Origin of the sequence: Thermoanaerobacter thermocopriae JCM 7501, assembly GCF_001310975.1 — a bacterium.
GTDB lineage: Bacteria > Bacillota > Thermoanaerobacteria > Thermoanaerobacterales > Thermoanaerobacteraceae > Thermoanaerobacter > Thermoanaerobacter thermocopriae.
The window spans coordinates 1-57,671 of sequence record NZ_BAZY01000001.1 but is presented as its reverse complement, the minus strand read 5'-3'; the positions used below and the strand labels follow the sequence as shown (position 1 = coordinate 57,671).

32 protein-coding genes, 16 pseudogenes and 1 riboswitch (1 of these 49 running past the window's edge) are annotated in these 57,671 nt (G+C 34.0%); of the genes and pseudogenes, 6 read left to right on the top strand and 42 right to left on the bottom strand.

Going from position 1 to position 57,671, the window contains the following annotated elements; genetic code table 11:
• The 11 genes and pseudogenes from JCM7501_RS15555 to JCM7501_RS00180 all read right to left on the bottom strand — a co-directional run.
• Positions 1 to 1,258 (bottom strand): annotated as a pseudogene (locus JCM7501_RS15555) (sigma 54-interacting transcriptional regulator); it reaches 375 nt to the left of the window's first position.
• Positions 1,259 to 1,277: 19 nt separating this feature from the next.
• A pseudogene (locus JCM7501_RS00225) lies at positions 1,278 to 1,642 on the bottom strand (DUF1667 domain-containing protein).
• A gap of 1 nt (position 1,643) precedes the next feature.
• A pseudogene (locus tag JCM7501_RS00220) lies at positions 1,644 to 2,902 on the bottom strand (NAD(P)/FAD-dependent oxidoreductase).
• Entirely contained in the window at positions 2,895 to 4,397 is a 1,503-nt protein-coding gene (locus JCM7501_RS00215) for an NAD(P)/FAD-dependent oxidoreductase (RefSeq protein ID WP_028991360.1), read from the bottom strand. The pseudogene JCM7501_RS00220 and the gene JCM7501_RS00215 overlap by 8 nt, the downstream one beginning before the upstream one ends.
• Positions 4,398 to 4,564: 167 nt before the next feature.
• Entirely contained in the window at positions 4,565 to 6,058 is a 1,494-nt protein-coding gene (gene glpK / locus JCM7501_RS00210; RefSeq protein WP_028991359.1) for a glycerol kinase GlpK, read from the bottom strand.
• 71 nt (positions 6,059 to 6,129) lie between these two features.
• Positions 6,130 to 6,858 carry an MIP/aquaporin family protein gene (locus JCM7501_RS00205; RefSeq protein WP_028991358.1) on the bottom strand — a complete coding sequence of 243 codons (729 nt, stop codon included), beginning with the start codon at positions 6,856 to 6,858 and terminating at the stop codon, positions 6,130 to 6,132.
• 82 nt (positions 6,859 to 6,940) lie between these two features.
• Positions 6,941 to 7,510 carry a glycerol-3-phosphate responsive antiterminator gene (locus JCM7501_RS00200; RefSeq protein WP_012995765.1) on the bottom strand — a complete coding sequence of 190 codons (570 nt, stop codon included), beginning with the start codon at positions 7,508 to 7,510 and terminating at the stop codon, positions 6,941 to 6,943.
• A 296-nt stretch (positions 7,511 to 7,806) separates the two neighbouring features.
• Positions 7,807 to 8,688 carry a delta-lactam-biosynthetic de-N-acetylase gene (gene pdaA / locus JCM7501_RS00195; protein WP_028991357.1) on the bottom strand — a complete coding sequence of 294 codons (882 nt, stop codon included), beginning with the start codon at positions 8,686 to 8,688 and terminating at the stop codon, positions 7,807 to 7,809.
• A 71-nt stretch (positions 8,689 to 8,759) separates the two neighbouring features.
• Positions 8,760 to 9,320, bottom strand: coding sequence for a CRISPR-associated protein Cas4 (cas4, locus tag JCM7501_RS00190; protein WP_012995767.1), 561 nt, complete (start codon positions 9,318 to 9,320; stop codon positions 8,760 to 8,762).
• The gene (locus tag JCM7501_RS00185) at positions 9,317 to 9,595 is read right to left on the bottom strand and encodes a hypothetical protein (RefSeq protein WP_012995768.1); all 279 of its coding nucleotides are present in this window, start codon (positions 9,593 to 9,595) and stop codon (positions 9,317 to 9,319) included. The genes cas4 and JCM7501_RS00185 overlap by 4 nt, the downstream gene beginning before the upstream one ends.
• 109 nt (positions 9,596 to 9,704) lie before the next feature.
• A pseudogene (locus JCM7501_RS00180) lies at positions 9,705 to 12,034 on the bottom strand (sugar phosphate nucleotidyltransferase).
• Positions 12,035 to 12,161: 127 nt separating this feature from the next.
• Here JCM7501_RS00180 and JCM7501_RS00175 point away from each other — a divergent pair.
• The 3 genes from JCM7501_RS00175 (at position 12,162) to JCM7501_RS00165 (ending at position 15,726) form a co-directional block, all read left to right on the top strand.
• The gene (locus JCM7501_RS00175) at positions 12,162 to 13,088 is read left to right on the top strand and encodes a Na/Pi cotransporter family protein (RefSeq protein ID WP_028991355.1); all 927 of its coding nucleotides are present in this window, start codon (positions 12,162 to 12,164) and stop codon (positions 13,086 to 13,088) included.
• A gap of 162 nt (positions 13,089 to 13,250) precedes the next feature.
• Positions 13,251 to 14,186, top strand: coding sequence for a dipeptidase (locus JCM7501_RS00170; RefSeq protein WP_028991354.1), 936 nt, complete (start codon positions 13,251 to 13,253; stop codon positions 14,184 to 14,186).
• Between the two features lie 298 nt (positions 14,187 to 14,484).
• Complete coding sequence (locus JCM7501_RS00165; protein ID WP_013150711.1) at positions 14,485 to 15,726, top strand: serine hydroxymethyltransferase; 1,242 nt, start codon at positions 14,485 to 14,487, stop codon at positions 15,724 to 15,726.
• A gap of 31 nt (positions 15,727 to 15,757) precedes the next feature.
• Here the strand turns inward: JCM7501_RS00165 and hisIE are convergent, their stop codons facing one another.
• The 11 genes and pseudogenes from hisIE to hisZ all read right to left on the bottom strand — a co-directional run bounded on the left by hisIE (position 15,758) and on the right by hisZ (position 25,475).
• Positions 15,758 to 16,417, bottom strand: coding sequence for a bifunctional phosphoribosyl-AMP cyclohydrolase/phosphoribosyl-ATP diphosphatase HisIE (hisIE, locus tag JCM7501_RS00160; RefSeq protein WP_028991353.1), 660 nt, complete (start codon positions 16,415 to 16,417; stop codon positions 15,758 to 15,760).
• A gap of 22 nt (positions 16,418 to 16,439) precedes the next feature.
• Positions 16,440 to 17,200 (bottom strand): annotated as a pseudogene (hisF, locus tag JCM7501_RS00155) (imidazole glycerol phosphate synthase subunit HisF).
• Complete coding sequence (gene hisA, locus JCM7501_RS00150; RefSeq protein ID WP_028991351.1) at positions 17,201 to 17,908, bottom strand: 1-(5-phosphoribosyl)-5-[(5-phosphoribosylamino)methylideneamino]imidazole-4-carboxamide isomerase; 708 nt, start codon at positions 17,906 to 17,908, stop codon at positions 17,201 to 17,203.
• Positions 17,899 to 18,510 carry an imidazole glycerol phosphate synthase subunit HisH gene (hisH, locus tag JCM7501_RS00145; RefSeq protein ID WP_028991350.1) on the bottom strand — a complete coding sequence of 204 codons (612 nt, stop codon included), beginning with the start codon at positions 18,508 to 18,510 and terminating at the stop codon, positions 17,899 to 17,901. Before hisH ends, hisA begins: the two co-directional genes overlap by 10 nt.
• A 61-nt stretch (positions 18,511 to 18,571) precedes the next feature.
• Entirely contained in the window at positions 18,572 to 19,156 is a 585-nt protein-coding gene (gene hisB, locus JCM7501_RS00140) for an imidazoleglycerol-phosphate dehydratase HisB (protein ID WP_028991349.1), read from the bottom strand.
• Positions 19,153 to 20,206 (bottom strand): annotated as a pseudogene (gene hisC / locus JCM7501_RS00135) (histidinol-phosphate transaminase). Before hisC ends, hisB begins: the two are co-directional and overlap by 4 nt.
• Position 20,207: 1 nt before the next feature.
• Positions 20,208 to 21,489, bottom strand: a pseudogene (gene hisD, locus JCM7501_RS00130) (histidinol dehydrogenase).
• 146 nt (positions 21,490 to 21,635) lie between these two features.
• A pseudogene (locus JCM7501_RS00125) lies at positions 21,636 to 23,071 on the bottom strand (IS200/IS605 family accessory protein TnpB-related protein).
• Positions 23,052 to 23,641 (bottom strand): annotated as a pseudogene (locus JCM7501_RS12425) (IS607 family transposase). The pseudogenes JCM7501_RS00125 and JCM7501_RS12425 overlap by 20 nt, the downstream one beginning before the upstream one ends.
• 25 nt (positions 23,642 to 23,666) lie before the next feature.
• Entirely contained in the window at positions 23,667 to 24,332 is a 666-nt protein-coding gene (gene hisG / locus JCM7501_RS00120; RefSeq protein WP_028991348.1) for an ATP phosphoribosyltransferase, read from the bottom strand.
• A gap of 1 nt (position 24,333) precedes the next feature.
• Positions 24,334 to 25,475 (bottom strand): annotated as a pseudogene (hisZ, locus tag JCM7501_RS00115) (ATP phosphoribosyltransferase regulatory subunit).
• 339 nt (positions 25,476 to 25,814) lie between these two features.
• Between hisZ and JCM7501_RS00110 the strand changes: the two are divergent.
• From JCM7501_RS00110 to JCM7501_RS00100, 3 genes are all read left to right on the top strand, one after another.
• Positions 25,815 to 26,387 carry a Uma2 family endonuclease gene (locus JCM7501_RS00110; RefSeq protein ID WP_028991346.1) on the top strand — a complete coding sequence of 191 codons (573 nt, stop codon included), beginning with the start codon at positions 25,815 to 25,817 and terminating at the stop codon, positions 26,385 to 26,387.
• A 48-nt stretch (positions 26,388 to 26,435) separates the two neighbouring features.
• The gene (locus tag JCM7501_RS00105; RefSeq protein ID WP_028991345.1) at positions 26,436 to 26,783 is read left to right on the top strand and encodes a nucleotidyltransferase domain-containing protein; all 348 of its coding nucleotides are present in this window, start codon (positions 26,436 to 26,438) and stop codon (positions 26,781 to 26,783) included.
• A gap of 99 nt (positions 26,784 to 26,882) precedes the next feature.
• Entirely contained in the window at positions 26,883 to 27,209 is a 327-nt protein-coding gene (locus JCM7501_RS00100; RefSeq protein WP_245599024.1) for an NAD(P)/FAD-dependent oxidoreductase, read from the top strand.
• Positions 27,210 to 27,269: 60 nt separating this feature from the next.
• Here JCM7501_RS00100 and JCM7501_RS00095 read toward each other — a convergent pair whose 3' ends face one another.
• From JCM7501_RS00095 to JCM7501_RS00005, 20 genes and pseudogenes are all read right to left on the bottom strand, one after another.
• A complete protein-coding gene (locus JCM7501_RS00095) occupies positions 27,270 to 28,427 on the bottom strand; it encodes a Gfo/Idh/MocA family protein (RefSeq protein ID WP_028991343.1) in 1,158 nt (385 codons plus the stop codon).
• A gap of 25 nt (positions 28,428 to 28,452) precedes the next feature.
• On the bottom strand, positions 28,453 to 29,391 hold the full coding sequence (locus tag JCM7501_RS00090; RefSeq protein WP_028991342.1) for an ROK family protein: 939 nt from the start codon (positions 29,389 to 29,391) through the stop codon (positions 28,453 to 28,455).
• A 79-nt stretch (positions 29,392 to 29,470) separates the two neighbouring features.
• Entirely contained in the window at positions 29,471 to 30,385 is a 915-nt protein-coding gene (locus tag JCM7501_RS00085) for a sugar phosphate isomerase/epimerase family protein (protein WP_028991341.1), read from the bottom strand.
• A 43-nt stretch (positions 30,386 to 30,428) separates the two neighbouring features.
• On the bottom strand, positions 30,429 to 31,409 hold the full coding sequence (locus tag JCM7501_RS00080) for an ABC transporter permease (protein WP_028991340.1): 981 nt from the start codon (positions 31,407 to 31,409) through the stop codon (positions 30,429 to 30,431).
• Positions 31,393 to 32,892 carry a sugar ABC transporter ATP-binding protein gene (locus tag JCM7501_RS00075; protein ID WP_028991339.1) on the bottom strand — a complete coding sequence of 500 codons (1,500 nt, stop codon included), beginning with the start codon at positions 32,890 to 32,892 and terminating at the stop codon, positions 31,393 to 31,395. The genes JCM7501_RS00080 and JCM7501_RS00075 overlap by 17 nt, the downstream gene beginning before the upstream one ends.
• 87 nt (positions 32,893 to 32,979) lie before the next feature.
• Positions 32,980 to 34,152, bottom strand: coding sequence for a levoglucosan dehydrogenase (locus JCM7501_RS00070; RefSeq protein ID WP_028991338.1), 1,173 nt, complete (start codon positions 34,150 to 34,152; stop codon positions 32,980 to 32,982).
• Between the two features lie 128 nt (positions 34,153 to 34,280).
• On the bottom strand, positions 34,281 to 35,456 hold the full coding sequence (locus tag JCM7501_RS00065; RefSeq protein ID WP_028991337.1) for a substrate-binding domain-containing protein: 1,176 nt from the start codon (positions 35,454 to 35,456) through the stop codon (positions 34,281 to 34,283).
• Positions 35,457 to 35,607: 151 nt separating this feature from the next.
• Entirely contained in the window at positions 35,608 to 36,159 is a 552-nt protein-coding gene (locus JCM7501_RS00060) for a sugar phosphate isomerase/epimerase family protein (protein ID WP_256200940.1), read from the bottom strand.
• Positions 36,156 to 36,299 (bottom strand): hypothetical protein, encoded by a 144-nt coding sequence (locus JCM7501_RS16355; RefSeq protein ID WP_256200939.1) that lies wholly within the window; start codon positions 36,297 to 36,299, stop codon positions 36,156 to 36,158. Before JCM7501_RS16355 ends, JCM7501_RS00060 begins: the two co-directional genes overlap by 4 nt.
• Before the next feature lie 57 nt (positions 36,300 to 36,356).
• On the bottom strand, positions 36,357 to 37,376 hold the full coding sequence (locus tag JCM7501_RS00055) for a LacI family DNA-binding transcriptional regulator (RefSeq protein WP_028991335.1): 1,020 nt from the start codon (positions 37,374 to 37,376) through the stop codon (positions 36,357 to 36,359).
• A gap of 727 nt (positions 37,377 to 38,103) precedes the next feature.
• Positions 38,104 to 39,006, bottom strand: coding sequence for a DUF4340 domain-containing protein (locus JCM7501_RS00050; protein WP_028991334.1), 903 nt, complete (start codon positions 39,004 to 39,006; stop codon positions 38,104 to 38,106).
• A pseudogene (locus tag JCM7501_RS00045) lies at positions 39,003 to 40,390 on the bottom strand (GldG family protein). The gene JCM7501_RS00050 and the pseudogene JCM7501_RS00045 overlap by 4 nt, the downstream one beginning before the upstream one ends.
• A gap of 12 nt (positions 40,391 to 40,402) precedes the next feature.
• Positions 40,403 to 41,110 (bottom strand): ABC transporter permease, encoded by a 708-nt coding sequence (locus JCM7501_RS00040; RefSeq protein ID WP_012995784.1) that lies wholly within the window; start codon positions 41,108 to 41,110, stop codon positions 40,403 to 40,405.
• A pseudogene (locus JCM7501_RS00035) lies at positions 41,076 to 42,052 on the bottom strand (ABC transporter ATP-binding protein). The gene JCM7501_RS00040 and the pseudogene JCM7501_RS00035 overlap by 35 nt, the downstream one beginning before the upstream one ends.
• A 150-nt stretch (positions 42,053 to 42,202) precedes the next feature.
• Positions 42,203 to 50,862: pseudogene (locus JCM7501_RS15670) on the bottom strand (GH36-type glycosyl hydrolase domain-containing protein).
• Positions 50,863 to 50,970: 108 nt separating this feature from the next.
• Positions 50,971 to 52,350, bottom strand: coding sequence for an RsmB/NOP family class I SAM-dependent RNA methyltransferase (locus tag JCM7501_RS00025; protein ID WP_028991330.1), 1,380 nt, complete (start codon positions 52,348 to 52,350; stop codon positions 50,971 to 50,973).
• 52 nt (positions 52,351 to 52,402) lie between these two features.
• On the bottom strand, positions 52,403 to 53,530 hold the full coding sequence (locus tag JCM7501_RS00020) for a Gfo/Idh/MocA family protein (RefSeq protein ID WP_028991329.1): 1,128 nt from the start codon (positions 53,528 to 53,530) through the stop codon (positions 52,403 to 52,405).
• A 137-nt stretch (positions 53,531 to 53,667) separates the two neighbouring features.
• Positions 53,668 to 54,767: pseudogene (metX, locus tag JCM7501_RS15665) on the bottom strand (homoserine O-acetyltransferase MetX).
• 19 nt (positions 54,768 to 54,786) lie between these two features.
• Positions 54,787 to 56,069, bottom strand: a pseudogene (locus JCM7501_RS00010) (homocysteine synthase).
• Between the two features lie 28 nt (positions 56,070 to 56,097).
• Positions 56,098 to 57,389 (bottom strand): annotated as a pseudogene (locus JCM7501_RS00005) (homoserine dehydrogenase).
• A 67-nt stretch (positions 57,390 to 57,456) separates the two neighbouring features.
• Positions 57,457 to 57,568, bottom strand: a riboswitch (SAM riboswitch).
• Between the last annotated feature and the right edge of the window lie 103 nt (positions 57,569 to 57,671).

Here is a 57,671-nt window from a genome sequence, read left to right as displayed (position 1 = left end):
AAGCTTTTCTATAAAATGTTCCACAAGAAGAGGAATATCTTCTCTTCTTTCTCTTAATGGAGGCAAAATCACAGGTATAACGTTTAATCTATAGTATAAATCTTCTCTAAAAGTCCCCTCTTTTATTGCCTTCTCTAAATCTTTATTTGTCGCAGCAATTATCCTCACATCCACCTTTAGAGTTTTTATTCCTCCTACTCTTTCAATTTCTTTTTCCTGAATCACTCTTAAAAGTTTTATCTGAATCTCAGGGGGAATATCTCCTATTTCATCAAGAAAAATCGTTCCCCCATCGGCTAATTCGAATTTTCCTATTTTTTGCGTTACAGCTCCGGTAAAAGCTCCCCTTTCATGTCCAAAAAGCTCACTCTCCAATAGGGTCACAGGAATAGCCGCACAATTTACCCTTATAAACGGTTTATCCTTCCTTTTACTGGCATAATGTATCGCATTAGCCACCAGCTCTTTCCCCGTTCCGCTTTCTCCTCTTATGAGGACCGTTGAATCAGTTTCTGCAGCTTTAGAAGCGATTGTGAGAGCATCTTTTAATTTCCCGCTATTACCTATTATTATGTCAAAGGCTTTATCAAGCTTTCTATTTCTTTTTAACTCATTTTCCAAATATTCTATCTGAGGAAAGTCATAAAATATTATAACGGCACCTTCTATTTTTTTATCCGTACAAATAGGTGTTATATTTGTTAACACCACATTTGTGCCTATTTTTAGTTTTTTGTTCATCTCTTCTTTGCCAGTTTTTAACACATCAGCAATTTTTATATCCTGTACCACTTCTTGTATTTTTCTACCTATAGCTTGGTCCATATTAATCCCTGTAATACTTTCAGCTGCTTTGTTAAAAATCATTATTGCCCCATTTTCATCAGTAACTATAAGTCCTGAACCAATAGAATTAAATATTTTCTCATAGGCTATTGAGGTATTTTTTAAAAGTTCATAAGTATCTTTTCTTCCTTTTCTTTCCCTAATTCATTGTAAAAAAGCCTTTAAACTCTTTTATAGCATTCTCCACATTGGCACCTTCTACCACTACTTCTATTTCTTCACCGCGAGAAGCAAAAAAAGTCACCATTGACAGCATACTGTTAGCAGGAATTAATCTACTATCATTTATCTTCCTTAAAAATATGCTTACATTGTTTTGTCTGCTTATGTGACTAACCTTTTGAACAATATGGGCAGCAATCTGAGAATGGATACTCACAGGAGTTCTTAATATTTCCCTTCTTCCCTCCATTTTATCACCACACAAAAACTTATTTTACATAAAGGTTTCTTGTAGCAATTATGTCAACCCCCGTACCCAAAATGTTCTTCACCACTACATCTCCTATTTTTACAGGAGCTTTAACCTCTACCTTGGCCAATTCAAGCATTATTTCTGGTATCTTTTCTTTTGGAACAGGCTCTTTTGTCCTAACAGATAAGAGTGGAAGATGTCCCCCTATCGCTCTCACACTTGTCGTAATAGTCCTTTTAGGCATAATAACTTCATTTTTAGCATATTCTAATCCTCTAGAACAAGAATATCCTTTTACGCTTTTTATCTCCCTCCTTCCATTTCAACTTGTATTCTACAGCCCAAGGGGCAAACTATACATGTAATTTCTTTTAATCCCATTTTATCCCTCCTCAACTGAAAAGACAATGCCTTCTTTAGGATTTGCATTTTTTAGTATGTCTTTGCTTAAATTTACATCAATCATTTCACCAGGGGTTAATCGCTGCCTTTTTTGTCTTAGTAAATATTTGTCTCCTGACTTTACTGCTAATGTAGCATTAGTATAAACGCTAACAGGTCTCATTCTGAATTTTATCCTCTTTTCTATGTTATCTACATTTATCTTTTGTGGAACAACATAACGTATACCATTACCAGCCTTTACGTTGATACTACTTTTCCAAATTCACCTTCTCGAATAAATCGTATTGCTGAATTAGCTGCCAATCTCGCTTCTGCAGTAACATTGTCAACTAAGTCGTGAACTTGAAGGACATTGCCACAAGCAAAAATTCCAGGAACACTTGTTTCTAACATTTCATTTACAATAGGTCCTCCTGTTATAGGGTCTAGCTCTATACCGGCCTTTTGAGAGAGCTCATTTTCAGGAATCAAGCCAACAGAAAGTATTAACGTATCACAGCTTATATACTGTGCAGTCTCCATAATTGGCTCTCTATTTTCATCAACTTTGGCAATTGTAACTCCTTCCACCCTGTCTTTACCATGAATTTCAATGACAGTATGACTTAAAAGAAGAGGAATATTAAAATCTTCTAAACACTGAACAATGTTTCTTGTAAGTCCACTAGAGTAAGGCATGAGTTCTACAACTGCTTTGACTTTTGCTCCTTCTAATGTAAACCTTCTTGCCATAATAAGCCCCACATCGCCGGAACCCAATATCACTATTTCTTTTCCCGGAAGATATCCTTCCATATTTACATACCTCTGAGCAGTACCTGCTGTAAGAATACCTGCTGGGCGAGTACCAGGTATCATAATAGCACCTCTCGGTCTTTCCCTGCATCCCATAGCAAGAATTATGGCTCCAGCTTTTATTTGAAACACACCATCTCTAGAGTTGACTGCTTTTACTATTCTCTCAGGAGTTATTTCCAAAACCATAGTTTCTAGCATCACATTTATGCCATATTCTTCCACTTTATCAATGAATCTTTGTGCATACTCTGGTCCTGTCAATTCTTCTTTAAATTCTTGAAGTCCAAAGCCATTGTGTATGCACTGTTGTAAAATACCCCCGAGGTATTTATCTCTTTCAATTATGACTATATTTTTTACACCCTTTTCATAGGCTTCTACAGCAGCACCTAACCCTGCAGGGCCACCACCTATTATGACTATGTCGTAATTAAGCATTTTCATACACCTCTTTCTTTAAAACCTCTGCCGTTTTTTCTAACAAAAATTTTTTTGTCTCTGCGGCTAAAATATTCGAATTTCTTCCATGCTTTGTAACCTCAAGAGGAGAAATATTAAGTTCTCTTGCTAATATTTCAACAACTCTCGGACCGCAAAAACTTCCCTGGCATCTTCCCATTCCAGCTCTTACACGCCTTTTAACACCATCTAAAGATTTTGCACCTACAGGTCTTCTTATCGCATCTATTATCTCTCCTTCTGTTACTGTCTCACATCTGCATATTATTCTTCCATAAGCAGGATTTTCTTTTATAAGCTTGTTTCTTTCTTCGTCTGAAAGTTCAGTAAATCTTATAACTGGTTTCCTTTTTGGATTAAAATCTACTTTCTCAATCAACTTAAGCCCGGTATCTCTAAGTATATCCCTTATCATTTCGGCAATAGCAGGTGCTGCAGTAAAACCAGGAGATTCTATTCCAGCAGCATTTATAAATCCCTTCACATCAGATTCTCCAATTATAAAGTCTTTGTCTTCCGTATCAGGAGTCGCTCTAAGTCCTGTAAACTGAGTGATAGTCTTTCTGACATCAAATTTATCCACACTTCTTTTTGCAACTGTAATTGCTTTATTGAGCCCTTCTCTTGTAGTTGCTTTAAATTCTTTATCTTGTATGTCTTCTGAAGTAGGTCCAATAAGTAGATTCCCATCAACTGTAGGAGAAACTAATATTCCTTTACCCATTTTAGTTGGAACCTGGAATATTACTGTCCTTGCAAGATATCCTTGGTCTTTATCTAATATCAAATATTCTCCTTTTCTAGGATGCACAGAAAATGGCTTCGCACCTACCATGTTATTTATGACATCTGAATAAAGTCCTGCAGCATTGACAACATATTTACTGTAAAATTCTTCTTTGTGAGTTTTTACTATAAAGAAATCCCCATTTTTTTTGATATCAATTACTTCTGAATTAAAAACAAATTCTGCTCCATTTTGTGCAGCATTTTCTGCCACTGCAATAGTATATCCATAAGGACATATTATTCCTGCTGTTTTGGCATACAAAGCAGCAATGACTGTATCGTTTATATAAGGTTCTATCTCTTTGACCATATCTTTAGTAATTATAGACAATTCCTTAACTCCATTTTTTATTCCTCTATTAAACAATTCATAGAGCTCTTTTACCTCTTCTTCAGAAAAAGCCACAACTAAAGAACCTGTTCTCTTTATTGGAACATCCAAATCTTTGCACAACTCATCGTACATTTCATTTCCTCTGACATTTAGCTTAGCTTTTAAAGTACCAGGTACAGGGTCATAACCCGCATGTAGTATTGCGCTATTAGCTTTAGAAGCCCCTTCTGAAGCCACATCTTCACCTTTTTCTACAACTAATATTTTTAATTTGTATTTTGAAAGTTCTCTCGCAATTGAACAGCCAACCACTCCAGCACCTATTATCAAAACATCGTACATTTCTTTCATAGTCATAAAACCTCCTTAAAAGATAAAAAACCATATATAACCGATCCTATCGGCTATATATGGTTCTCCAAATCTCCACCATACTTATTATTTATTTTTTCTCCCTTTAATAAGATATATTCTACAAATGTTTTAAAATTCCTGCTACTTTTTATCAATTTTTTATTTTATTCTTCAGCCCATTTCATAGCCCTTTCTACAGCCTTTTTCCAACCTTTATACAATTTTTCTCTCTTTTCATTATCCATAGCAGGTTCAAAATGCTTATCAACATTCCAATTCTTTTCTATTTCTTCTCTGCTGTTCCAGAATCCTACTGCCAATCCTGCAAGATAAGAAGCACCTAAAGCAGTAGTTTCAATTACTTGAGGCCTGTCAACCGGAACACCTAAAATGTCAGATTGGAATTGCATCAAGAAGTTATTAGCACTTGCTCCACCGTCAACTTTTAAAGCTTGTAATTTGATTCCTGAATCCTCTTGCATAGCCTCTAATACATCTCTTGTCTGATAAGCAATGGATTCCAGTGTTGCCCTTATTATATGTTCCCTTTTTGCTCCCCTTGTAAGTCCTACAATCGTACCCCTTGCATACATATCCCAATAAGGTGCTCCAAGTCCTACAAAAGCAGGAACAACATATACACCGTTTGTGTCTTCAACTTTCATCGCATATTCTTCACTTTGCGGTGAATTGTCAATTATTCTAAGTTCGTCTCTCAACCACTGTATCGCAGCACCTGCTATAAATATACTACCCTCTAAGGCATATTCTACTTTTCCATCAATTCCCCAAGCAATTGTAGAGAGAAGTCCAGTATTTGAAGGCACGGCCTTTTCCCCTGTATTCATAAGCATAAAGCAGCCTGTTCCATAGGTGTTTTTTGCCATCCCAGGTTTAAAACAAGCTTGACCAAACAAAGCTGCCTGCTGGTCTCCCGCATTTCCGGCAATAGGTATCTCTACTCCAAATATACTTTTATCAGTATAGCCATATACATAACTGGAAGGCTTAACTTCCGGAAGCATTTGCTCTGGTATGTTAAGTTCAGCCAATATCTCTTTATCCCATTTAAGCTCATGTATGTTAAAGATCATCGTCCTTGAAGCATTGGAATAGTCGGTTACGTGTACCTTACCTCTTGTCAAATTCCAAATAAGCCATGTATCAATATTTCCAAAAAGCAATTCTCCTTTTTCTGCTTTTTCTCTTGCTCCTTCAACATTATCCAAAATCCATTTTATTTTAGTACCAGAAAAATATGCATCTACTACAAGTCCGGTTTTTTCTCTAATTTTCTTGTCAAAACCTTTATTTTTTAGTTCATCGCATATAGGAGCAGTCCTCCTGCATTGCCATACTATTGCATTGTAAATAGGTTTTCCTGTATTTTTATCCCACACAACAGTTGTCTCTCTCTGATTTGTAATGCCAATAGCTGCAATATCCTCCGGATTAATACCCGCTTTTTCTATAACACCTTTTGCAACACCTATTTGTGTACCCCATATCTCCATTGGATCATGTTCTACCCAACCTGCCTTAGGATAAATTTGCTTAAATTCTTGATTTTGTGAAGCCACAATTTTCCCACTATGGTCAAAAATTATCGCACGGGAACTTGTTGTCCCCTGGTCAAAAGCCATAATGTACTTTGCCATCTCTTTTCCCCCTCATAATTTTTGTTATATTTGTCGGCGAGAGAAAAACTCTCGCGATTTAAGCTCTTTCACTAATGTATATTCACAATAAGTTGGTAAACTATGGCTCCAAGTATTCCTCCGACTATCGGCCCAAATATTGGAACTATTAAGCCGTATCCCCAATCAGAATCCCCTTTACCTGGAATAGGAAGAACAGCATGAGCTAGTCTCGGGCCGAAGTCTCTTGCCGGATTAATTGCATAACCTGTAGGTCCACCTAAGCTTAAACCTATTGCCCATACGAGAAGTCCTACCAAAAGTGCTCCCATTCCTCCCACAGAGTTATTGCTATTAGTAATGCCAAGTATTCCTATTAAAAGCATGGCAGTACCAAATACCTCTGTCATAAAATTCTTGCTTAAATTTCTTATAGCTGGAATTGTTGAGAAAACTCCCAATTTGCTATCAGGATCTTCAGTTGCTGCAAAATGATCCATGTACATCAAATAAACAATTATGGCCCCCACAAAAGCTCCCAAAACTTGTGCTATAATGTAGCCTGGCACTAAACTCCATGGAAAGTTCCCTATCGTTGCTAAACCAAGAGTCACAGCTGGATTTAAATGAGCACCACTTATCCATCCAACTGTATATGCTCCCACCATTACTGCAAATCCCCACCCTGCAGTGATTACAATCCAGCCGCTATTTTGCCCTTTAGATTTATTTAAGACAACGTTTGCAACCACGCCATCACCTAACCAAATAAGTATCATAGTGCCAAAAAATTCAGCAACATATTTTGCAAGGTCACTCATAAAATATCCCTCCATAATTCCAAATTTCAAATCGTTTAACTTTTAAAATAATTATGTAATATGTTTAAAACTATCCCTCCTTTCATTCTATAAACCACAGACTTTTTTCACTTGTTGATACAGCAATAGCGCCAGATTTAAGTGCATTTATAACTTCCTCTTTTGTCCTGACTAAACCTCCCGCAATGAGAGGTTTTCGCACTTCTAATGAAATTTCTTTTATTACTGAGGGCATTATACCAGGAAGTATCTCGATTGAATCTGGTTCTATTTGTTTTGCTGTAGTAAGCCCTGTTTTTAATGCCTGGGAATCCAAAAGGAAAAGCCTCTGGATGCTAAAGAAACCGAATTGTTTAGTATGGGTTAAGATATTATTGCGGGTAGAAATTATACCATGGGGCTTCACCTTCTCAGCTAAATATTCTAGTGCTTTGTTATCTTTCCCTAACCCCTCTATCAAATCAAAATGTACAAAAACAATTTTTCCGTATTTTTTAACCTCTTGAACTATTTCAGAAATATTCATTATATCGCCTGTAAGTAAAAATATGACTTGTGCATTTGAAGAAAGAGCTGTATTTAAATCCTTTACATCTCGCACCGCAGCTATTATTGGAAAGTCTTTTATTGCATCAAGAATTTTTTCTTCCATTTTTATAACCCCCACCTCTTTCTCTTGCAAGTAATATGCCAAAAACCTTTTCAGTAAAATAAATAAAAAAAATAACTATTTGGTACTAAATATCAAAGGCCAATTTTAAATATGATAATTAGTACCAAAATGTTATTTAATTAACATTCTCTTTATATCTTGATTTTTTGTTGCTACAAAAACCTCTGTAGTCGAAATTTCCAAGTTGGTATACTATGAATATTTCTAAACTTACTGAGAAAAAGTATAAATTTTATTTTTGCCATATAGAAAAAGCTATATCGCAAAAACTTATTTTACATCTTTGATGGTATATCGTCTAAAGTCTTGAATTCGTATCCTTCAGCTTTAACGCTCTTAATTATTCTATCAAGAGCAATAACATTGTCCTTTGAAACTGCATGAAGAAGTATTACCGCCCCTGGATGAAGTCTTCTTATAACAGTATTATAGCTTTCTTCTGGACCTCCAGGAAGTGGCTGCCAATCAGCCATAGCAAGGCTCCAAAAAACAGTCCTGTATCCTAAAGACTTAGTAAGATAAAGAGTCCTTTCACTATATTCTCCTTTGGGAGGTCTAAAATATTTCATCTTTTTCCCTGTTAGCTCTTTAAACATATCCCCCAATTTAGTTATTTCCTCTTTTACTTTTTCATCAGACAAAGTAGGCAAACTTGGATGATTGACAGTGTGATTGCCAACTATATGTCCTTCCTCCACCATTCTTTTAACCAAATCAGCATGTTCCTTTACATAAGGTCCAGTTACAAAAAAGGCTGCTTTTACATTGTTTTCTTTGAGTATATCTAGTATCTTAGGAGTATAACCAGCCTCATATCCTTCATCAAAAGTCAAATAAACTACCTTTTTTGTCGTGTCACCTACAAAAATAGCGTCGTATTTTTTTATAAGCTCCATCGCCTTAGGAGTTATTTCTGGAGTTTGGTGATTTGGCAACACTCTTACTCCCCAACCATATAAAGTGTTGTCCAAATTTTCTGTGTTAGTATAAACCGTCTTGTTAACTGTATTAGATACTTTTTCTTTAGGTTTCTCTAAAGGCTTTTGTAAAGCTTCATTTCTTTCTGCTTTTGTAATGCCTTTTTTAGCTATTCCACAAGAGACAATCGAAAAGCACAGAAAAATTCCTATTAAGATAAAGAATAATTTTCTTACCATAGCCATACCTCGCTTCAATTTTTCTATATTTCTTTTTTATTTTTTCTCTATATAAACGCAATATTCTGTATTTATTTGGAAGTATTTTTGTATATTTCGCAAACAGTTTCTTTGCAAGGGCAGAATCTACATAAAGCATACGAAGGATTTACTTCAGGTAAATAATTACCTTCTTGCATTTTTTTCATTTGTTTTAATATATTAAAAAGCTCTTTTCTTAGCGATCGCCTATTATATACTTCAAACATTGAATTTTTATAAACTACTCGCCCTCTTTTTACTCTTTTTTGGTATACATCTTCTATTATCAAAAAATACGCAACTAGCTGCATAACATCTTTATAATAAGGTGAATCCTCTGCTTGACTGCTTTTTAATTCTATTGGTATCAATTCTTCTCCTAATTGGTAAATATAATCTGGTTTTCCCGATAAGCCATATTTATCTGATTTTAATAATTTTCCATATATTACTCCTTTTTCCTTCACTTCTTGCGGCTTATCTATGTATATTATTTTGCCTCCTCGAAATCCTATGCTTCTTTTCATTTTTTTATAAAAAGGCCTTTGTTCAATAATTGACTGAATAAGCAAATATATAGTAAAAAATAAAAAAATTATATTGAGAATCATTTTAAAACCCTCATAATTGCAATTATTAATAAAATAGCTATAATTCCAAAAATAATCGCATATTTTTTATATCGCAATTTTACAATATCCTTGTAATATTTTTCATGATATTCTATCCCTTTCTTAAAGTTACTAAATTGCAAGTCTTGCTCTTTTTGTTCTCTCAAACCATTGATATATTCCATTCCATATATTTTTATATAATACCACTGATAGGGGCAATAAAGAAATTGATTTATCTCTGTAGCGGAAATATATTTACCCTCTTTTTTCATAATAAAACACCTTCAAGAGAAATTTTTCATGCCCTTATTATACCATATAAAAAAACGGGGGTAAAACCCGCTTCAAACTGTAGTCATCTCGCAAACTTTAAACAAAATTTTACTTTTGTACAATACTTTTAATTTCTTTTTCATACAGTGAAAATAGCTCTTCAGCTCTTTCTTTTGTAGGAGCTTCTATATAAATATTACAAGCAGGTAATTCATAATCTGGAACTACTAACACCCATGAATCTTCTTTATTAAATTTTAAGCCATCTAAAAACTCCGCTCCTCCATCGGCTTTTTCAAAAAGCTTCTTATTATTTTCCCTTTATCTTTCCAATCGCATCTTATACTCTTGGATATTCTATATCTTAACGGAAAACTGTCTTTAATAGAGGACAGTTTTTTAGAAGTATGTTGTAAATATTCTAAAAGGTCTAGTAAAAAACTAAAACCGTCAAATTCCAAATTAATCTGTAAGTCTTTTTCTACACTTTCCTTCGACACTATTGTTTTCATTCTTTCTTTATGAGAAATTTTACTGCTTACAGTATCAATAGAAAATTCCTTTGCAAATTCTGTCAAGTATTTGGAACTATCGAAAGGAAGCACAAAACTTTTGGCTCCTTGCTCTTTCGCGATTAACATTCTTAAGTAATTGAGTTCATCCTCATCAAATTCCCTTCCTTTTTCATCATAGAGCTTAATTTTTTCCCCATTTTTATAAAAAAGTACCCCTATGTCATAAGGTTCTTGCACTATTAAGAACTCATTTTTACCTACTGTTTCTAATAGCAGTTTTGTTTTTTCATCGTAAGGTTTAATTTTAAAACTTTTATAAGCAGTTTTTCTTTCAAAAAGAGAGTTAATATAATCGTTATTTATATCAACTTCTCTTATAGGTTTTAAATCTCTCCCATCCACGCGATTAATATCATGTACTCTTAACTTGTTCTCTATTTTCTTTTCTAAATTTCTATCAATATCACATCCATCTTTATCGAGAAACAAAATCCTTAAACTCCCTCCTTCTTCTTCTACATAGATTCCTCCTCCACACTCATTTTTCTTAATTCCATATCTTAAAGTGGGTAAAAGAGTATTATTGGCTTTTAAGACCTCACAACCACCAGATACAAGTCCGAAACTTATTAAATCGCTTATAAATTGAGATACAACATCCCCATCGTGTCCTACCAACACACTGCTATTTATTATATTTCCAAAAACCTCTCCAATTTCAACTGCAATCTGAGAAGTAATGTCTTCATTAAAAACCCCTTTAATTCCCCTATATCCAAAAGTCAAAGGCTTCCTACCATTTCCCCACACTATATCTTTGGCGATTACAGCTTCCTCATCTATTATTTTATAGGGCCATATTTTTACCTCTGGCTTTATTTCAGCAAAGGGTTTTATTTTGCAGCCCTCTCCTATTACACTATTCTCAAAAATTCTGACATTATTGCCAATTCTCACCCTATTGCAAATTACACAACCCCTTAATTCGCAATTTTTATCTATAATTATTTCATCCCATAATACGGCATTTTTTAAACTGCTCCCTTGTTTTATATGGTTATTTTTACCAATTATTGCATTAGGTCCTACTACAGCATTAGCCTCAATTATCGTATTGTCACCTACAATCACAGGGGGAATTACTTTAGCCTCAGGAGAAATTGTAACATTTTTACCTATTACTTTTCCCTCCTTCAATAACTTATCTTTATATCCTAAATCTACTCTTCCTTCTAAAATATCAAAATGACTAGTAATGTATTGATTGGTATTTCCAATGTCACACCAATATCCTCCTGTAACATAACCATAAAGAGGAATATCGTTTTTCAATAACATAGGAAATAAATCTTTACTAAAATCAAAAGGCTTATCTTGAGGTATAAACTCCAATATCTCTGGTTCGATTATGTATATACCCGTATTTACTGTATCGCTAAACACTTCTCCCCAGGAAGGTTTCTCTAAAAATTTTTTTATTTTGCCTTGCTCATCCACAATCACAACACCGTATTCTAGCGGCACATCTACTCTTGTCAAAATAAGAGTAACTTTTGCCCCTCTCTTTCTGTGAAATTCATAAGCTTCTTTTATATTAACATCAGTAATTACATCTCCACTCATAACAATAAAAGTATCATTTAGAAAGTCTTTAGCATTTTTGACACTTCCAGCAGTACCTAACGGTTTATCCTCTATATAAAATTTTATCTCATTACCATATTCTTCTTCTAAATATTTTTTAATCTTTTGAGGTAAGTAAAAAAGAGTAACAGCTAATTCTTTAATCCCATATTTGTGTAAGTGCTCCACTATGTGTTTTATCGCAGGTTTATTTGCAACAGGTACCATAGGCTTAGGTATATCGGTTGTTAAAGGCCTTAACCTACTTCCTTCTCCACCCGCCATGATTATCCCTTTCATCCAACCACCCCTAAAAAATATTATTAGCCTCTAGTTGTTAGTGTTTTTATTTAATGAAAAATTATTCATTTTACGACATTAGCCACATAAAATTGAAATAAGAAAGGGACTTTGCGGGGGAGTAAAAATGGTAATGTCTTTAATATACTTTGTAGCAGGAATAGGAGTTTTTATTTGGGGAATATTTACTTTAACAAAAGGATTAAAGGCCTTCTCACAACAAAAAATTTCCCAAATTATTAATAAATTTGCAAGCAACCTATTAAAATCAATAATAATAGGTTTTTTTATAACCTTAATTGTTCAAAGCAGTAGCATGGTAGCTGTAATAGCAATAACAATGGCAGGAGCAGAACTTTTAAATCTTAAAAGCGCAGCAGGTATAATCATAGGTTCTAACATTGGAACTACTATTGCGGTGCAACTTTACGCCTTTAATCTGTTTAAAATAGCTCCTTACTTAGTTTTTATAGGTTCTCTATTGCATTTCCAAAATTATGGAGACAAACTAAAAATTGTAGGAAGAGTCTTGCTTGGATTTGGATTGGTGCTTTATGGACTTAAAACAATGGAGCTGGCTACCATACCTCTTAAAAAAAATTCTAACTTTGATCTTATAAACGCTAATTTTTCAAATCCTTTGTGGGGAATTGTTGTGGGAATAATCACGGCGTTAATTCTCCAATCAAGTAATGTAGGTATTGCAACACTGCAGGTTTTGGTATCCTCCCAACTAATAACCTTATCTCAAGCATTGCCAATAATATATGGTTTAAATATTGGAACTTGTTCAGAAGCCATAATTTTGAGCTTTTCTACTAACAAAGAAGGGAAAAAAATAGCTCTCTTTAATATTTTTTTTAACATAGTGGGCACTATACTTTTTTTACCTTTTACAAATTTTTTCACAGAGTTTTTGAAATTCGTTTCCCCTTATAATCCTTCAAGGCAGGTAGCAAACGCCCACACATTTTTTAATCTTTTTTCTGCAGTTTTAATAGTTCCTTTTCTTAAACAACTTTTTGTTTTGATAGACAAACTAGTAAATAAATAAAAAATTCAATTAATAGGAATCTTATTAATAAAGTTATTTTCAAGGTGGTAACAATGCACAAAAGATTAGGAACCTCTATTTTTTTGCTTAGGAATCGAGGCAAATATTTTGTTGTGATAAAATCATACTATGAAGAAAAAATAAAAAGGGGGAAGGATGAATATGTTTGTAGATTTTCACTGTGATACTCTTTATCGTTTAGTAGATAAAAAAATAGATTTCGCTGAAAGGTCAAAAGAAGGTCATGTGGATTTACAAAGGATGAAAGAAGGCAAAGTTCACCTACAGGTTTTTGCTGTATTTGTAGACCCAACACAGACGAGGAAAAATGCTGCTACAATGGCTTTAAAGATGATTGACAAAATGCATGAAATAATCGAAGAAATAGAAGAATTTAGATTAATATTAAAAGGAGAGGATATAGAGAAAGCAAAAGAAGAAGGAAAAATTGGAGCATTGCTTTCTATAGAAGGCGGTGAAGCTTTAGAAGGTGAAACTTCTCTTCTTAGGATGTTTTACAAATTAGGGGTAAGAGCTCTCACTTTAACTTGGAGTTTAAGAAACGATTTAGGAGACGGAGTAGACGGTGTTAAAGAAGCAGGGCTTACCTCTTTTGGCAGAGAAGTTGTAAAAGAAATGAATCGCCTAGGAATGATTGTAGATGTGTCTCATCTTAATGAAAAAGGATTTTGGGATGTAGTAGAACTTAGTGAGAAACCAATTATAGCTTCTCATTCTAATGCCAAAACCCTATGCTCCCACAGAAGAAACTTAACAGATGAGCAAATAAAAGCAATAGCTCAAAAAGGTGGTGTAATTGGAATAAATTTTGCTCCACAATTTTTAAGAGATGAAGGTCAAGCTACATTAGAAGATGTTTTAAATCATATAGATTATATATGCGAATTAGTAGGGGAAGATTATGTAGGATTTGGTTCTGACTTTGACGGAATTGAGAGTACCCCTGAAGGATTAAAGGACATATCCTATTTCCCCGCAATTTTAGAAGGACTAATAAAAAGAGGATACACCCAAGAACAGATTGCTAAAATTACTCACAAAAATTTTGAAAATCTTATCAAAAAAATTCTAATATAAAAACAAAAAGAGCCCTGGAATACTCCAAGGGCTTGCATATGTTAAAGGGGGAGTCATTGTTTTGACCAAGTATACATTATACAGTCCTTTTTCAAAAAAATCAAGACCTTATAAAAAATTTTTTTGATAAGAGAGCTTATCCTATTATTTATAACCAAATTTTAAAATTAAAATATCGTTAATTTTAAAATTTGTATTAAATTTTTACTAAGCTAAACTATGAAGAATGATTTGTTATTGAATATAGTATACAAAAAATTTATAATAGAAGTATAAATGAAACATAGGGGGTAAAGTCATGGATATTGAAATAATAAGAAAAACTGATCCAGAAATTGCAGAGGTAATTGAAAAGGAACTTGCAAGGCAAAGAAATAAAATAGAGCTTATAGCTTCTGAAAATTTTGTAAGTAAAGCTGTAATGGAAGCAATGGGGTCGCCACTTACCAATAAATACGCAGAAGGATATCCAGCTAAAAGGTATTACGGTGGTTGCGAATATGTGGATGTGGCTGAAGAATTGGCAAGAGAAAGACTCAAAAAACTTTTTGGTGCTGAACACGCAAATGTACAACCTCATTCAGGAGCACAGGCAAACATGGCTGCCTATTTTGCTCTTATAAAACCAGGAGATACTGTGCTGGGAATGGATTTAGCCCATGGAGGGCACCTCACTCATGGAAGTAAAGTCAATTTTTCAGGCCAAATCTATAATTTTATATATTACGGAGTAAGAGAAGATACAGGATATATAGACTATGATGAAGTAGAAAGACTTGCAAAAAAGCACAAACCCAAATTGATTGTTGCCGGTGCTAGCGCTTACCCAAGGATAATCGATTTTAAAAGATTTAGAGAAATTGCGGACAGCGTTGGAGCTTACCTAATGGTAGACATGGCTCACATAGCAGGTCTTGTAGCAGCAGGTCTTCACCCCAATCCTGTTCCTTATGCAGATGTCGTTACAACTACCACCCATAAGACTTTAAGAGGCCCAAGAGGGGGAGCTATTCTTTGCAAAGAAGAATACGCAAAAGCAATAGACAAAGCACTCTTTCCGGGAACACAAGGTGGCCCTTTAATGCATATAATAGCAGCGAAAGCCGTTTGTTTTAAAGAAGCTCTCACCGATGAATTTAAAGAATATCAAAAAAGAATTGTAGAAAATGCAAAAGCCTTAGCAAATGCTTTAATGGAAAGAGGAATAAACTTAGTGTCGGGTGGAACTGATAATCACTTGATGTTGTTGGATTTAAGAAACACAGGAATAACAGGCAAAGAGTTAGAAACAAGATTAGATGAAGTAAACATAACTTGCAACAAAAATGCTATACCCTTTGACCCATTAGGGCCAAATGTCACTTCTGGTGTGAGACTGGGAACTCCAGCTGTCACAACAAGGGGAATGAAACCTGAAGATATGGTAGAAATAGCGGACATTATAGTCAATGTAATAAGGGATGAAAACTATAAAGAAAAAGCAAAAGAGAGAGTAGCAAATCTTCTCAAAAAATACCCTCTTTATGAGGACCTCATATAAAGAAATAGGGAAAGTCTTTTACCGACTTTCCCTATTTCTTTTTCTCTTTATGTTCTTCTTTAAATTCCTTTGGCTTATAATACCTTCTGCCAAGCTCACCGTATACATCCTCAAGCTTTATCCCTTTGTCAACTAACAAAACTATTAAATGATAAAGTAAATCTGAAACCTCATACACTATCTCTTCTCTGGAGTCATTTTTGGAAGCTATCACTACTTCCGTAGTTTCTTCGCCAATTTTCTTTAAAATCTTATCTATGCCTTTTTCAAACAAATAATTAGTATAAGACCCTTCTACCGGGTTTGTCTTTCTATCTTTTACCCGTTCATATAGCTTTTTAAGTATTTCCATGTCATAATTTTTAACTTCACCTAAAAAGCTCCTATAAAAACAGCTTACATTCCCTGTATGGCATGCCGGCCCTTTTGGCTCCACCTCTATTAGCAAAGCATCCCCATCGCAGTCATAAAATATGTTTTTTATCTTTTGGGTATTACCTGAAGTTTCCCCTTTATGCCAAATTTCCTTCCTACTTCTGCTGAAAAAATAAGTTTCTCCCTTTTCCAAGCTTAATTTTAAACTTTCCTCATTCATATAAGCCAACATTAATACTTGTTTTGTGTTGTAGTCTTGCACAATCGCAGGAATAAGTCCTTTTTCATCAAATTTTAATTTCTCTATATCAATCATTCTCTACATCCTTTCGATAAATTTAAATTCTCACCGGTATACCCTCTTCTTTTAAATATTTTTTAACTTCTTTTATTTCCAACTCCCTGTAATGAAACACAGAAGCCGCTAACGCAGCATCAGCTTTGCCTTCAGTAAAAACCTCTTTAAAATGCTCTTTCTTTCCTGCACCTCCAGAAGCTATAACAGGAATATTTACAGCCTCGCTTATCCTCCTTGTAAGCTCTATATCATACCCATCTTTAGTACCGTCTCTGTCCATACTTGTAAGAAGTATTTCTCCTGCTCCTAAAGACTCTACTTTTTTAGCCCACTCAACAGCATCAAGCCCTGTGTTTACCCTTCCGCCGTTTATATACACATCAAATCCTGAGCCATCACTTCGCCTCTTGGCATCAATTGCCACGACCACACATTGGCTTCCAAAACGCACAGCGGCCTGACGAATAAGGGTTGGTTGTTTCACAGCTTGGGTATTTATTGAAACCTTATCAGCCCTGCTCTTAGAATGTCCCTTATATCGTCAAGGTCTGAAATTCCACCACCAACAGTTAAAGGAATAAATACTTTTTCAGAAGTCCTTTTTACAACTTCTATCATTATTTTTCGTTTTTCATAAGAAGCAGTAATGTCCAAGAATACAAGCTCATCTGCTCCTAATTCATTGTACTCTGATGCTATCTGGACAGGGTCTCCCGCATCTTTTAAATTTAAAAAGTTAACTCCTTTAACTACCCTGCCGTCTTTCACATCTAAACAAGGAATTATTCTTTTTGCAAGCATTTATATTACCTCCAAAGCACTTTTAAAGTTTATTTTTCCAATATATAAGGCTTTTCCAATTATCGCACCATATGCTCCCATCTCTTTAAGCTTTTTTAAATCCTTCATTGAGGATATTCCCCCTGATGCTATCACTTGAACACCTGTTTTTAAAATATTTTCTAAAGCTTTAAGATTTGGTCCATTAAGAGTTCCATCTTTAGAAATATCAGTGAAAATTATCGTTTTTACTCCTATTTCTTTCATTTTTTTAGCTAACTCCATATCTTTTATTTTAGTCTTTTCAAGCCATCCACTTACGGCAACTTCTCCATTCTTTGAATCTATACCCACTATCGTTCTTTCTCCGTAATTGGAAAGGGAATAAAGAAGAAGGTCTTTGTCATATATTGCCGCCGAACCTAAAATTACATACTTAACACCCACAGAAAAAAGATAATCGATAGTTTCTCTATTCCTTATTCCTCCCCCTACTTCTATCTCGGCTTTACAGTTTTTTGTAATTTGTTCAATGACATTACCATTTACCAAATGACCTTGTTTTGCACCATCTAAATCTACCACATGAATTCTCTTTGCTCCTAATTCCTCCCACATTTTAGCTACGTCAACGGGATTTTCATAATAAACCTCTTTGGTATTAAAATCTCCTTTTGTAAGCCTTACACATTTTCCTTCCATAATATCAATCGCAGGTATTAAAACCATTTTGCCATCTCTCCAAAATTTTTTAAAATTTTAAGTCCCACTTTTCCGCTCTTCTCAGGATGGAATTGACAAGAAAAAACATTGTCTTTAATTATAACTGCAGGAATCTGAACACCATAATCAGTCACTGCATACACATATTTCTCTTCATTGTTGGCTATATAATAAGAATGGACAAAATACGCATAATCTCCATTCTCTACTCCTTTAAGAAGTGGAGTTTCTCTTTTTATTTCAAGACTATTCCATCCCATGTGAGGAATTTTATTATGCTTTGGAAGTTCTATTACTTGCCCTTTAAAAATCTTAAAGCCCTCAGTTTCTTCTATCTCAAAACCCTTTTCAAATAAAAGCTGCATCCCTAAACATATCCCCAGAAACAACTTACCTTTGTCGATTTGTCTTTTTATCTCTTCAAACATGCCTGTTTTAATGAGAGTATCCATCGCATCAGGAAAAGCTCCCACTCCAGGAAGAACTAATGCATGAGCTTCTTTTACCAACTCTACATCTTTTATAATTTTTGCCTCATAGCCTACGTATTTAAATGCTTTTTCTACACTTCTTAAATTTCCCATTCCATAGTCAATAATCCCTATCAATTTTTCACCGCCTCACTTAAATTACGTGTAAAGTATATGCAATCTCGCTTAAACTGTATCTTTATAAAATCCCTTTAGTAGAAGGTATCCCTTCTACCCTTTCATCTATCTTTAGCGCTTCATCAAGAGCCCTCCCTAGTGCTTTAAAAGTTGCCTCTATAATGTGATGACTGTTACTGCCATGCAAAAGCTCCACATGCAGTGTAATGCCAAAGTTGTAAGCAAAGGCTCTCAAAAATTCCTCCACATTTTCCGTTTCAAAATTTCCAACTCTTTCAGCTTTTAAAGGCAAATCACAGTATAAAAAAGGCCTTCCACTTATGTCTACAGAAACTCTCACTAAGACTTCGTCCATGGGTACATAAAAAGTACTAAACCTCTTAATAGATTTTTTATCTCCAGAAGCTTTTAAAAAAGTATTGCCCAATACAATGCCTACGTCTTCAACAGTATGATGAGCATCTACCTCTAGATCTCCCTTTGCCACTACCTTTAAATCAAAAAGTCCATGCTTAGCAAATAAAGAAAGCATGTGGTCAAAAAAACCTATTCCTGTAGCTATGTCATAATTTCCTTTTCCGTCAATATTAAGTTCAACGTATATATCCGTCTCTTTAGTTTTTCTTTTAACTTCCGCCTTCCTCATAGCAATAACTCCTTTAATCCATTTATTAAATAATCATTAGCCTCGCAACTACTCACTGTTATCCTTAAAGCTCCTTCAAGCCCTTCTACCTTTGAAAAATTCCTCACCAAAATTCCTCGTTCTAAAAGTCCTTTGTACACATAATCTGCATCTTTAAATTTTACCAATATAAAATTCGTTTTTGAGGGATAAACTTTAATGCCAGGAATTTTAGTTAATTCTTTTATTAGACGCTCTCTTTCTTTTAAAATAAAGTTAACTCTTTCTTTTAAAACACCAGTCCTTAAAACCTTCAAAGCTATTACCTGAGATAAAGAGTTAATGTTATAAGGTGACTTCACAAGGTTTAAATACTTTAAAATATTCTCGTTAGCCACAGCATATCCCACTCTCAAACCGGCAAGTCCAAAAGCCTTAGATAAGGTCCTTAAAACAATCAAGTTTTCAAATTCATTTATAGCATCTACAATTGTATTACCATAAAACTCAAAATAAGCTTCGTCAACAACTACAATTCCATTGCTCTTTTGTATTATTTTAATTATATCTTCTCTTTCTATAACACTTCCTGTTGGGTTATTAGGGTTACACAAAAACACTAATTTAGGCTGATATTTTTCTATAACTTCCGTGAAACTCCCCACATCATAAGTATAATCTTCCTTTAATTTTACAGGTATTTCAACGGCTCCCGCAATTTGCTGTATACACTGTACATCGCAAAAGAAGGATAAGGATATATTACCACATCGCCTTTGTTTATGAAAGCCAGCATAATAAGGTGGATTATCTCATCCGAGCCATTTCCCACAAATACGTTTGTAGCTCAACTTTGCAATATCGTGCCAATTCTTCTTTTAACTTTTCTGCAGTAGGGTCAGGATAGATATTTACTTGAGAAGATTTTACAATCTCTTGAATATTTTTTATTACTTCTTCAGGAAGTTCAAAAGGTGTTTCGTTTGCGTCCATTTTATATTTATAAGGTACACTATGGACTTCATAATTTTTGAATCCTTTAATTTCTTCTCTCACCAAATTCTCAATCATTTTAAAACCTCACTTTTATAGAATTAGCATGAGCGGTAAGCCCTTCTGAATTTGCAAAAGTGATTACATCCTTTTTTACCTCTTCTAAAGAATCCTTAGAATAATAGAGAATATTCATCTTTTTGATAAAGTCCGTCACAGAAAGAGGTGAGAAAAACCTTGCTGTTCCACTGGTAGGAAGCACATGGTTAGGGCCAGCAAGGTAGTCCCCTAAGGGTTCTGGAGAATATTCTCCCACAAAGACTGCTCCTGCATTCTTGATTTCACCAATTATTTCAAAGGCATTGGAAATGTTAAGCTCTAAATGCTCCGGAGCTATGTCGTTTGCAATACCAATTGCTTCTTTTAAATTATTTACAACAATTATCGCGCCAAAATTTTTTAAAGACTTTTCAATTATTTCTTTCCTTTCAAGATATTCCATTTGCCTTTCAATTTCTATTTTTACTTGTTGCGCAACCTCCAAAGATGTGGTTACAAGTATTGAAGATGCCATTACATCGTGTTCCGCCTGTGACAGCAGGTCCGCCGCCACATATTTAGGATTAGCAGTTTCGTCAGCTATTACCAAAACTTCACTGGGCCCTGCCACCATATCAATATCTACATATCCATAAAGAGCTCTTTTAGCCATTGCGACAAAAATATTTCCCGGGCCAACTATTTTATCCACCTTAGGTATTGACTCTGTACCAAAGGCCAAGGCTGCAATAGCCTGTGCACCGCCAACTTTATATATATCCTCTATTCCTATCCTATCTGCAGCCACTAACACATAAGTTTATTCCCTTCTTACCAGCCGGAGAAACCATCACTATTTTCTCTACACCAGCCACCTTTGCAGGTATTCCATTCATCAAAACTGAAGAAGGATAAGAAGCGGTTCCCCCCGGCACATAAATTCCAACTTGAGAAAGAGGTCTTATTATCTGCCCATAAACTATACCTTCTTTAAAATCCATCCATGTAGACTGTTTTTGCTTTTCATGAAATTCTGTTATGTTTTTGATAGCTTTGTCAATCGCTTTTAAAAATTCCTCTCCTACTTCTTTATAAGCATTTTTTATTTCCTCTTTCGTAACTTTTACAGTACTTTTGTCAAGATTTATTCCGTCAAACATGTAAGTATACTCAAACAAAGCCTGGTCTTTTCTCTCTCCTACGTTTGAAATTATTTCTTCCACTTTTTTTGCTATTTCTTTATTCTCTAATTTACTTCTGTTGTGAAGCTTTTGCAAAATGCCATTGTCAATTCCCTTTCGAAAATCAAATATCTCAATCATTTTAAACCTGGTTACCTAAACTGTACAAAAGTGCACAGTTTAGATAGCTGGAGTATTTGTAGTCCGCCTTTCAGGCTTTCCCAGCCCCAGCAGGCGGTATTTGGGAAAGCCATAGCCCCTACCCCAAGAAGCAGGAACTTGCGCCCTTACGGATCTCCCCACTTGCCCTGAATTAGTAATTCCTTCAGGGCAGAGAAGTCTCTTGATATCTTCTCAGGGAGAGTGGCGTTACCACCGCTACCTTGAGAACTTGCCAGAAATTATAGGCACTAAAACTTGTTCCATCCAGAGGTTCTAGCACCCTTCCTGGCTCACTCTCAAGGCTTTGTAAAAATTCTATTGCTTTATTTATTTCCCTTATGTGCTTTTTCTTTATATGCTTGTTCCTGATTGTTTTCTTTACATGCTCTTTTAATTCTTCTAATTCATTTACAGTTAATGTATTGAGAAACTTTATATAATTGTCTGGTATCTTTTCTTGAAGCCCCAACCCTCTTCTTGCTATTACCTAGGCTGCTGCTACATCTTTTGTTATCATGTACTGCGGTGAATATTTTAACATGCCTATTATTGATGTGTAAGAAGGATTGATTTCTATTACTTCTATCTCTTCCCTTTTTGCTAGTGTTTTTATTTTTGAAAGAAGTGATTTATAGCTAAAACTATGCCTTATTCTCCTTGATTTTCTCCCTGAAAAATCTCCTCTTTTTCCTTTTTCTTTTATGTCTAACTCTTCAATTACTATTGCTTTTCTTTTTTCTTTCGCTATTTTTACTATCTCATGAGCATACTGCCATCTGAAATATTCTTTTTTGTCTTTATTTCCAGTTGCAAGCTCTGGCATTGGTATATTCCCATAGCCTATTAGATTACCTTTTTCATCTACTTCTACCCATGATATGTTGTCTGGATATGCGTTTATGTCTATTCCTATGACTCCTTTTTCTTTTGTTATTTTTACTTCCGGATATTCTTCTTCAATAGCAAAATAGGCGTATATACTGCCATTTTTAAGTTTTAATTCTACAGAGTAGGGTATGTCTGCTTTGGCAATTTCCTGAAGGAGTTCTTCTCTTCTTTTATTCTTTTTATATCCTGCTTGTATTCTGGCATAGACATATTTTCTTTCTCCTACATTTATCCTTAAGAAAGTGCCATTTTCTTTTAGTTCTATCCTTGTGTTGAGATTTCCTTTTTTGCTTTTATCTCCTCTTGAATACAGATTTCCTTTTCTTTTCTCCTGCCATTTTATTTTTAATTTTTGATACTCTTTCCCATTTATATGGTGCTTTTGGAGCTTTTTAAATAGCTTTTTCCCACCAAAAATAACCTTCTTTGGGTTATTCCCTAATTCTCTAGCAGATTCTAATGTGCTTTTTGCTTTCATTATTGCATCATCTACATACCTTGAGTTTAAGTCAAACATCCCCTGAAGGTCTCTTTTTAATGTTTTTCTATCATAACCTTCTAGAAGCCTTTTGTATGCAAATCTCATGCAGGATGACCATCTTCTCATTAAGTTTAATACTATTTGTTTGTCTTCTTGATTTAGAAAAATGAGTTTAGCCTGTATCACTATCATGCTTTTTGCCGCCCCTTTGTCCGTTCTTGCCGCGAAAGATGTTACTATTGCTCTTAAGTCTTCTGCTAGCTCTTTATTTGCATCTTCTTCCTTTTCTTTCCCATTTAAAACTATAAGCTCCACCCCAAAGCTTTCCATAAAAAATCTGAGATATTCAAATCCAAATCTCGCAAGTCTGTCTGGATATTCTATTACAACTTTTTCAACTTCTCCTCTTTTGATTTTATTTAAAAGTTTTAATAGCCCTCTCCTGTTTTCATTTACTCCACTTGCTATCTCATGTATGACTTCATACTGCCATCCTTGGGAATTAGCGTATTCTTCAAGCCTTCTAATTTGATTCTTAAGATATTCTTCTTGTTTCTTTGTGGATACTCTTGCATATAAAACTACTTTGGGTTTTGGTTTTTCTCCCAGCATGCCTAATAACTTCTCTATATCTTCTTTTTTGTACCTTCTTCTCCCCTTCGGTGTCCTAACTGGGGTTATTAATCCTTACTTTTCCCAGTTTATTAGAGTAATCCTGCTTATATCATATAGCTCTTTAACTTTTTTTATAGTTAGTAACATTTATTATCACCCAATTAAAATTATATCATTTTTTACTACTAATTTCAGCTGTTTTGACCTCCTTAAAAGTTTCCACAACCTCTTTTAATTTTATAATTATCTCTTTTATTCTCTGGCTTTTTGTTTTAAGACTGGCTTTATTCACTATCAATCTCGCACTGGAAGAAAAAATTTCTTCAATGACTATAAGACCATTTTCTCTCAAAGTATTGCCTGTTTCTACAATGTCTACAATTACCTCTGACAACCCCACGATAGGAGCAAGCTCCACAGAACCATTCAGCTTAATTATTTCTACATTTTCTCCCTTTTGTCTGAAAAATTCTTCTGCAATATTGGGAAACTTTGTTGCAACTCTTTTATTAGTAAGAAAACTGTCCTTTGCCTCTTTAGGCCCCGCAACCACCATTTTACAAAAACCAAATTTTAAATCTAAAACTTCATAGCAATCTTTTTTTTGCTCTAAGAGAATGTCTTTTCCACAAATCCCCAAATCAGCTGCCCCGTGTTCCACATATGTTGGCACATCCATTGGCTTTACCAACATAAACTTCATTAAATTTTTATGGTCATTAACAACAAGCTTTCGAGAAATATCTTTTAAAATATTCTCAGCAATTCCTGCCTTTTCAAACAAAGTTATAGCACTATCCGCCATTCTGCCTTTTGGCAGTGCAATCAAGATTTCCATGTTATTCCCCCATATCTATAATTTCGTCAAAGCTATTTTCATCAACATGCTTCGCTTTTTCATAGCTATACATCTCTACAATTTTTCCCTCATCTCTTAACAAAGTGGCTTTCTTGTAAGCATTACTTCTTAAGTTTTCCTTGTATTTTATTAAGACTCTCCAGGATTTATCAACAATATCTTTTTTCTGTTTTTGAAGTGCCAGCATTGACCTTTCCACACTTATAGCAAAACCTGTCGCTGGAATGTGCTCTCCGAAAATCCCTAAAAGGCCATCATACCTTCCTCCGGTACATATAGCATAACCAATCCCTTTAACAAAACACCTGAATATGATACCAGTATAATAATTAAGATTTTGCACCATTCCTAAGTCAAAACTTATATACTCTTCCATACCAAAATCTTTTAATATTTTATATACCCTTTCAAGGTAATCTATCGTTTCACCCAGTTTAGGAGTATCGTAAAGCTCTTTTGCTCTTTTAAGCACTTCTTCGCCGCCAAACAAAAGAGGAAGTTCACTTAAAAACTCTGCTTTTTTGCCCCTAATTCCTTTGTCTTTTATGAATTCTTCTATCGAAGATTGATTTTTCTGTTGCAAAAACTCTCTCAAAAGGTTTATTTCTTCATTTTGTAGTTCTAAATCTTCCACTAGTCTTTTAAAAAATTCAACCTGTCCCACGTCCACTTTAAAGTCCTCTATTCCAACACTTTTTAAAGCCTCTATCGCAACTGCTATTATCTCCGCATCAGATTCTTCATGATTTGTACCTATAAGTTCAATTCCTGCCTGAGTAAACTCTCTCATTTTTCCTACCTGAGGGTCATCATAGCGATAGACATTAGCGACATAGCATAACTTAAGTGGGAAACTACCTTTTAACTTCGTAGAAACAATTCTCGCTATTTGAGTAGTTACATCTGGCCTTAAAGCTAATATATTTCCCTTTTTGTCGAAAAATCTGTACAAATTGTTTTCATCAAACAAAACAGAAAAATTATCGCTATATTCAAAAGTAGGAGCATTATCTCTTGATAGCCAAATCTTATAAAAATCTCTCTAAACTTTTCTTCTATTTTGCGCTTAAACTTATATTCCTCTGGCAAAAAATCTTGTACACCATCAGGCAAATATATCATTAAAACACCCCACAATTTACTCTGTCTTTGTAACGTGATAAAGTAATAAACTGTATTTCTTTTATTGTATCCTAATTTTCAATGTATGTCAAGCACAGACAAATAGGCAGAAACGTACTGATTATTATCCTGCTCACATTGTAAATCCACACGCAAAATCAAAAAAGTGAAATTTTACATTATTTGAAGAAAACTCAAGGTTGTTTGTGGTATAATTAAATATAAAAGGAGTTAAATGTGAATAATGTATTTACTGTTAGATGAAAAAGGTGTGGATTTTTGGCAATTTACATAAGAGGAATATAAGCTTTTAATCTAATTTGAAAGAAGGTGTTAAATATGCCGTTGCCAAAAGAAAATAAAATATATACTTATGCAGATTATATAGCGTGGCCAGAAAATGAAAGAATAGAACTGATTGATGGCCAAATTTACTTGATGACTTCCCCTTCAAGAACTCATCAAAGGATCTTGGGACAGCTTTTTTACCAATTTTTTGATTATCTCAAAGATAAATCGTGTGAAGTATATATGGCACCTTTTGATGTAAGGTTTCCTGACGGAAATGAGAAGGACGAAGAAAATATAAAGTCTGTAGTTCAGCCTGATATAGTTGTTGTGTGTGATGAATCCAAGCTTGATGAAAAGGGATGTACGGGAGCTCCTGATTTGATAATCGAAATTATTTCGACTTCAACAGCACAGAAAGATAAACTCCACAAGTTTAACTTGTATGAAAAGTATGGTGTAAAAGAATATTGGATAGTAGAACCAGAAAACAAAATCCTAAGTGTGTTTATTTTACAAAATAATGAAAGATATGGACGACCCGACATATATACACAAGATGATAAAGTTAAAGTTTCTATTTTTGAAGATCTTGTAATTGATTTAAAAACAGTACTAATATGAATAGAAACTGATTACAAACCTTTTTATTGACAAAAAGAGGTGTTTTTTATGATAGAAGCTACTGAATTATTAAAGTATTCTTTAGAAGATGAACTAAAAAGGATAACGAATATTATTATTGAAAAGTGCAATCCAGAGAGGATAATACTTTTCGGGTCAATGGCTAATGGTACTGCTAAGGAATGGAGCGATATTGACTTAGTCGTGATAATGAATACGGATTTAAGATTTGCTGATAGAACTTTATATTTAATGAGACTTACCCATCCTAGAGTAGGAGTTGATTTTTTAGTATATACACCAGAAGAAGAAGAGTTGTTTAAGAAGAATAGAGACCTATTTTATACCGAAGAGGTACTCAAGAAGGGGGTCATATTGTATGACAGAAGTTCATAAATATAGTCAGTGGCTAGATTATGCTAATGACGATTTGATGGCAGCAAAAGAACTGTTAAAAACTGATTTACATATGATAAAGAAGTAGCTGTAGTGGAAATGTTGGATGATATAGCATTGGATGTTGGAGCATTGACTAGAGTTCTCTTATTAAATAGAATGGCTGAGAAAAAAATAACCGTATTGACGAAGAGCAAAGTTCGAGAAATATCAGGTGATAAAGTTATTATAGAAAGTAAAAGTGGAACTCAAGAAATAACTGGTATAGATACAATCGTAATGGCAGTTGGTTCTAAACCCAAAAATGATTTATTGAAGTCCATCGAAGAAGAAAATATACCTGTTTATACTATTGGAGATTGTGTCAAGCCTAGAAAATTTATAGATGCCATTTACGAAGGTTTTCGCATAGCGTATAATGTATAATTTGTAATTTTAAAAATTTTATCAAGTAGGAGGGATGATTCGCCTCCCTCCCACTTGATTTTACTCAATTACAACCCACTTATTTTCTTTTGCAGACTTTACTATTTGTTCACATAAGAATAATTCGCGACGTCCATCTTCAAAAGTTGGAAAATCAGGAGTTTCTCCTTTAAGATGACCATCCTGAAGTATATATTCGTAAACTTTTTTAAACATCTGTTTAGAAGTATCAGGAAAACCTTCATTATGTCCTCCAGGGAAACTAGTTATTTCTCTAGCATAAGGATTTAATAACGAAGGGTCCTTCATTAAAATTTCATTAGTCCCATCTCTTCTTCCAATCCAAAGTTCATTAGGTCTCTCTGAATCCCAACTTATAGACTTTTTAGAACCATAAATCTCAAAATATAATCTATTTTTTCGGCCTGCTGCAACCTGATTTACAGTCATTGATCCATGTGCTCCATTATTAAATTTTAACAGCACTGTAGCATAATCTTCAGTCTCAATCTTTACTTCTTCATAATCCTCTGGACTTAACAATTTCCCTGCATAGGTTTCAACAGGTTTTAGTGGTTTTTTCCTTATAGGATAAAATGTTGCAAAATCCGCACACACTTCATTTACTTTAATTCCTGTAACAAATTCGATTAGATCCAACCAATGGGAACCTATGTCTGCAACCGCCCTAGAATCTCCACTAAATTCAGGCAAAAGTCTCCAGTTAAAATCTGTATCATAAAAAAGCCAATCTTGCTGATATGAACCATTTACTGCAAAAATCTGCCCTAATTCACCTTCTTCTATCATTTTTTTTGCATGATGCATTAAAGGATAAAATCTTAAATTAAAATGTACCGCATTCACAAGTTTTTTCTCTTTTGCAATTCTAATAAGTTCGTCAGCTTCAGAAGAATTCATAGCTAAAGGCTTTTCGCATATTACATGTTTGTTTGCCAATAAAGCATCTTTAGCAATTTTATAATGGAGGTAATTAGGAGTACACACATGAACCGATTCTATTTCTGGATCTTTCAATAATTCTTTGTAATCACCATAATACTTTTCTACATTTAATAATTCTGCTTTTTGTTTTGCTACCTCTTGATTAACATCTGCAATTGCTACTACTTCTACAAACCCTAATCTTCTTAAAGCCTCAATATGCGCAGGTCCTATAAAACCCGTACCTATTATTCCAACCTTTATTTTTCTCATTTTACATCTCCTCCTCTACCCTAATTTAATCTAATATAGCTGCACCAATTATTCCCGCATCATTTCCAAGCTCTGCTTTTCTGATGTCAGCATACGGTAAGTCCTTGAATAAAATATTCTGTGCCACTTCTTTTTTGAGGGGTTTTATGAGAAAATCTCCTGCGTTTGCAACACCGCCACCCAATATTATCACTTCAGGGTCAAACATGTTTATGACATTGACAATTCCAACAGCCAGGTATTTGACATAATCATTGAAAATCCTCATCGCTTGTTCATCATACTGCTTTGCAGCATCAATTACATTTTTAGCTGTTATGCTTTCTATATCCCCATTTGCCAATTTTAAAATGAGGGAGTTGGGGTCTTTTTTTACTGCCTTTTTACCTTTTCTTATTAAAGCAGTAGCTGAAGCATATGTCTCTAAACACCCAATTTTGCCACAATTACATCTTATACCATTGTCTCCTATCACTATGTGTCCAAGCTCAGGAGCAAAATGATGGGCACCATTGTATATTTTTCCGTCAAGAATAAAACCAGAACCAACTCCTGTTCCCAAAGTAATAGTGACAGATGACTTGGAACCTTTTCCTGCTCCAAATACCGCTTCTGCCAGAGCCGCCACATTTGCATCGTTATCCATGTATATTGGCAAATCAATATATTTTCTTATTTCCTTCGCAAGAGGAACTTTTGTCCAAAAGAGATTCACCGCTCGTATTACTATGCCTTTTTCGCTATCTGCTACACCCGGGACTCCTATTCCCATTGACTTAATATCATTTACACTTAGATTACTCCTCTTAATAAGTTCAAGAGCTATATCCGCTATGTCTTTGGCAATCGCCTCATAACCTCTTTCTGGTTTTGTCGGTCTGCTATCTGTAGCCAAAATTTGCCCCTCTTCATCCACCAATCCAACAGCTATGTTAGTGCCTCCAAGGTCAACGCCAATTCTCATTCTTCTCATCACCTTTATTATTTTTGTTAGTTATATTTTCTACGAAAATTTAACCTCATGAAATGCAAGTTTTGTAAACTCATACAATGAATTGTTTTAGATAATTCTTACTCATTATTAATGCACGTTTTTTATGCTCTAAAGAATCTTCAAAAGCTTTATCCTCCACTTCTATGCAAGCAGGACCTTCATATCTTATGTCATAAAGCGCTGATATAAATTTTTTCCAATCTATATCGCCAAGGCCCGGAATTTTTGGTGATTGATATTCGAGAGGTGTCGCAAGGATTCCAACTTCATCTAATTTATTTTTGAAAATTTTCGTGTCTTTAAAATGTATATGATGTATTTTATCTTTAAACTCATATAATGGCTTTATATAATCCATTTGTTGCCATACAAAATGTGAAGGATCGTAATTTAACCCAAAATTCTCACTTGGAATAAGTTCAAACATTCTTCGCCATATAGCAGGAGTGGTTGCTAAATTTTTCCCACCAGGCCATTCGTCATTTGTAAAAAGCATAGGACAATTTTCAATTAAAATTCTCACGTTGTGTTCTTCAGCGAATTTGATTATTGGTTTCCATACCTCTACAAACATTTTTAAGTTTTCGTCAACATTTTTAGTTTGATCTCTTCCAATAAAAGTATTGAAATTCTTTATGCCAAGTTTATTTGCCGCTTTTATTCCTTTCTTTATGTGTTCTATATAAAATTCACGCTTTTCCGGATCGGGATCTAAAGGATTAGGATAATATCCTAATGCTGAAATTTCTATACCTGCTTTATTGAGGTAATTCTTAATATAATTTACTTTTCCCTCATCAATATCAGAAACATCTATATGAGTCACTCCTGCATATCGTCTCTCAGCTTCTCCTTTGGGCCAACACATAATCTCCACACATGAAAACTCATTTTGTGAAGCAAAATCTATAACTTCCTCAAAACTTAATTCCTCCAATATTGCACTTACAAAACCAAGTTTCATTCTATGAATTCCTCCTCTTTTATTATTAAAATTTTGAAATGCTTTAATTTTTTGTATTTATTTTGCTTCCCAAAGCTACTGCCAAAATTATAATAACTCCTCTCACGATCATTTGCTGACTTACACTCAGCCCCGCAATAATAAGGCCGTTATTGATCATTCCCATCATCAGCGAACCAAAAACCGAACCTATGACTGATCCTGTACCACCCGAGAGACTTGTACCACCTAAAATTACAGCTGCAATAACTGATAATTCATCCCCCTCGCCATAGCTATATCTTCCTGCTTGCATTCTACCTGCATACAATAATCCCGCAAAACTTGCCATAATACCCGAAAGCATCATTACCGTAAATTTTATTTTTTGGGTATTTACTCCTGTATATTTTGCAGCTTCTTCCTTACCACCTGTCGCTAACGTATATTTGCCAAAGGGGGTATAAATCAAAACAAAATGTCCTATTATCAAGATAATTAATGTCCATATAAAAAGTATAGGGAAGCCATAAATATCTCCTAATCCAAAAATGAAATTATAAGTGTTATTAGAAATTGGTACTGCCGCAGTATCTGTAATCCACATCGCCAAACCTTTTGTAATTCCCATTGTTCCTAAAGTTACTAAAAAAGCAGGAATATTAATCTTGGTTATAAAAAAGCCATTAATAGCACCTATTATTGCTCCCGTCGCTAAACCTCCCAATACTGCCACGATGATTCCACCATTGTTAGCTAATATTAACGCTGTAACTAAAGAAGTAAGAGCAGTAATAGAACCAACCGACAAGTCAATTTGAGCTGCACCTATCACAAAAGTCATAGCTACTGCCATGATAGAAATCATTGCAGTCTGTCGAGTAATATTCAATATATTTGAAATACTCGTAAAACCTTGGTCATGAAGAGTAATGGCAAAGAATAAAAATACTATTACAAACGCAATATAGACTATATATTTTCGCCATTCGATATTTTTTATATTCCAATATCTTATTTTGCTAGTATTATTGCTGGATGGCATGTTGTAAGACCTCCTCAGATTCAATATCTTTTCGTAAATATTCCTTTATTATCCTACCTTTACTTAATATCAATATTCTATCACATACAGCAAGCAACTCTGCTAATTCGGACGAAACAACAATCACCCCTTTACCACTATTAGCAAATTCCCGAATTATGTTAACAATTTCACCTTTAGCACCTACATCTACTCCAGCTGTAGGTTCATCAAGTAGCAATACTTTCGGATTTGTCTTTAACCATTTAGCAATAACTACTTTTTGCTGGTTACCACCTGAAAGAAATCTTACAGGTTTATTTATACTATCAGTTTTTATGGAAAATTCTTTAATACTTGTTTCTACTAGCATCTTAACTTTCTTAGTATTTATTGCAAAAACATGTAGTAATCTCTGCAAATTTGGCAATATAATATTTTCTTTTACCGAGTGCATCAGAACAAGTCCTTGTTCTCGTCTGTTTTCCGGGACCAATGCTATTCCTGCTGAAATTGCATCTTTAACACTTTTTATCTCAGTTCTTTTTCCTTCTATTAAAATCTCACCTTTTATTTTTTCTCTTATTCCAAATATTGCTTCTAGAATTTCTGTTCGTCCACTTCCCATTAAACCCGCAATACCTAAAATTTCCCCTTTCTTCAATTTAAAACTGACGTTTTTTATTCGAGAATTAATAGTAAGTTCTTTTACCTCTAAAATATAGTCATTTTCTATCATCTGATCTCTTTCTTGCCATTCAAAAATCTTTTCAACTTTCGACCCTATCATATACTCAATAATTTGTTGAATATTTATCTTCTCAATTTCAGTAGTTATAACATTTTTCCCATCTCTTAAAATTGTTATCCTATCAGCTACTTCAAAGATTTCATTCATTCTGTGTGATATATATATAATTGATACGCCTTTTTCTTTTAACTTTTTTATAAAATTAAAAAGAATATTTGTCTCTGCCTCAGATAAAGATGCTGTGGGTTCATCCATTATTAGAATATTTGCCTCTGTAGCTAAAGACTTTGCTATTTCAATAAGTTGACAATATCCCACTCCTAATGAGCTTACGCGTGCATTTGGGTCTACATCTATATCAAATTCCTTCAAAAGTCTGCTTGTTTTTTCTTGAATAATTCTCTTATTAATTGCAAATCCTTTTGTAATTGGTTCATTCGTAAGAAAAATATTCTCAGCCACTGTTAAAGTAGGAACCAAACTTAATTCTTGGAAAATCATGCGTATTCCGTATTTTTTTGCATCATTAGGATCTTCAATTTTTACCACTTTTCCATTTATTTTTATAACACCTTTATCACACTTATAAACTCCTGTTAAAATTTTCATAAGTGTTGACTTTCCTGCTCCATTGCCTCCCACCAAGGCATGAACTTCACCCGCTTTTACTTTAAAATTCACATTTTCAAGTACTTTAACTCCATTAAAAGATTTATGAATACCCTCTAATTCGAGTATATACTGTTCATTCATTTCTCTACACCTCGAATAAATCTATAATAAGGATTTTTCAGCCCCCTTGTAACAAGGGGACTGAAAAATCAAATTTTGTAACAATTCTTATTTGCCAAAATCTACTTTAACCCATCTCTTCTCTTCAGCTGATCTTACTACTGCATCACATATTAACGAAATCCTATAACCATCTTCAAAGCTTGGTGACGCTTCTACATCTTCAATAATCGATTTTATAAAATCATGACATTCTATTATCTTCGTTTCTCCATATCCGATTCCTAAAGCGGGAATTGGCCATAAAGCTTCACCATATGGATGAGCAGGACCCGTATATATAGTTCTAAAACCTCTCCTATCTACTGGATCATCTGCAAAATACACTTGTAGCTCGTCTCTTCTTTCATAATTAAAGAAAATAGAACCCTTTTCACCATGTATCTCAAATGTAAGGAAATTGTTTCTACCCCATCCATTTCTAGTAGCTTCTATACTCCCAACAGCTCCGTTTTTGAATTTTATCATGAAAGATGCTTCATCATCTACATCAACAGGTCCTTTTTTTACACTTCCTTCTAATTTTACTGTCCCAAGCTTATCAACCATTCCTTCTTGAATAGGTCTTTCTGTTATATAAGTATTCATCATAGAAACTACTTCGTCAAATTCTCCTACAAGATATCTTGCCATATCAATTACATGTGTTCCAATATCCCCTAATGTTCCTAAACCTGCAATAGACTTTTGAAATCTCCAAGATAATGGTGAAGAAGGATCTGCTGACCAATCTTGAAGATAAGTACCTCTAAAGTTTAAAATTTTCCCTATTGCTCCTTCCTCTATAAACTTTTTTGCAAGTGCAACAGCAGGTGTTCTCCTGTAATTAAAAGCAAGCATATTTTTTACACCCGCATTTGTCACTGCTTCATACATTTTCTTTGCTTCTTCACTAGTTCGAGCAATTGGTTTCTCACAAAAAATGTGTTTTCCTGCTTTAGCAGCAGCTATCGCTATTTCAGCATGAGTATCATTAGGCGTGACAATATCTACTATATCTATTTCCGGATCTTCTATAATTTTCCGCCAATCTGAAGTATATTTTTCGAAGCCAAATCGCTCAGCTGCAATTTTAGCACCTTCTTCTGTAATATCAGCAATCACTTTTCTTACTGGAATAGCAGGTGCTGGCCAGAAAAACATTGGCATAGTAGCATACGCCATAGCATGTGCTTTTGCCATAAAACCTGCACCAATTAATCCAACATTAAGTTTTTTCATGACATCACCACTCCTTTTAATCTTTTTTATTTTTTAACTTTTAATTTTATTTTTAATTAATTTAGCTAATTTTTTGTCTCTTTTTTGTTTTAAATTGAGAAAGGAATAGCTAACAATCAAAATACATCTTATTTCCCTTTAACTGCATTTACCAAAAAAGCTGGCGGATCTTTATGATATACCTGTTTATAAGCTTCGAGAATGTTATCTCTAGTGACTGCTAATGCAGGAACAGCTACATAAGGAGGAGTTTCCTTTCCTAAAAGCGCATAAGCTGCCAGTGTTGCTTCAGCCACACCTTGATCATATGGTCTTTGAGCTCCGAGTCCTTTAACAAGTCCTCCTTCTGCAATGATCTTAGCAACATCATTTCCTAAATCGATGGTAGTAATCACAAGATCATTCCTTCCTACTGCCTTTGCAGATGCTACTACTTGCATTGCAGGAACATCCCACACTGCAAAAATACCATCAAGATCTGGATGTTTTGTCAACATGGCGTCCGCTACAGAACCTACAGCATTAGGATCAGTAAAACCACCACGATCTACAATTTTGATATCAGGATACTTTTCTTTAATAGTTTTTTCAAAAGCTTCCACTCTCTGATTTGTAACAAAGAAATTAGCATCATGATAGATTACTCCAATTTTCCCTTTATATCCTAAATTTTTTGCCATGATGTCTGCAGCTATAACACCATTTCCATAATTATCTGCAGAAACAACGCTTACATAATCTTTGCCATGTTGTAAACCATCTGGTACATTATCCATAAATACTAACTTTACCCCTTGTTGAGCAGCTTTTTTGTATGCTGGAGCAGTAGAAACAGGATCAACTGGAATACTTACAATTATATTTGGTTTTAATGCCAACACAGTTTCAATATCTGACACTTGCTTTTCCGCTTTAAAATTAGCATCAGTTACAGCTACTACTTTAATTCCTAATTTAGCAAAGGTATCTTTCAAACCTTTAACTTGAGCAGTAGACCAGTCATTACCCCCATAATGCAGTACTATAGCAGCAGTATAATGGCCTTCTTTAATTTTTGCAATTTCTTCATCCGTAAGTTTTAAAGTTGTAGCTAAAGTTGCTTTTTCTCCGTGCGGACCAGTACTCAATACTTGGTCTTGAGAAACAGCCATGTCCTGTGTTTGTAAAGATTCACTTACTGACGTTGTAGATGAATTTGATGTTTGAGAGTCATTAGATGTGCTTTGTGAACTTTTTCCACATCCTACTAAAGCTATACTAAGAATAAAAATTATGATTAAAAGCACCACCATTATTCTTTTCATATTCCTTTCCCCCTTTTTTATTTTTTATTATTTTCATTAAATACCTGAGACAGGTATTTATATGACTCAATTGCCGCTTCTTCTGGGTCCCCATTATAACCGTCAGCTTCAACAGTGAAATCTACTTCATGTCCATAATTTAGTAACGTGTTTAATATGGTTTAAAATCTATATGACCTTTACCTAAAGGATAAAAACTGCCCTCATGATAATCTTTCAAATGTATATACTTTATCCTATCCTTATATTTTTCTACCACCTTTACAGCATTACCACCCCCTGCCTCTATATGACCTGTATCAGGACACAAGTTTATTTTGGTAAGTTCCATAAGTTTGTCAAGTTGATCAGGAGCTTGAACAATAGTTCCTAAATGAGGATGATAACTTGCAATAAGATTATATTTGCTCGATAAATCTACTAGTCTATTTAACCCGTCAGCAAGTTTTTTATAATCGTCATTCGTAATACCATTGGCACGAATTGCGCCTCCACCAACCACAAAATGTTTTGCTCCAAATTCAACAGCCAAATCCATAGCTTTTTCAAGCTTATAAAATTCGTCCTCAAGTATTTCATCAAATATAAAATTGGCTCCAGAATACACAGCCAAAAGTTTCAAATTAAAGCTTTTCAAGAGATCGTTAAACTTTTTCTTATCATTTTCATATTGAGCTAGGTTTCCATCAAAAATTTCAATCATTTCATATCCAACTTTTGAAATTGACTTAACTGCTTCTTCTGTAGGTCCAGTAGATAGATAAAAAGATCTTTTACAGAAGTGACACCCGCAGGATGTCCTACTACACTCCCCCATGCATTGGTCATATAACCTATCTTCATATCAAATCTCCTTTCTAATTATTCGAAATATTTGTTGTTTTTCTCCAAACTTTTTACTCAGTATCCTTTACTTTTCACACAACTTTTTTCATAGGGCATACAACTTTCTCTCACAATCAATTGATGCTCTAACACTATGTTTCTCTTTTCCACCTCCTCTCCTTTGATTAATTTGATAAGCATATCCATTGCAGTAGTCCCAATTTCATACATTGGCTGAGCTATAGTAGTTAATTCAGGCTTTATAATAGAAGCTAATTTAATATTATCAAATCCTACCACTGAAACCTCTTCCGGTACTTTAATATTATTATCTATGCAATATCTTATAAAGCCTGCAGCCATATCATCCGATGCAGTAAATACAGCAGTTGCTTCGTTTTCTAATATTTGTTTTGCATGTTTATAACCACTTTCGTAATAAAAGTCTCCTTCAAAAATAAGTTTTTCATCAATTTCTATTCCATATCTTTCAAGAGCTGCCTTATATCCTCTTAATCTATCTCTGGATAATACAATACCTTTAGGACCATTTATATAAGCAATTTTTTTATGCCCTAGCTTTATTAAATATTCAGTAGCTTCATAAGCAGCTTTAAAATTGTTGATAGAAACAGTAGGAATGTCTAAATTGTCTATATATTCGCAAGCTACAACTACTGGACAAGTTTTAGTTAATTCCAAAATGTTAGTATAATTAACTCTTGCTGTTAAAAAGATAATTCCATCTGCTCCTCTTCTTTCTGTAAACCTTATATATTCAAGTTCTTTCTCCACATCATTATTGGTATTGCATAAAAGCACATTGTATCCATTCGCATTTGCAACATCCTGCATACCCAAAAGTATTTTTGAGAAAAAAGTGTTAGTAATATCAGGAATCACAACAATAATCGTGTCAGTTTTATTTTGTCTAAAATTTTTAGCTATAGTGTTCGGTTTGTAATTTAGCTTTTTAATTGCATCCAAAACTTTTTGTTTTGTTTCGCTATTCACACCTCCTTGTTCATTTAAAACTCTTGAAACTGTAGCTGTAGAAACCCCAGCCAACTTTGCAACATCCCTTATTGTAGCCATTTACTCACACTCCTTGTAATCTATTACGTATGATTCAAAGACTTATTTTAATATGATTTACCGATTGTATATGTAATCGGTAACTATTTGTATAATATAAATATTCGACGTAAATTTGTAAATTCCTTCTTGTTTTTGAATACTAAAACTTGTAATTTGTATATTGTTTGGGATTTCTACAGCTGTTTATTAAATTTAGTTAATGAAATCTGTTACATTAGTGTTAAATTGCGAATCTACATATTTATCGTCGTTTAATGTAATCGGTAACTATCTTTATGTAATTATATATTCGACATTTTTCAAAAATTCCTCCTTATTTTTAAAAAATTTTTTCTCTTTCTACCAGCCACTATTTTTCTTAAAAATCACAACTTACCCTTCAAACTTATTTTTTTATGTTTATTTTCGAAACCTGTTACATATACGATAAATGCGATATTTTCAAGATATTTTTAATAACTTATGTAATCGGTAACTATCTTTTTATATTATATATTCGACATCTTTTTTAAAATTCCTTCTTTTACAGAGAAAAAAATTTATAAAAATTTTTAAACTCCCCAAAAACCTTTTTATGCCTTAAACTCTTCTATGAAGCTCAACATATTCAAACTACTTACTGTTCGCAGTAAAAATTACATTAAATACTCCTACAACGCACTTTGCATTTAAAAGCTTAGTATAAATTTAAGGCAGAAACTGTAAGTTTCTGCCTTTCTATACTTCATTTAATAAGTTTATCAAGAGTATCTTGCAGATTTTTTATGTCTTTCAAAGTTACATATTGTCCTATGCAATGTCCATTAACAAGCACATATTTATTTTCTGTATCTCTTTTAGTAAAACTTATTTTTTCTACTTTGTCCTTGCCATACACATCAAAAGCAAAAGGTGTTTCTCCCTGTGAAATATTTTTTCCTTCATCTAATCCACAAATCTGAAGTAATACTATTCCGTCTAAGAGATTGTCTACATCATCAGCTTTAACAGCTTTCCCATCAATTTGCCAGTTATCTTTTTCACTTTTTTGTATTTGATACTCTTTTCCATCTTGGTAGAAAACTAATTTAGTTATTTCATTCTTTGGAATAGACACTACAAATTTTTCCATATATTTATATACGTAATCATCTGTTAGAAAGAAATTTTCTAAAGAAGAAGCATTGACTCTGTAAATTTTATCTCCATCAGTTTTTACATAATAACCCTCTTGGTAATTTTCTTTTACAGGAGATTTATTTCCTATAAAAAGTGAATAGCTTTTTCCATTTTTCAAAGATACTTTTATAGCATAAGAAGGTTTGTTAAGACCATAAGTGGATAAATCACCTTCTAATGTTCTATCAAAAGTGAGAGAAGTCAAGCTGTCTAATAATTCATCAACATAAATGCTGTCTGCTTTGTAATCAATAGGTTCTTTTATAAACCATGTATCGCCTTCTTTTTTAAAATCAATTAAAGTTTTCCCTTCTTGTTCTATTTTTAAAGAATTTACATCGTTATTTTTGAAGGTAAAAATTTTGTTGTCCTCTTTAACAGGTTTATTGTTCTTACTTTCATAAAAATAATAGCCAAAAAGAACAGCGAATATTGCCAGCAAAACAATAGTGGTTTTAAAAACCCTCATAATGTTTTCCTCCTATACCACATGTATCCTCCAATTATCCACATCACCAGCGGAATAATTACAACTGTGGTATAAAAGAGTATAGCAGCTTGTTTGCCGGTTAGGAAAATCTGATTAAACTCAATGGATTTGGGACGTATAGAAATCTGTGTGGTTTTATTTGCTAGCCAGTTGGCACTGTTCATTAAAAAGTCTCTATTAGCTTCCAATGTAATTATTTTATCAGTAAACATCATGCTACTTCCAATAGCTACAATCTTCATCCCTGTCTTTGAATCGGATATAGCTAAGCCTAAGCTTAGAGGACCTTTGATATCACCTTTTTGAAAGTTAGCATCTTTGAGTTAAAATCGGTTTTACCCCAAGCTTTATCACTAGTTGAAAGCAATTGCTCTATAGTTATATTTTCTGTTGGTTTATCAGGATAAGAAATACTTCTTGACATTGGCATTACAATGTACAAGTTTGATAAATCCAATTTATTAGTTATAGTATGAAATTTGTACTGAGGAACTGGAGAAAGCGGGTCCATAAAATAATTCCTTCCTGGATCTACTACAACGTCATTGTCAAATTTTACACCCCAAGTAGATAAAAGCTCATTTACAGATTTTTGAGTTAAAGGCCCGTATTCTGCTCCCATTGCAATGATCGCTTTTCCGCCTTTGTCGAAGTATTCTTTTAAAGCAGCCATTTCCTTGTCAGTAAACTCTCTTCTTGGGTTAGCAATAATTAATAAGTCTGTATCTTTCGGTATTCCTCCTGCCTGTCCTATATTTAAATCTTCTACATTATATCCTTCTCCTCTCAAAGCGTTTTTAAAAGTCGCCAAATAGTCAGCGCTGTTTAATTCATCATGACCTTGAAGAATATAGGCATTTAATTTTTTAGGTTGAGTAATATTAATTATAGCCTGAGTAAATTGTTGTTCCCCGTTAAAAGTAGCAGTATTAGGTTGACTCCCAAAACCAAAAATATCATAAGAATTTACTATCTGTCTTTTTTCATTAGCACCATTTCCTGCAATAAAAAGCACTGTGTCATAATCCGTAATTCCATATCTTTGAGCAATTGCCGGCTCTTTGTCTGGATCTACAAAATGAACAATTATTCTCTTTGAAACATTTCTGTATTGGTCTAACAAGCTTTTTACCATATCTTTTGAAGTAGTACCATCTTGGAAAAAGGCATAAACTGTAACATCTGTTTTGAGACTTTTTAAAACTTGTTTTGTTTGGTCAGAAAGGGTATATTGCCTATTTTTTGTCAGGTCCCACTTTATAGGTTTTTGAGCTACAATAACATTTGCTAATATCAAAACAGCTAACAAAAGTGCGGTCATTATAAAAGCATTAGTTCCATATTTTAGCTTTGTTCTATTCATTCTTTAATCCCCCTAACTCCAACGTCTTTTATCTACAACACGGATTGTCAAGAAAATAAAGAATATAATTACACTCATGAAAAAGACTACATCACTTAAATTCACTAATCCATTTAGAAAATTATTTAGCCTGTCAAAGAAAGACAGATTCTGAAAAATAGTTTTTGCTTTTCCACTAAACACCTCTCCTAGCCAACTAATCAACCAAAGCACAAGAATTAAAGCAAATCCAATTACTCCAGCTATCATTTGATTTTCTGTAAGAGAGGAAGCAAAAAGACCTATTGATATAAAAGTCGCTCCTATTAGAAATACTCCAATATAGCCTGCTATGATAGAGCCCATATCTGGTGAAGAATACAATTTAAGATAAATGGGGTATAAAAAAGTTATTATAAGTGCTACTAAATATACAAATATTGCGGAAAAAAACTTGCCAATAACAATATCAGTAACTGTAACGGGTGACGTGAGTAAAAGTTGATCTGTTCCTGTCTTCATATCTTCCGAGATAAGCCTCATTGTCAAAATAGGACTTATAAACATAAAAACAGTGACCATACTACCTAAGATTGGAGTTAATATAGCATAATGAGTAGATAATACGTAGGTTGAAAAAAAGTATCCAGATATCAAAAGATAAAATCCTAGCAGCACATAGGCAAGGGGCGAGAAGAAATAGCTTTTAAGCTCCCTCTTTAGTATTTCCCACATTTTCATCGTAACTTTCCTCCTCTGTTGTAAGTTCTAAGAATATTTCTTCAAGACTATAATTTAGTACTTTAAGTTCTAATATTGGGAAGCCTTTTTTGGCAAAAGCAAAAAACATATCTTTTCGAACATCTTTATCAGCAGAAGATTCCACTGTCAGCTTTATCGTATTATCTGCATCAACTTCTGCTTCTACATTAGTTACTCCTTCAATCTCTTTTACACTGCTTACCACTTCTTCATAAGGCCCTTCCACTTTTATAAAATATCTCCTTGAATTTTTCAATGTAGCTGATAAATTCTCTGTCTTATCTATTGCAACAATTTTCCCCTTATTTATTATAATAACTCTGTCACACACCATACTAACTTCTGGCAATATATGAGTGCTTAAAATTATTGTATGCTTTTTTCCTAACTCTTTTATAATATCTCTTATTTCTTTAATTTGCTTAGGGTCAAGACCTACTGTCGGCTCATCTAATATCAAACATTAGGGTCTCCTATTATTGCTTGTGCAAGTCCAACCCTTTGTTTATAACCTTTAGACAAGTTTTTTATAAGTCTTTTTCTCACATCAGTCAAACCAACTTCATGTATAATTCGTTCAACATCTTCTCTTATCTTTTTAGTAGGAATACCTTTTATACCTCCCACAAAATGGAGATATGCTTCTACGGTCATATCTAAATACAAAGGAGGTACCTCTGGTAAATAACCAATATGTTTCTTTGCCTCTATCGGTTGTTCCACAATATCATATCCTGCAATTTTTATAGTGCCACTGGTAGGAGGCATATATCCTGTTATCATTTTCATAGTAGTAGTTTTACCAGCGCCATTGGGCCCCAAAAAACCAACTATTTCTCCTTTATCTACTGAAAAACTTATATTATCTACTGCTTTACGAGTGCCATAAACCTTTGTAACGTTTTTTAGCTCTATCATCATGGTCGTCTCAACCCTCCATTTTACATAGTGTGGAAATTATATCACAAAATTATTAAAAATTTGTGTACAAATTGTTAAGTATTAGTTAAGATTGTAACTTAAAGCAAAATGATAATAAGAAACTATGACAAAAGTCGTCATAGCTTCTTATTATCCCATTACCACTAAAACCTGATGACTATTTCCCTTCTTTGTTAAATCAATAGTCTTATCTGTAACAAGCTCCCCATCTATATATACTTCTTTTACGCCTTTGTTAACACCATTAGGATTTCTTACCTCTATTAAATATTTGATATTTTTATAGTTATATTCTATCACATATTTATCCAATTTTGGGGTATACAAGGGTCTATTATAAGTTTTTCTCCGTATTTTTTCAAACCCAAGAGGTTCTCAATTGCTATTCTGTACATCCAACCTGCTGCACCTGTATACCACGTCCAACCTCCTCTTCCCACATGAGGTTCTACTGCATACACATCTGCCGCCATAACATAGGCTCTACTTTGTACTTCATACACTCAATAGGGGTTCTGGCGTGATTTATAGGATTTATCATGTTGTAAAGTTGCCATGCTTTATCTCCTTCTCCAAGCTCCGCAAAAGCTAGTATAACCCATGCTGCCGCATGAGTATATTGACCACCATTTTCTCTAACTCCTGGGACATATCCTTTTATATAACCTGGATTTAATTCGCCACTGTCAAAGGGAGGCGCTAAAAGCTTTATTATCCCTTCTTCTTCATTGACCAAATAATTTATAACTGCCTTCATTGCCTCTTTTGCTCTTACTTCTTTTCCCGCTTTAGATATAACAGACCAAGATTGAGATATGGAATCAATTTTACATTCTGAATTGTCTACAGATCCTAAAGGTGTCCCATCGTCAAAGTAAGCCCTTCTGTACCAACTTCCGTCCCATGCATTTTCTTCTATAGCTTTTATTAATTTGTCAGCTACTTCCTGATACTTTTTTGAATGTTCTTCATCCCTTTTAGTTTGACATATGGGCGAAAACTTCTGAAGAATAGTGTACAAAAACCAGCCAAGCCATACACTTTCCCCTTTCCCTTTGTTTCCTACCTTATTCATTCCGTCATTCCAGTCGCCAGTCCCCATCAAAGGCAAACCATGTTCTCCAAATTTTAATGAATAGTCTATAGCTTTTAGGCAGTGCTCATACACCGTACCTTTTGTTTCAGATATGCGAGGTGTGGAATATCTTTCCTCTTCTTCCTCCTTCAATGGTAAGTCTTCTAAGTAATTTACTTCTATATCCAGTATAGACCAATCTCCCGTCTTTTCTATATAGTCAGCTGTAACATAGGGAAGCCACAATAAGTCATCAGAAAATCTTGTTCTTATTCCTTTGTTTAAAACTGGATGCCACCAATGTTGTACATCCCCTTCAATAAATTGGTGTTGACAAGCACTGATTATTTGATTTTTTGTAAATTCTGGTTCTAAATATATCATATTCATAGCATCCTGCAATTGGTCTCTAAAGCCATAAGCTCCTCCCGATTGATAAAAAGCCGACCTTGCCCACAATCTACATGAAATTGTTTGATAAGGCAGCCATCCGTTTACAAGCAAATCCATCGACCTGTCAGGAGTTTTAACCTGTATTCTCCCTAAAAGGTATTGCCAAAATTCTTTCACTCTTTGCAATTCATTTTTACAATTTTCAACATTTGTATATTTTGAAATCAACCTCGCTACTTCTTCTTCGTTTTTTCCATGCCCTAACAAGATTGCAAATTGTTTTTCCTCATTAGCTTTTACTTCTACATGAAATTGTATTGCAGCACAGGGTCTAATGATATTCCTGTAGAATTTGAGAAAGTCTCATATTCCAATGCTTGAGGTGAAGTTAAACTTGAAGCAACTCCTATAAACTCTGACCTGTCGCCTGTAAATGAATTTATCTTTTCCGAAGCTGACAAAAATGCTAATCTATTAGCAAAATCTTCATTGTACAAATTTTTAATCATTAATGCCCCTATTTTTTCATCGTATTTTGTAAACAGATACGGTGAAGTAACTTCATCTGTCACTCCTAAAACCGGCCTTATGTAATAAGATATTGTCAGTTTCCTGTCTTCATCTCCCAAATTTTTAATAGTAACTAAATTTATTTTTATCGAATCTTCCTTTGCTACAAACATATTTAACTGTTGGCTTAAACCATAAGATATTGTTTCAAATGAAGTATACCCAAAGCCATGCTTTATATATTGAACTTTTGATTTGCCAGCAGGTAAAGGAGTAATTGACCATTTGTCCCCTGTTTTTTCATCTATTAAATAAATTACCTCACCATGAGGGTCTAAAACAGGGTCATTGTACCATGGGGTCAATTTGTATTCCCTACTGTTTTCTGCCCAAGTATACCCTGCTCCTACCTCTGACACCTGAAAACCAAAAGAAGGGTTAGAAATCACGTTTATCCAAGGAGCAGGAGTACTTTTGCCTTCCCATTTTATCACATACTCTTTGCCATCAAAGCTAAACCCTCCAAAACCATTGTAATAATCTAATGGTAATTCTTCCATTTTGACTTCCTCAAAATTTTGTACTTTTTTTGACCCAATTTTTAAGTTTGGGTGTGTTTTTTGTCTCTTTAATCATTATCTGGTCGTAAAGAGATTCATTTTCCCCATCAAACTTGAGGGCTGCAACAGTATTTAATAAATATATATCCTCTTCTTTTAAATTATTTTGCTGTAATAAATAAACTCCTCCATATTTTCCAAAGATGTCATAGGAAAAAGTAGTATTAATTAACTCTTTTATCTTGTCTTGTAAAGGCTGGAGATAACCGCTTTTATCTTTATTTAATATAACAAGGTCAATATTCACACCTTTCATTTTCCAATATTCATAAGCCTTTAAAAACCATTTTACCATCTCTAGTTCTTCCATCTTTTCTATCTCTACTAACACAATTGGCAAATCTCCTGAAATTCCATATGCCCACAATCCGGATTGACCCTTTCCATTTTTCAAAATCATCTCTTCTCTTAATTTACGCTGAGGACTCACAAATAAAATGTGAGCCAACATCCTCTGCAATAGACCTAATTCTCTAGGTTTTAAATTAAGATAATCTAATTCTACTCTACTTCTTGTCCACGACATTTCAAAAGCTCTTTCTACTACATTTTCCTCTTTATATTTTGCAGCAATTTTTACGGCTTCCTCCTTAGTTTCAGTTATTGCAGAAATGTATACTACTTTTGCTATCTCTCCTGGCATTACTTTTAGCCTTTTCCTTAAACTTACAATAGGGTCGAGGACTGCTCCTTCTGTATTGGAAAGGGGTTGATCGACTTCTAAAGCAATTGGATTTTTCAAGCTTCTTCCTCTTCCTATAAATTTTGCTCTATCAGTCTCAAACTGAGTATCTCCCACAATTTCTCCACTTAAAACTGCTACCTTATGCACAGCCCATAGTTTATTTTTCCCTTGTTCTCTCGGCTTTCTGTAGACTAAAATTGCATCTTCTTCCTTTAAAAATTCTGTTTTTACAAAAAGTTTATTAAAAGCAGGGTGTGCCACATCCGTTGGCAAATCTATCAAGCTTATTTCTCCAAAACTTGTAACTTCTAATATTCTCGGATGTTTGCTGTGATTTTTTAAAGTAAGTCGCCTTATCTCCACATCATCTTCTGGCGAAATAACTATTTCTAGGTGGGTATCTATATTTCCAACTCTTTTAAAGTACTCTGCTTTATCAGCAGAAAAAACAACCCTGTAATTTTGACCTTTTTCGTAAAAGGGAGCGTAAGTGACTGACCATACAGTATTAGAGTTTATATTTTGAACAAATATGAAAGTACCAAAATCTTGCGCCAAGTCTTTCCTCCATCTTGTCAAGAAAATACCTCTGTTATTTTTACTGTATCCCGTTCCCTTTTCTGTAAGCATCACAAAGTATCTTCCACTTGATAAAATATGAACTTCTGGCAACCAAGTTTTTGATTCTCCCAAAATCCTTACAAAGTCCCCATCTTCTTTGCGAACTTTTTGAATTTTTCTTGCTCCTTCTCTTTCTTCTCTCGTTATATCTAAATACATTGGCATTTTTTCTTGCAACAATATTTGAGCAGCTTTTATCCTTGGGTCTTTGTGAAATCTTTTTTGCATTACATTGTTATTTATAAAATTGTCCAAAGCCACAAATACCATACCTTGGTGATGGGCCATAAAGCTTTTAACTATCGCACTTTTTTTGCCAAAAGGAACTCTTTCTGGTGTATAGTCTATCGCTTCATAAAAACCGTACTTCCCTTCAGCTCCTTCTTTTTTAAAGAACCTTATATTTTGTAACACCCCTTCTACATCTACTCCAATAGCCAGCAAAGACCCATAAGGAGCTACTACTTTGTCGTGAGATAATCCTCTTTTAAGACCTAAACTAGGGACTCCAAAAGCTTTGTACTGATAATTTAAATTCATGTCAAAAGCGTAAAATCCCGACTCTGATATGCCCCACGGAATTCCTAATTCTTTAGCATAATTTTTTTGCACTCTTACAGCAAAGGCATAAGTTTCATCCAATAAAGTATTTTGGTAATTTCTCATTACTAAAAGAGGCATAAAATACTCAAACATCGTTCCAGACCAAGACACCAAGCCTTTATAACGATTTTCAATGGCAAGCATCCGGCCCAATTTAAACCAATGTTTTTTATCAACTTCTTTTTTTGCAATAGCAATAAAACTCGCTTGCCTTGCTTCTGAAGCCAACAAGTCATAATAAGACTTTGTAAGTTTTTCCTCTTCAACATTGTACCCTATTGAGAATAATTGTCTTTTTTCGTCATACAAATGCCTGAACTCTGTTTTTTCTACCAAATTTTCAATTGTACTCTTTATATTTTCAATCTCTGCCTCCAACTTTTTAATTTTCTCCAGAGCCTGGGCAACTTTATCTTTTTGACTTTTTAACAAAGCTTTCTCCTCTTCTGTAGCTTTTTTAAAAACTTCTTCTATTTCTAATAAATAGTTTTTATAGACTTTTTCCAATTCTTTTGGAGATGAATGTTCTTCAAAAACCTCCTTATATCTTTTAAAAATCTCTTGCTCTTTCTCACTTTCATCAAATTCTGTCCATACTAAGAATTCTTTCATTTCCCCTTTTAAAGCTATAATTATGTTTTTTAATCTTTTAATATTTTCCAAATCATCTTGTGAACTTAAAAGTTTCTCTCTAATTTTATTTAAGAATGCCTCCCACTCAGAGGCACTAAAGTCGTTTTACTTAAAATGGTTGTAAAAATATCTTCTGTAATTCCTTTTACATTCAACATTTTGATAGTATCTTTTAAGCCTTTTGCCAATTCAATATCTATAAGAGGTTTATTTAAAAATTCACCTATAGCTTCCTTTACTGTAATCAAATAACCTACTAAATTTCCACTATCGACCGTAGACACATAATAGGCCTTAAAGGCTCTAAAGTCTTTGTATTGTACCAGTTATACAAATGTCCATTCCATTTTTCCATTTTTTCAATTGTATCAAGGGTTTTTTTGATTCTTTCTACCATCTCAGTTGTGGTTATATAACCTAAGTCTCTTGCACCAATTACTGAAACCAAGTAAAGTCCTATATTTGTAGGTGATGTTCTCTCCGCAACTCCATTAGGGGGGTCTTCTTGAAAATTATCTGGTGGAAGATAATTCTGGCCCTCAGTCACAAAGTCTTCAAAATATCTCCAGGTTTTTCTCGCAACTAAGCGCAATTCCTCCATTTCCTCTTGTGATACAGTTTTTTCTTTTGAAATTATTGGCTGGCTTATATAAAAAGCAATATATGGAGAAATAGCCCAAAGGAAAAAAAGCGCTATAGCTCCAATTAAATCTTGGGGCTTAAAATACATAGATAACCCAATTAATACTAATCCCTCTACTAAAACTATCCACATTCTTTTGATAAAACTTACAAAGTCATTTGTAAGTCGTTTCTCCATATCAGCAGCTGTAACCCATTCTAATAAATTTTTTCTAGTTATATAAAGTCTCGTCAGTGTCCTAACTATTGCATCTGCCATCATATATGCTTGATATGGCAAAAACACAAAATTAAGTAAAGATTGATAAAAAGCGGCTTCTATTCTAGTTATCATGGCTTTATGTCTTTTTTCCCAATAGTGTCTAAACTGGCCTTTAAAACTAGTGTCAACTAAAGCAGGCAGAAGTGGGAAGAAAATAGTTAAAGCTACAAGCCCTAACCATAAAAAACTACTTCCAGGTAAAATACTAAACCCCAAAAATATCATTAACATTAATGTGACTGAAACAACACTTCTTCTCATGTTATCCATAATTTTCCATTTAGTAATTAAAGAAAGGGGATTTTTTATAATTTCTCCTTTTCTATTTTTTATTTTGGATTTCAAATAAGGCAATAACTGCCAATCACCTCTAACCCATCTGTGTAGTCTCATAATATAAGAATTATATTTAGCAGGGTATGCATCAATCAATTCTATATCACTGACAAGACCTGTCCTCACAAAGGACCCTTCTAAAAGGTCGTGACTTAAAATAGAATTATCCGGTATAGTATCTGTTAAAAGTTCTCTAAAAACATCAACATCATATATTCCCTTTCCTGCATATATACCTTCTCCGAACAAATCCTGATAAACATCTGATACTGCTGTAGTATATGGATCTATACCACCCTCTCCTCCAAAAATTCGAGAAAATAAAGTTGCATTTGCACTTTCTACATCAATACTTATCCTTGGCTGCAACAATCCATATCCTTCTACTACTAGACCATAATCTTTATCAATTACTGCTTTGTTTAATGGGTGTAGCATAGTACCTACCAATTTTTTAGCAGTATCAATAGGTAAATTAGTATCTGCATCTAAAGTTATTACGTATTTTATATTCAGTTTAGAAACATCTTCATTAACTACATAAAAACTCGTGTCTTTTTTCCCTCTTAAAAGCTCGTTAAATTCGACAAGAGCTCCTCTTTTTCTTTCCCAGCCCATCCAAGCTTTTTGCATTTTATTGTATTGCCTTTTCCTATGAAAATAGTAAAATATTTTTTCGCCGTTTTTAGAATATTTGTCATTTAATTTTTCAATTTCTTGCAAAGCGCATTTTACAATTTTTTCATCCTCTGGCACAACTTCAAAAGGAGCATCTTTGAAATCTCCTAATAGACCAAAATATAAATTTTTTTCTCGGTTTGCATGATAATACACCTCAAGATTATCAATCAACTCTTTTGTCCTTTTTTCATCTGGCAAAAGAGAAGAAATCACTATCATTGTCTTAGCATCTTCAGGAATACCTTCTTTCAACTCGATTTTTGGTAATATCACTGGCCTAAAAATATGCATTAAAATCCAATTTACTAATTGAATTGATATTTCACTAAAAGGCACTAGAAGAATTAGAGCGGAGATGAATAGCATGTCCCACCTGTTGAAAAAATTTGCTATATATTTCAATACCAAAAATTCTCCTAATAATATAAAAGTTAAAATTAAACTTAGATACAAAGTTTCGGGAGATTTTTTGGCAATTTCTATCCAGCTTATTGTCCTTTTTGATTTATTACTCAGCTTATTTTCAAGAATACTTCTTCCTTTTCCTACAAGGTAAAATCCTACATGGTTTATATACCCTAGTTCTCCCTCTTGTTCTGCCACTTCTTTTGCACATTCAATAGCCTTTTTAGCAACATATGTTTCTGAAGTATTATAATATTTGGCTATCTTTTCTATTTCATGCCTGTAATAATCTCTTGATTCAAAATCCATCTTAGGATACGTACCATCTGGGTCTTGCCTTAACACTTGTTCTACAGAACTCAAACTTTCAAAAATTTGTGCCCAATCCAGTGATGAAACAGTTTTTAAACTGGTAATAGCATTGCCTATAGAAATCTGTCTTTTGACCTGTATTTGATGAGCCTTTTCTGCTACATCACTGATGCTAGTGTCATATTCCATCAAAATCTTCTCTATAGACTGTATAATATTAGCAGAACTATTCCCTTCTTTTCTAAGTCTACTTACCAAATGCTCAATAAACTGAAGAGGAAATTTATCCGCAACGTTGATGTTTTCCCTTATGAGCTTTTTCACTTCTTCATATTTCATTTCTTTTTGTAAAAGCAATGTAAGTATTTTCTCTGCTTTTTCTCTTTGGCTGCGAGTTTCTACAATTTTCTCGCAAATCTTTTTTATTTTCTCCACCAAAGCAATGCGTATCATAAGGCTTAAAGCCCACAGCTCAGAGCTGGAAAGCAAAGCCTTTGTCTGATAAGCCTTTATAAAATTAATTATGGCTTTTTCATCAATTTTCCCATCAGTGTGAAGAACTAGCTCAAAGGCTATAGCATATATTCTTGGGTAGCCTTTGAATAAACCATTTTTAATCCCTGGAAGTCCGGAATAATAACTTTTTGACAAACTTTTTCTTATTTCTTTGACTTGCTCTTCGATTATATAAAAGTTGTCTAACAGCCATTCCTCTTCTTGAGAAATATAGACATCCTCTTCCTTTAAGATGCTGTTCAAATTTCTATAAACATTTTTTATGTAGTTGTAGTTTTTATTCATCCGCGGAATTAACAAATAAGATAATTTAGTTCTCTTCATTATGTTGTGATTCTGCGCTATTTCGGCTGCATGTTTTTCCATTTCTTCTGAATTTAGAATAATATCATCAAAATCCCTCATCGAGTCTTCTCTATTTAATCTCTGATTTTTTGAAATATGTACTATTGAAGTTGCTATTAAAAGCAAAACTAAAGCTACTATGTACCACACAGTCTGTCAACTCCTTCTCCACTGCAATTTCATGCTAAAAATATTATTCCCCCAAATTGCGATTTTAAAGCAAAAAAAATAAAAGCTCGCATATGCGAGCACACACAACTATTCTTCCCATACTTCTATGTCTCTGAGCCACTTAGGATAGTAATTTTTAACTATTCCTTTTGCAACCTTTCCCCATCCTGCTGGAAATCCTTCTATAGTAAAAAGAATCCATCCGTCTTTTAAGCTCAATTCAAAAGTTTCTCCTTTTAAATATTTTTCCCTTTGTTCTCTTTCAAGTTCCAAAAGTCTTTTAGCTTGGAAAGTTTTAATCCCCATTGCCAACCAGTGAGAAGGCTCAAACCTGTTTTTCTTAAGCTCTCCCAACTGCCAACCGTATCTGTAAACTCTTATATTACTCAAATCCGGTAAGCCTTGTGGTACATGGTAAACAAAACCATTATGCACTTCAATATTTAAATTACCTAAGTCTAAACTAAGATATCTATCAGCAAAATCGTAAAACAGTTGTAATTCTTTTTGCTTTTTTTTACCCTTCCTCCCTTTGAATTTAGAATTTGCTTCTCCCTCTTTTTTTCTCAATTTTGCTATAAAATGTCCTTCTCCTCTTACTTTGTGGGGCCACAATCTCATACATTTTTTCAAATCTTCAGGTCCTTCCACCCATTCTGGATAACCTCTGTCAAAAAATTTACTCATTTCACTTTTTTCAACTTTAAACTCTGGATATTCTTCTAAAAATTTTTTTATAACTCCTTCGTTTTCTTCTGGCGAAAAAGTGCAGGTAGAATAAACCAAAATGCCTCCCGGCTTCAATAACGGCGCTACATTTCTAAGTATATTTTTCTGTGTTATGGAGCAACTTATCACATTATTTAATGACCAAATTTTTCTCGCTGTAGGGTCTTTTCTGAACATCCCCTCTCCTGAGCAAGGAGCATCTACCAAGATTTTGTCAAAATATCCTTCAAATGCAGTAGTCAACTTTTCAGGAGTTTCATTTGTTATGACAATATTTCTTATCCCTATTCTCTCTACATTTTCTACTAATGCTTTTATTCTTTTTTTATCTATTTCATTAGCAACAATAAGCCCTTCATCGCCAATTTTTGTGGCTATATGGGTAGTTTTACCACCGGGCGCTGCACTTACATCAAGAATCTTTTCCCCTGGTTTAGGATCTAATACCTCCACAACTGCCATTGCTGTCGGTTCTTGAATATAATAAAGTCCTAAAACATGGTATAAATTATTGCCTGCCTTTTCCTCTTTGTCGTAATAAAATCCTGTTGGACACCAAGGAATAGGTGTTATCTCAAAAGGAACAATTTTTTTAAACTCTTCTACACCGATTTTTAATGTATTCACTCTTAAACCTTTTTGAGGTTTTTTGTCGTATTCCTTTAAAAAATCCTCATACTCTTCTTTAAGTAATTGCTCCATTCTCTTCAAAAACTCTTCTTTTACTATAATTTTCATCTTATTACTACCCCTATCTTATTGATTGAATAATATACTGGCAACTAATCTTTTAGATACTAATAACTTTCCCATTATTTTCCGCTGACAACAATATTTTATCCAAAATTAATTGGTCTTTATAGGCCTCGTCAAAAGTCGGCGTCTCACTAAATACAATTTTACCCTCTACAACATTTGTAAAAAAGTTTATAAGGCTTGCCATATGTAAATCTACCATCCACCCAAGAGAATACTTTTCTGGAGGATATATTGACATACTATACTCGCTAAATTTGCTTTTTTTATCGTAATCGCCAATTATTTGAACATTTTCTTGCTTTTTATATAATATAGCATAACGAGGCTGCTTTGTGGTTATTTTTATTGACCCTTTTGTTCCATATATTTCAAATATAGTCTCTTCCTCAAGGTCCGGAGATATCCTTGAAGCTTCGATGCTTCCCCAACCTCCATTTTCCATTTCTACTTCTACACTTGTCCAGTCATCTACATCTACTTCTTCATAAATATCAGAGCCTTTGGATACAGGCCTTTTTTTAAAATATGTCTTGGAATTTGCTCTCAAAGACTTTATTTCTCCTATCATAAATCTCACTGCATCCACAAGGTGTATACCCATGTCAACTATGGCGCCACCACCAGAAGTAGCTTTTTTCATTTTCCAAGACATAGGCCTCTTAGGGTCCATATAACCCGAGTGAAGCATCAAAGCCTTAAAATTTAAAATTTCACCTATCTCTCCATTTTTTATCATGTCTCTTGCTTGGTTTACCGCAGGCATAAACCTGTACATTAAAGCTGTTTGATGTATTATCCTTTTTTCTTTTGCCTTTTCCATTATTTCATAGGCTTCTTTGCCGTTAACTCCCATTGGCTTTTCAAGATATAATGGAATACCTTTTTCTATAACTTTCATCGCCTGTTCATAATGAAGGTAATTAGGGGTACATATGTCGACAGCATCAAGGTCGCCCTCTTCCAGCATTTCTTCAATACTTTTTACACCTTTTTCAAAAAAATGTGGTATATCTTCTGTGTTATTTTTGCAGACAGGTCCAAGTTTCACCTCAAAAGGAAGGTTTTTAAATATTAAAGGCATTGAAAAACAAGCTATAGAATGGATTGTGCCAATAAAGCCAAGCCCTATAAAGCCAAGTTTTATTTGTCTTTTTGACATTCCAGTTCACCTCTTTTCGAAAATTCACTTATTAATTATAACATTGATAAAAAGCATAAAAAAGAAATCCCAGATATTTCATCACTCATTAGAGTCGTCAATTAAATTCATGCAGAACACCTTTTGCACGAGGCACATCATATACATGCCATTTCTTTATTGTATGTCTCTTCTATAAAATCTGCAATAATAGGTCCAATCTTATCTATATCCACCAAAAAAGAGTCATGCCCTTGCATTGAAGATACTTCTTCAAATTTACCATAACCTCCTGAAGCATTTAGCTTCTTAATAAAGTCTTTCATGTATTTTGAAGGAAAAATCATATCTGTATCTATCCCTATCATGAGTACTTCTGCTTTAATCCTTTTAAGTGCCATCTTTAATGAACCATAGGGCTTCGTAATGTCATGTTCATTCATAGCCCATAAAATATATAAATATGAATTTGCATCAAACCTGTTTATAAAAGACAAACCATGATAGTTGAGGTAATTCTCCACTTCAAAATTGTTTTCATCTCTTAACCTATCAAATCTATAGTCAAATAAATCACCGCTTTTGTAGGTTATCATTCCTAACATCCTGCAGTGCTCAACCCTTTATCAGGTTTATGTGGTTTATCATAGTAATCACCGCCATAAAAATGTGGATCATTTAATATGCATTGTATACCTACATGGTTATACGCAATATTAAGAGGGGTAAGCTTATAATCAGCAGCTATAACAATAGATTTATCCACTAAATCCGGGTATGTTACTGCCCACTCCAAAGCCTGCATTCCCCCCATAGACCCTCCAATAACAACTTTTATCCGATCTATGCCAAGATAATCTAAAAGAAGTTTTTGCACTCTAACCATGTCTCTTATATTAATCTTCGGAAACCTCAAGCCGTAAGGTTTCCCTGTTTTGGGGTCTATAGAAGAAGGACCTGTAGTTCCATAACAACTGCCGAGAAAATTAGAACATATGACAAAATATTTGTTTGTATCAATATATTTGCCGGGACCAATTAAAGGGTCCCACCAACCCACGTTATTTTTTCCAGGATGTACACCTGCTGCATGAGCACTGCCACTTAAAGCATGTTCTACAAGTATTACGTTATTTTTTTCTTTATTTAATTTTCCATAAGTTTCATAAGCAATAGTAAGCTCATCAAAGCTATATCCACTTTCTGTAGTGAATATATTTTTCCCTCTTAGTGTAACCTTTTTTTCCTCAACTATCATTTACATCAACCTTTCTTATCTATTTTTGCGATGCATAAAGGGCATTATCAAGGTCTTCTAATATATCTTCTATGTCTTCTAGCCCTACCGAAAGTCTTATCATATCCTCCGTCACACCAGAAGCCAACTGTTCTTCTTTTGATAACTGCTGATGAGTTGTGCTAGCCGGATGTATAACCAACGACTTTGCATCCCCTATATTAGCAAGATGAGTAAATAATTTTAAGCTCTCTATAAACTTAATGCCTGCTTTTAATCCACCCTTTATGCCAAAAGTCAAGACTCCTCCTTGCCCTCTTGGCAAATACTTTTGTGCTAAAGCATAGTAGGGACTTGATTTAAGTCCTGGATAACTCACCCAAGAAACATATGGATGAGAAGCTAAAAACTCTGCAACTTTTAAAGCATTTTGACTGTGCCTTTCCATCCTAAGGGATAGAGTCTCTAATCCTTGTGCGAATAAAAATGCATTAAAGGGACTCAAAGCAGTACCCAAATCCCTTAAAAGCTGCACCCTTGCTTTTACAATATAAGCCGCTTCACCTACATCTTTTACATACCTTATACCATGATAACTTGGATCTGGTTCTGTAAGTTCTGGAAACTTTCCATTGTCCCAATTAAATTTTCCAGAATCTACTATAACTCCACCTATAGAAGTCCCATGTCCACCTATAAATTTAGTCGCCGAATGTACTACTATATCAGCTCCAAACTCGATAGGTCGGGCAAGGTAAGGAGTTGCAAAAGTATTATCTACAATTAGAGGAATTCCTGCAGTGTGGGCAATTTCTGCTATTTTTTCAATGTCAGCCACGTCAATCTTTGGATTTCCAATAGTTTCAACGTATAATGCTTTTGTCTTATCTGTTATTTGACTTTTAAAGTTCTCAGGATTTTTAGGGTCTACAAATTTAAAATTTATACCAAACTTTTTCAAAGTAGTCGCAAAAAGATTATAAGTCCCTCCATAAAGATTGGTAGAAGATACAATCTCGTCTCCTACTCCTGCGATATTAGTAACCGCCAGCGTTATAGCTGCTTGACCTGAGGATACAGCAAGGGCACCTACCCCACCTTCTAATGCAGCCATTCTTTTTTCAAAAACGTCAACAGTAGGTTCATCATTCGAGAATATATATATCCTTCTTCTTTTAAGGCAAAAAGGTCTGCAGCATGTTGAGTACTTTTAAAAGCATAGGAAGAAGTTTGAAATATTGGAAGGGCTACGGCACCTGTAGCTGGATCAGGCTCCCAACCTTCATGGATTGCTAAAGTTGAAAAACCATATTTTTTAGCCATATTTTTTAACTCCTTTCACAAAAATTTTTTAAATTACTTCAACAAAATCCTCAAATTCACTTAACTTTAATTCTTCTATTATATTCTCTTGTAAAACTTTAAAAAAAGCTTTTATTTCGGTTATTTCTTCTAATTTTTCTATTAATTCCTCTACATTTTTCTTTGTCTTCACAATAGCTGCAAACGTACCATTTTCAGAGGAAGATTCCACAATTGATACCCTTTGTTCTTTTAAAAACTTTAAAACTTTTTTCAAACCTAAAATAATATCTTCTTTGTAAAGTTTAAGCCTTATATAAAAAGTATCTGTAAAACTTCCCTGACGAATTGGAAGTAAGTTTATCCTCAAATTATCCTTGATATCATAGTTTAACAATATATCAATTAAATCAGCCACTACAGCATCCCCTGTAGGAAGTTCTCCAGCACCTTTTCCTACAAAAACATATTCACCAAAACTATCCCCTCTAAGTATGATAGCGTTATTTACGTCGTTTACCCTTGACAAAATATTATTTTCTTCGACTAAAACTGGTTCCACTCCTGCAAAGATGCCATCTTTGACTTTTTTGCACCAGGAAAACAATTTTATTTTATATCCCCATTTATTGCTGTAATTTAAATCTTGAGTCGTGATTTCGTCTATTCCTTTTCTAGGTATAGAATTTATTGGCACATTTATATTGAACACTTTCCTCATTAATATAACAAGTTTATAAAGGGCATCAAAACCTTTTACATCATAATCGGGGTTTGCCTCTGCATATCCTAATTGCTGGGCTTCTTTAAGTGCTTCTTCATAACTTTTACCTTCAGTAGTCATTTTGGTGAGAATATAATTAGTAGTGCCATTTACTATACCGCCTACAAAATCTATTTCATCTGTGATTTTTAATCTATCAATTTGATGCAATATAGGTATAGCTCCACCTACACTTGCCTCACATTTTAGAAATACTCTATTTTTTTCTGCTATTTCATTTAATTCTTCTCCATATTGGGCTATTAATTCTTTATTTGCAGTAATTACATGTTTTCCTGAAAGCAAAGCCTCTTTAACATATTCGTAAGCCGGATAAATACCACCTATTGCTTCAATAACAATTTTTATCTCTTTGTCTTTTAAAATTTCTTCAGCATTTTGAGTAAGTAGTCCTTCCACCTTCACTTTCCTGGGCTTATTGAGATTTTTCACGAGTATCTTTTTTATCTCAGGATAAGCGCTGTGCTCTCCTTTATATGACCTCCTCTTGAAGTTATCAATTTATATACTCCTGTCCCTACTGTCCCAAGTCCCAATAATCCAATTTTTACTGTCATATCACACCTCCAAGCAAATTTTTAGGCCCTCTTCGAAATGAGAAGAGGGCCTAATAATCCGCCACTCCTCTCATCTCTCAGGTTAGAATAATCTAACCTGCAGGATTTGGCACCAGACGCATATAAATGCCGGTTGCCGGGTTTCATCGGGCCAGTCCCTCCACCACTCTTGATAAGAGGTTTGCGTGTAATATATTCAATTTTGCATGTTGTAATCTATGTTATCACTTTGAAACTGTAAAGTCAAGAACTTTTTTTGTACTCTTTATTAAATTTTTTCAA

Bases quoted from the DNA above. Each gene is read 5' to 3' on its own strand.
- JCM7501_RS00100 (WP_245599024.1), top strand. From the start codon at position 26,883: ATGTTGGATGATATAGCATTGGATGTTGGAGCATTGACTAGAGTTCTC.
- JCM7501_RS00055 (WP_028991335.1), bottom strand. From the start codon at position 37,376: ATGGCTACAATAAGGGATGTTGCAAAGTTGGCTGGGGTTTCTACAGCT.
- JCM7501_RS00040 (WP_012995784.1), bottom strand. From the start codon at position 41,110: ATGAAAATGTGGGAAATACTAAAGAGGGAGCTTAAAAGCTATTTCTTC.
- JCM7501_RS16355 (WP_256200939.1), bottom strand. From the start codon at position 36,299: ATGAAGATAGGTTATATGACCAATGCATGGGGGAGTGTAGTAGGACAT.
- JCM7501_RS00185 (WP_012995768.1), bottom strand. From the start codon at position 9,595: ATGAAAAAAGAGGGTAAATATATTTCCGCTACAGAGATAAATCAATTT.
- JCM7501_RS00065 (WP_028991337.1), bottom strand. From the start codon at position 35,456: ATGAAAAGAATAATGGTGGTGCTTTTAATCATAATTTTTATTCTTAGT.
- hisA (WP_028991351.1), bottom strand. From the start codon at position 17,908: ATGGTTTTAATACCTGCGATTGATATTATGGAAGGAAAATGTGTAAGG.
- JCM7501_RS00110 (WP_028991346.1), top strand. From the start codon at position 25,815: ATGCCGTTGCCAAAAGAAAATAAAATATATACTTATGCAGATTATATA.
- JCM7501_RS00200 (WP_012995765.1), bottom strand. From the start codon at position 7,510: ATGGAAGAAAAAATTCTTGATGCAATAAAAGACTTTCCAATAATAGCT.
- glpK (WP_028991359.1), bottom strand. From the start codon at position 6,058: ATGGCAAAGTACATTATGGCTTTTGACCAGGGGACAACAAGTTCCCGT.
- hisIE (WP_028991353.1), bottom strand. From the start codon at position 16,417: ATGATTGATATAGAGAAATTAAAATTTGATGAAAAAGGACTTATTCCT.
- JCM7501_RS00075 (WP_028991339.1), bottom strand. From the start codon at position 32,892: ATGAATGAACAGTATATACTCGAATTAGAGGGTATTCATAAATCTTTT.
- JCM7501_RS00165 (WP_013150711.1), top strand. From the start codon at position 14,485: ATGGATATTGAAATAATAAGAAAAACTGATCCAGAAATTGCAGAGGTA.
- JCM7501_RS00070 (WP_028991338.1), bottom strand. From the start codon at position 34,152: ATGAAAAAACTTAATGTTGGATTAATTGGTGCAGGTTTTATGGCAAAA.
- JCM7501_RS00085 (WP_028991341.1), bottom strand. From the start codon at position 30,385: ATGAAACTTGGTTTTGTAAGTGCAATATTGGAGGAATTAAGTTTTGAG.
- hisB (WP_028991349.1), bottom strand. From the start codon at position 19,156: ATGAGGAAGGCGGAAGTTAAAAGAAAAACTAAAGAGACGGATATATAC.
- JCM7501_RS00175 (WP_028991355.1), top strand. From the start codon at position 12,162: ATGGTAATGTCTTTAATATACTTTGTAGCAGGAATAGGAGTTTTTATT.
- JCM7501_RS00025 (WP_028991330.1), bottom strand. From the start codon at position 52,350: ATGAAAATTATAGTAAAAGAAGAGTTTTTGAAGAGAATGGAGCAATTA.
- JCM7501_RS00205 (WP_028991358.1), bottom strand. From the start codon at position 6,858: ATGAGTGACCTTGCAAAATATGTTGCTGAATTTTTTGGCACTATGATA.
- JCM7501_RS00050 (WP_028991334.1), bottom strand. From the start codon at position 39,006: ATGAGGGTTTTTAAAACCACTATTGTTTTGCTGGCAATATTCGCTGTT.
- pdaA (WP_028991357.1), bottom strand. From the start codon at position 8,688: ATGGTAAGAAAATTATTCTTTATCTTAATAGGAATTTTTCTGTGCTTT.
- JCM7501_RS00090 (WP_028991342.1), bottom strand. From the start codon at position 29,391: ATGAGAATTGGCGTTGACCTTGGAGGCACTAACATAGCTGTTGGATTG.
- JCM7501_RS00060 (WP_256200940.1), bottom strand. From the start codon at position 36,159: ATGATTGAAATTTTTGATGGAAACCTAGCTCAATATGAAAATGATAAG.
- JCM7501_RS00215 (WP_028991360.1), bottom strand. From the start codon at position 4,397: ATGAAAGAAATGTACGATGTTTTGATAATAGGTGCTGGAGTGGTTGGC.
- JCM7501_RS00095 (WP_028991343.1), bottom strand. From the start codon at position 28,427: ATGAGAAAAATAAAGGTTGGAATAATAGGTACGGGTTTTATAGGACCT.
- JCM7501_RS00105 (WP_028991345.1), top strand. From the start codon at position 26,436: ATGATAGAAGCTACTGAATTATTAAAGTATTCTTTAGAAGATGAACTA.
- cas4 (WP_012995767.1), bottom strand. From the start codon at position 9,320: ATGATTCTCAATATAATTTTTTTATTTTTTACTATATATTTGCTTATT.
- JCM7501_RS00020 (WP_028991329.1), bottom strand. From the start codon at position 53,530: ATGTCAAAAAGACAAATAAAACTTGGCTTTATAGGGCTTGGCTTTATT.
- JCM7501_RS00080 (WP_028991340.1), bottom strand. From the start codon at position 31,409: ATGCCATCCAGCAATAATACTAGCAAAATAAGATATTGGAATATAAAA.
- hisG (WP_028991348.1), bottom strand. From the start codon at position 24,332: ATGGAAATCTTGATTGCACTGCCAAAAGGCAGAATGGCGGATAGTGCT.
- JCM7501_RS00170 (WP_028991354.1), top strand. From the start codon at position 13,251: ATGTTTGTAGATTTTCACTGTGATACTCTTTATCGTTTAGTAGATAAA.